At 72.5% G+C, this 54,983-nt stretch carries 39 protein-coding genes, 3 rRNA genes and 9 pseudogenes (1 of these 51 running past the window's edge); 34 read left to right on the forward strand and 17 right to left on the reverse strand.

All coding sequences use genetic code 11. The features are described from left to right. From L6E17_RS26790 to L6E17_RS26825, 8 genes and pseudogenes are all read left to right on the forward strand, one after another. Window positions 1-28 carry the 3' portion of an L-aspartate oxidase gene (locus L6E17_RS26790; RefSeq protein WP_236243255.1) on the forward strand. The gene continues 1,964 nt to the left of window position 1, outside the view, so only the last 28 of its 1,992 coding nucleotides appear in the window; its start codon lies beyond the left edge, outside the window; it ends in the stop codon at window positions 26-28. Between the two features lie 2 nt (window positions 29-30). Next, window positions 31-1,056: a carboxylating nicotinate-nucleotide diphosphorylase gene (gene nadC, locus L6E17_RS26795; protein ID WP_236243256.1), complete on the forward strand. Its 1,026-nt coding sequence runs from the start codon at window positions 31-33 to the stop codon at window positions 1,054-1,056. A 3-nt stretch (window positions 1,057-1,059) separates the two neighbouring features. Continuing rightward, window positions 1,060-1,866 carry a type III pantothenate kinase gene (locus L6E17_RS26800; protein ID WP_236243257.1) on the forward strand — a complete coding sequence of 269 codons (807 nt, stop codon included), beginning with the start codon at window positions 1,060-1,062 and terminating at the stop codon, window positions 1,864-1,866. Window positions 1,867-2,557: 691 nt separating this feature from the next. Then, window positions 2,558-3,201 (forward strand): annotated as a pseudogene (locus L6E17_RS26805) (hypothetical protein). Window positions 3,202-3,215: 14 nt separating this feature from the next. Beyond that, window positions 3,216-3,404 carry a hypothetical protein gene (locus L6E17_RS26810; RefSeq protein WP_236243258.1) on the forward strand — a complete coding sequence of 63 codons (189 nt, stop codon included), beginning with the start codon at window positions 3,216-3,218 and terminating at the stop codon, window positions 3,402-3,404. Between the two features lie 150 nt (window positions 3,405-3,554). Next, window positions 3,555-4,256, forward strand: coding sequence for a BlaI/MecI/CopY family transcriptional regulator (locus tag L6E17_RS26815; protein ID WP_236243259.1), 702 nt, complete (start codon window positions 3,555-3,557; stop codon window positions 4,254-4,256). A gap of 467 nt (window positions 4,257-4,723) precedes the next feature. Further along, the gene (locus L6E17_RS26820; RefSeq protein ID WP_236243260.1) at window positions 4,724-5,275 is read left to right on the forward strand and encodes an amino-acid N-acetyltransferase; all 552 of its coding nucleotides are present in this window, start codon (window positions 4,724-4,726) and stop codon (window positions 5,273-5,275) included. Between the two features lie 144 nt (window positions 5,276-5,419). Further along, window positions 5,420-5,755, forward strand: a complete 336-nt coding sequence (locus tag L6E17_RS26825) for an Lsr2 family protein (RefSeq protein ID WP_236243261.1) — start codon at window positions 5,420-5,422, stop codon at window positions 5,753-5,755. On the opposite strand, the gene L6E17_RS30735 is transcribed toward L6E17_RS26825, so the two are convergent. After that, on the reverse strand, window positions 5,734-6,348 hold the full coding sequence (locus L6E17_RS30735) for an SCO3374 family protein (RefSeq protein WP_374109155.1): 615 nt from the start codon (window positions 6,346-6,348) through the stop codon (window positions 5,734-5,736). The genes L6E17_RS26825 and L6E17_RS30735 overlap by 22 nt on opposite strands. Before the next feature lie 687 nt (window positions 6,349-7,035). Here L6E17_RS30735 and L6E17_RS26835 point away from each other — a divergent pair. Continuing rightward, window positions 7,036-9,561 carry an ATP-dependent Clp protease ATP-binding subunit gene (locus L6E17_RS26835; protein WP_236243262.1) on the forward strand — a complete coding sequence of 842 codons (2,526 nt, stop codon included), beginning with the start codon at window positions 7,036-7,038 and terminating at the stop codon, window positions 9,559-9,561. Between the two features lie 636 nt (window positions 9,562-10,197). On the opposite strand, the gene L6E17_RS26840 is transcribed toward L6E17_RS26835, so the two are convergent. Further along, on the reverse strand, window positions 10,198-10,539 hold the full coding sequence (locus L6E17_RS26840) for a trypco2 family protein (protein ID WP_236243263.1): 342 nt from the start codon (window positions 10,537-10,539) through the stop codon (window positions 10,198-10,200). A 486-nt stretch (window positions 10,540-11,025) separates the two neighbouring features. Between L6E17_RS26840 and L6E17_RS26845 the strand changes: the two genes are divergently transcribed. Further along, on the forward strand, window positions 11,026-11,742 hold the full coding sequence (locus L6E17_RS26845) for a M23 family metallopeptidase (protein WP_236243264.1): 717 nt from the start codon (window positions 11,026-11,028) through the stop codon (window positions 11,740-11,742). Between the two features lie 210 nt (window positions 11,743-11,952). On the opposite strand, the gene cseC is transcribed toward L6E17_RS26845, so the two are convergent. The 6 genes and pseudogenes from cseC to L6E17_RS31225 form a co-directional block, all read right to left on the reverse strand. Then, the gene (cseC, locus tag L6E17_RS26850; RefSeq protein WP_236243265.1) at window positions 11,953-13,452 is read right to left on the reverse strand and encodes a two-component system sensor histidine kinase CseC; all 1,500 of its coding nucleotides are present in this window, start codon (window positions 13,450-13,452) and stop codon (window positions 11,953-11,955) included. Between the two features lie 300 nt (window positions 13,453-13,752). Then, on the reverse strand, window positions 13,753-14,466 hold the full coding sequence (gene cseB, locus L6E17_RS26855; protein ID WP_236243266.1) for a two-component system response regulator CseB: 714 nt from the start codon (window positions 14,464-14,466) through the stop codon (window positions 13,753-13,755). A gap of 376 nt (window positions 14,467-14,842) precedes the next feature. Further along, entirely contained in the window at window positions 14,843-15,346 is a 504-nt protein-coding gene (locus tag L6E17_RS26860) for a hypothetical protein (RefSeq protein ID WP_236243267.1), read from the reverse strand. A gap of 1,004 nt (window positions 15,347-16,350) precedes the next feature. Continuing rightward, window positions 16,351-16,852, reverse strand: a pseudogene (locus tag L6E17_RS26865) (SigE family RNA polymerase sigma factor); the annotation flags it as partial. Between the two features lie 264 nt (window positions 16,853-17,116). Beyond that, window positions 17,117-18,021: pseudogene (locus L6E17_RS26870) on the reverse strand (A/G-specific adenine glycosylase). Window positions 18,022-18,530: 509 nt separating this feature from the next. Further along, window positions 18,531-19,574 (reverse strand): phosphatase PAP2 family protein, encoded by a 1,044-nt coding sequence (locus tag L6E17_RS31225; RefSeq protein WP_308315942.1) that lies wholly within the window; start codon window positions 19,572-19,574, stop codon window positions 18,531-18,533. A gap of 154 nt (window positions 19,575-19,728) precedes the next feature. On the opposite strand from L6E17_RS31225, the gene L6E17_RS26885 reads away from it, so the two are divergent. After that, window positions 19,729-20,577 carry a hypothetical protein gene (locus L6E17_RS26885; protein WP_236243268.1) on the forward strand — a complete coding sequence of 283 codons (849 nt, stop codon included), beginning with the start codon at window positions 19,729-19,731 and terminating at the stop codon, window positions 20,575-20,577. A gap of 119 nt (window positions 20,578-20,696) precedes the next feature. Here L6E17_RS26885 and L6E17_RS31660 read toward each other — a convergent pair whose 3' ends face one another. The 3 genes from L6E17_RS31660 to radA all read right to left on the reverse strand — a co-directional run bounded on the left by L6E17_RS31660 (window position 20,697) and on the right by radA (window position 24,035). Continuing rightward, complete coding sequence (locus L6E17_RS31660; RefSeq protein ID WP_374109156.1) at window positions 20,697-20,981, reverse strand: hypothetical protein; 285 nt, start codon at window positions 20,979-20,981, stop codon at window positions 20,697-20,699. After that, the gene (gene disA / locus L6E17_RS26895) at window positions 20,978-22,102 is read right to left on the reverse strand and encodes a DNA integrity scanning diadenylate cyclase DisA (RefSeq protein WP_236243270.1); all 1,125 of its coding nucleotides are present in this window, start codon (window positions 22,100-22,102) and stop codon (window positions 20,978-20,980) included. The genes L6E17_RS31660 and disA overlap by 4 nt, the downstream gene beginning before the upstream one ends. Before the next feature lie 523 nt (window positions 22,103-22,625). Beyond that, the gene (radA, locus tag L6E17_RS26900; RefSeq protein WP_236243271.1) at window positions 22,626-24,035 is read right to left on the reverse strand and encodes a DNA repair protein RadA; all 1,410 of its coding nucleotides are present in this window, start codon (window positions 24,033-24,035) and stop codon (window positions 22,626-22,628) included. Window positions 24,036-24,230: 195 nt separating this feature from the next. Between radA and L6E17_RS26905 the strand changes: the two are divergent. After that, window positions 24,231-26,058, forward strand: a pseudogene (locus L6E17_RS26905) (hypothetical protein). A 292-nt stretch (window positions 26,059-26,350) separates the two neighbouring features. Here the strand turns inward: L6E17_RS26905 and L6E17_RS26910 are convergent. Continuing rightward, complete coding sequence (locus L6E17_RS26910) at window positions 26,351-27,208, reverse strand: hypothetical protein (RefSeq protein WP_236243272.1); 858 nt, start codon at window positions 27,206-27,208, stop codon at window positions 26,351-26,353. A gap of 253 nt (window positions 27,209-27,461) precedes the next feature. On the opposite strand from L6E17_RS26910, the gene L6E17_RS26915 reads away from it, so the two are divergent. From L6E17_RS26915 to ilvD, 4 genes and pseudogenes are all read left to right on the forward strand, one after another. Further along, complete coding sequence (locus L6E17_RS26915) at window positions 27,462-28,391, forward strand: Ppx/GppA phosphatase family protein (protein ID WP_236243273.1); 930 nt, start codon at window positions 27,462-27,464, stop codon at window positions 28,389-28,391. 122 nt (window positions 28,392-28,513) lie between these two features. Beyond that, on the forward strand, window positions 28,514-29,317 hold the full coding sequence (locus L6E17_RS26920; protein WP_374109157.1) for a sugar phosphate isomerase/epimerase family protein: 804 nt from the start codon (window positions 28,514-28,516) through the stop codon (window positions 29,315-29,317). Next, window positions 29,314-29,933 (forward strand): annotated as a pseudogene (locus tag L6E17_RS26925) (TetR family transcriptional regulator). The gene L6E17_RS26920 and the pseudogene L6E17_RS26925 overlap by 4 nt, the downstream one beginning before the upstream one ends. A 96-nt stretch (window positions 29,934-30,029) precedes the next feature. Further along, on the forward strand, window positions 30,030-31,883 hold the full coding sequence (ilvD, locus tag L6E17_RS26930) for a dihydroxy-acid dehydratase (protein WP_236243274.1): 1,854 nt from the start codon (window positions 30,030-30,032) through the stop codon (window positions 31,881-31,883). Window positions 31,884-32,371: 488 nt separating this feature from the next. Here ilvD and L6E17_RS31665 read toward each other — a convergent pair whose 3' ends face one another. Both L6E17_RS31665 and L6E17_RS31670 read right to left on the reverse strand, forming a co-directional pair. After that, window positions 32,372-33,727, reverse strand: coding sequence for a PQQ-binding-like beta-propeller repeat protein (locus L6E17_RS31665; RefSeq protein ID WP_374109152.1), 1,356 nt, complete (start codon window positions 33,725-33,727; stop codon window positions 32,372-32,374). A gap of 283 nt (window positions 33,728-34,010) precedes the next feature. Then, window positions 34,011-34,884, reverse strand: a pseudogene (locus L6E17_RS31670) (serine/threonine-protein kinase); the annotation flags it as partial. 130 nt (window positions 34,885-35,014) lie between these two features. On the opposite strand from L6E17_RS31670, the gene L6E17_RS26940 reads away from it, so the two are divergent. The 5 genes and pseudogenes from L6E17_RS26940 to proC all read left to right on the forward strand — a co-directional run bounded on the left by L6E17_RS26940 (window position 35,015) and on the right by proC (window position 39,119). After that, window positions 35,015-35,269, forward strand: a complete 255-nt coding sequence (locus tag L6E17_RS26940) for a peptidase (protein WP_236243275.1) — start codon at window positions 35,015-35,017, stop codon at window positions 35,267-35,269. Between the two features lie 33 nt (window positions 35,270-35,302). Then, entirely contained in the window at window positions 35,303-35,791 is a 489-nt protein-coding gene (locus L6E17_RS26945) for a hypothetical protein (protein ID WP_236243276.1), read from the forward strand. Between the two features lie 851 nt (window positions 35,792-36,642). Then, a complete protein-coding gene (locus tag L6E17_RS26950; RefSeq protein WP_236243277.1) occupies window positions 36,643-37,440 on the forward strand; it encodes an ABC transporter ATP-binding protein in 798 nt (265 codons plus the stop codon). Further along, on the forward strand, window positions 37,437-38,174 hold the full coding sequence (locus tag L6E17_RS26955) for an ABC transporter permease (RefSeq protein WP_236243278.1): 738 nt from the start codon (window positions 37,437-37,439) through the stop codon (window positions 38,172-38,174). Before L6E17_RS26950 ends, L6E17_RS26955 begins: the two co-directional genes overlap by 4 nt. Before the next feature lie 136 nt (window positions 38,175-38,310). After that, window positions 38,311-39,119: pseudogene (proC, locus tag L6E17_RS26960) on the forward strand (pyrroline-5-carboxylate reductase). A 131-nt stretch (window positions 39,120-39,250) separates the two neighbouring features. On the opposite strand, the gene L6E17_RS26965 reads toward proC, so the two are convergent. Then, entirely contained in the window at window positions 39,251-39,844 is a 594-nt protein-coding gene (locus L6E17_RS26965) for a cysteine hydrolase family protein (protein WP_374109158.1), read from the reverse strand. Window positions 39,845-39,967: 123 nt separating this feature from the next. Between L6E17_RS26965 and L6E17_RS26970 the strand changes: the two genes are divergently transcribed. Next, window positions 39,968-40,948 carry a GlxA family transcriptional regulator gene (locus L6E17_RS26970; protein WP_236243280.1) on the forward strand — a complete coding sequence of 327 codons (981 nt, stop codon included), beginning with the start codon at window positions 39,968-39,970 and terminating at the stop codon, window positions 40,946-40,948. On the opposite strand, the gene trpS is transcribed toward L6E17_RS26970, so the two are convergent. Then, window positions 40,915-41,937, reverse strand: coding sequence for a tryptophan--tRNA ligase (gene trpS, locus L6E17_RS26975; RefSeq protein WP_236243281.1), 1,023 nt, complete (start codon window positions 41,935-41,937; stop codon window positions 40,915-40,917). The genes L6E17_RS26970 and trpS overlap by 34 nt on opposite strands. 802 nt (window positions 41,938-42,739) lie before the next feature. Between trpS and L6E17_RS26980 the strand changes: the two genes are divergently transcribed. The 4 genes and pseudogenes from L6E17_RS26980 to L6E17_RS26995 all read left to right on the forward strand — a co-directional run. Further along, window positions 42,740-44,265 (forward strand): 16S ribosomal RNA (locus L6E17_RS26980). Window positions 44,266-44,578: 313 nt separating this feature from the next. After that, window positions 44,579-47,701, forward strand: a 23S ribosomal RNA gene (locus L6E17_RS26985). Window positions 47,702-47,776: 75 nt separating this feature from the next. Continuing rightward, window positions 47,777-47,893: ribosomal RNA gene (gene rrf, locus L6E17_RS26990) — 5S ribosomal RNA — on the forward strand. Together the 16S, 23S and 5S rRNA genes form the textbook arrangement of a ribosomal RNA operon. Window positions 47,894-47,967: 74 nt before the next feature. Then, window positions 47,968-48,102, forward strand: a pseudogene (locus L6E17_RS26995) (hydrolase); the annotation flags it as partial. 3 nt (window positions 48,103-48,105) lie between these two features. On the opposite strand, the gene L6E17_RS27000 reads toward L6E17_RS26995, so the two are convergent. Continuing rightward, the gene (locus L6E17_RS27000) at window positions 48,106-49,107 is read right to left on the reverse strand and encodes an IS630 family transposase (protein ID WP_236240391.1); all 1,002 of its coding nucleotides are present in this window, start codon (window positions 49,105-49,107) and stop codon (window positions 48,106-48,108) included. A 100-nt stretch (window positions 49,108-49,207) separates the two neighbouring features. Here L6E17_RS27000 and L6E17_RS27005 point away from each other — a divergent pair. The 8 genes and pseudogenes from L6E17_RS27005 to L6E17_RS27040 form a co-directional block, all read left to right on the forward strand. Further along, window positions 49,208-49,720 (forward strand): annotated as a pseudogene (locus tag L6E17_RS27005) (HAD family hydrolase); the annotation flags it as partial. Between the two features lie 43 nt (window positions 49,721-49,763). Next, window positions 49,764-50,675: an MFS transporter gene (locus L6E17_RS27010; RefSeq protein ID WP_236243282.1), complete on the forward strand. Its 912-nt coding sequence runs from the start codon at window positions 49,764-49,766 to the stop codon at window positions 50,673-50,675. Continuing rightward, entirely contained in the window at window positions 50,644-51,822 is a 1,179-nt protein-coding gene (locus L6E17_RS27015) for an acetoin utilization protein AcuC (RefSeq protein ID WP_236243283.1), read from the forward strand. The genes L6E17_RS27010 and L6E17_RS27015 overlap by 32 nt, the downstream gene beginning before the upstream one ends. A 465-nt stretch (window positions 51,823-52,287) precedes the next feature. Continuing rightward, window positions 52,288-52,434 (forward strand): hypothetical protein, encoded by a 147-nt coding sequence (locus tag L6E17_RS30740; RefSeq protein WP_268985670.1) that lies wholly within the window; start codon window positions 52,288-52,290, stop codon window positions 52,432-52,434. Beyond that, the gene (locus tag L6E17_RS27025; RefSeq protein WP_236243284.1) at window positions 52,419-53,267 is read left to right on the forward strand and encodes a phosphatase; all 849 of its coding nucleotides are present in this window, start codon (window positions 52,419-52,421) and stop codon (window positions 53,265-53,267) included. Before L6E17_RS30740 ends, L6E17_RS27025 begins: the two co-directional genes overlap by 16 nt. Before the next feature lie 127 nt (window positions 53,268-53,394). Further along, window positions 53,395-53,607: a helix-turn-helix domain-containing protein gene (locus L6E17_RS27030; RefSeq protein ID WP_071281640.1), complete on the forward strand. Its 213-nt coding sequence runs from the start codon at window positions 53,395-53,397 to the stop codon at window positions 53,605-53,607. 153 nt (window positions 53,608-53,760) lie between these two features. Further along, the gene (locus L6E17_RS27035) at window positions 53,761-53,859 is read left to right on the forward strand and encodes a 30S ribosomal protein bS22 (RefSeq protein ID WP_003948845.1); all 99 of its coding nucleotides are present in this window, start codon (window positions 53,761-53,763) and stop codon (window positions 53,857-53,859) included. 165 nt (window positions 53,860-54,024) lie between these two features. Beyond that, a partial coding sequence (locus L6E17_RS27040) for an NAD-dependent epimerase/dehydratase family protein (RefSeq protein WP_236243285.1) occupies window positions 54,025-54,983 on the forward strand: 959 nt, incomplete at its 3' end.

Consider the following 54,983-nt stretch of genomic DNA (forward strand, 5'->3'; position numbering starts at 1 on the left):
CCCCGCCGACGCCCCCAGGGAGCCCTGACCATGAGTACGCCCGAAAAACGCCCGCGGCCTGTGGACGTGCCCCTCATCAGCATCGGTGCCCCCGCCGCCACCGACGCGGGCGGCTGCGGCGACGGTTGCGGCTGCGCGGCGGGCGGCGACGGCGACGTGTACGAATGCGGGCTCGACCCCGTGCTGGCCGCGCTCCTCGCAGAGGCCGGGCTCGACCCCGTACTCGTCGAGGACGTGGCGTACCGGGCCGTCGAGGAGGACCTGGACGGCGGCGTGGACGTCACGACGGTCGCGACCGTTCCGGAGGACGCCGTCGCCACGGCCGACTTCACCGCCCGCGAGGCCGGGGTGGTCGCCGGCATCCACATCGCGGAGGCGGTGCTGTCCATCGTCTGCACCCATGAGTTCGAGGTGGAGCGGCACGTCGCCGACGGCGACCGCGTCGCGGCCGGACAGAAGCTGCTGTCCGTCACGGCCCGCACCCGCGACCTGCTGACCGGTGAGCGCAGCGCCCTCAACATCATGTGCCGCCTCTCCGGCATCGCCACCGCCACGCGCGCGTGGGCGGACGCCCTGGAGGGCTACAAGGCGAAGGTCCGCGACACCCGCAAGACCACCCCGGGCCTGCGCGCCCTGGAGAAGTACGCGGTGCGCTGCGGCGGCGGCGTCAACCACCGCATGTCGCTGTCCGACGCGGCCCTCGTCAAGGACAACCACGTCATCGCTGCGGGCGGCGTCGCCCAGGCGTTCAAGGCCGTACGGGAGCAGTTCCCCGACGTGCCGATCGAGGTGGAGGTCGACACCCTGCACCAGGTCCGCGAGGTCCTGGAGGCCGGCGCGGACCTGATCCTGCTGGACAACTTCACGCCCATGGAGACGGAGGAGGCCGTCGGGATCGTCGCCGGACGGGCCGTCCTGGAGTCCTCCGGCCGCCTCACGCTGGAGAATGCCGCCGCCTACGCCGCCACCGGTGTCGACTACCTCGCGGTGGGCGCGCTGACGCACTCGTCCCCGATCCTCGACATCGGCCTCGACCTGCGAGAGGCACGGAGCTGACCGATGCTGCTGACCATCGACGTCGGGAACACCCACACCGTGCTCGGCCTGTTCGACGGTGAGGAGATCGTCGAGCACTGGCGGATCTCCACGGACGCCCGCCGCACCGCCGACGAGCTCGCCGTCCTGCTCCAGGGCCTGATGGGCATGCACCCCCTCCTCGGGGACGAGCTCGGTGACGGCATCGACGGCATCGCGATCTGCTCCACCGTCCCGTCCGTCCTGCACGAGCTGCGGGACGTGACCCGGCGCTACTACGGCGACGTGCCGGCCGTACTGGTCGAGCCCGGCATCAAGACGGGCGTCCCGGTCCTCACGGACCACCCCAAGGAGGTCGGCGCGGACCGGATCGTCAACTCGGCGGCCGCGGTCGAGCTGTACGGCGGCCCGGCGATCGTCGTCGACTTCGGTACGGCGACGACGTTCGACGCGGTCAGCGCGCGCGGGGAGTACGTGGGCGGGGTGATCGCCCCCGGCATCGAGATCTCCGTCGAGGCCCTCGGCGTCCGCGGCGCGCAGCTCCGCAAGATCGAGGTGACCCGGCCCCGCGGGGTGATCGGCAAGAACACCGTCGAGGCGATGCAGTCGGGCATCATCTACGGCTTCGCGGGGCAGGTCGACGGGGTCGTCCAGCGCATGCGGCAGGAACTCGTCGGTCCCGGCGGCGACCCGTCCCAGGTCACCGTCATCGCGACCGGCGGGCTCGCGCCCATGGTCCTGGGGGAGTCCCGGCTGATCGACGAGCACGAGCCGTGGCTCACCCTGATCGGCCTCCGCCTGGTGTACGAGCGCAACGTGTCCCGTATGTGACCGCAGGCGCCTGCCCGGGACCGTCCCCGCGCCTCCGGCGTGAGGCGGCGGGTGCCTACCCGGGACCGTACCTACCCCCAGCGTCAGGCAGCGGGTGCCTACCCGGGCAGGCACCCACCCCCAGCGTCAGGCGGCGGGTGCCTGCCGGGCGCCGCGGACCCGTTCCCGTGCGCGGCCTGAGGTGGCGGGGGCTCACCCTGCATGGCCCCGCTCCCGCCACGGCCGACTCGCTCCCGCCCCCTGGCACTGCCTGCCCCGCCCTCGACCGCCCGCGCCTGCCGGTCGGTGCCCCGGTGGATCCGGTGCGCGCAACGGCGCCCGGACCCGCGTGCGTACCGCCGGGGCGGCGCCCTGGACAAGCTCAGGCCGCGCCGAGCACGGGCACCCCCACCCCGGAGGAGCACGGACCTGCCCCGGCCACGGGGACGGCGCCCTGGACAGGCCCACGCTGCGCCGAGCACGGACGCCCACCGCGGGCGGCCCCGCACGCCAACCCGCGCCGAGCACGGACCGCCCCCACCGCAGGCGGCCCCGCACGGCGCCCCGAGCCGAGCACGAATCGCCCATGGCAGGCGGCCCCGCACGGCACGCCGCGCCGAGCACGGACGCCCCCCACCGCGGGCGGCCTCCGCACGGCACGCCGCGCCGCTCACTACGGGCAAACCCGGCAATCAGCCCTTATTGTCGGATTATGCCCACGCCACACGGATCACGAGGCGGCCTTGCGTTCAGCGCGGACGAGCTGCGCGTCCTGCGCTGCGCCCTGGGTCATGCCCTCCACCCGACCCCGCTCGCCGACGAGGACGTCCGGGACTGCCTGCGCCTCGCCGCCGCCGTGGACGAGGCCGCCCGCGAGGGCCTGAGGCTGCGGGACTTCGTCCTGGCCGACCTGGCCCGCTACCGGGCCTCCCTGCCCGGCGCCGCGACCGGCTACCTCGACCTCCTCGGCGACGCCCTGGCCGCCGGGTACGACCCCCTCCCGGAGGATCTGGCCGCGCTGCGCAGCCTGCGCGGCAGGCCCGACGGCGCCGCCCTGCTGGCCCGCTGCCAGATGCTGGCGGAGCGGTCCGTGCGCGCCCGCCTGGCGGGCGGCACACGCCTGCGGCCGCGCCCTCCATCCCCGCCCCGGCGAACCCGCGCACCCGGCTGTACGTGCTCCAGGGCGGCCGCGGCGACGGGGAGCAGCAGCCCAAGCGGCCGTCGCAGCCGCAGCCGCCGAAACCCTCGTCCCCGGCGCCCGCCCAGCGGCCGGTGCCCAAGCCGTCCGAGGTGTTCCCGCCGCGCCGCCGCCCCGCGCCCAGCGCGCCCCCGCCGGAGAAGCGGGCCGCCGGGTAGCTACTCTGGAAGGCATGGACTACGTATCCGCGCTGCTGCCGCCCGTGGTGATGGCCATCCTCTTCACCGCCGTCATCGTGACGATCGTGAAGAGCCAGGGCGGCCCCAACAAGACGAAGGAGGACGCGGCCGTGGACGCCGCGTTCGCGCGCGCGGAGGCGGCGCGGCAGGCGGACGGCTCCGCGGAGGCGGGCAAGGCCTGAGCCGCTCCCCCCGTACGGGCTCAGATGAAGGGCGTACAGCGGCATTCGTCGCGGTGCGCCCTTTTTGTTACGTCAATGGGTGTTCGTCCGTGAAGATCCCACTATGGTGGCTGTGTGCCCCGTCAATTGGGAGAACTCGAAGACGCCGTCATGACGCGCGTCTGGCAATGGAACCGGCCCGTCACCGTTCGGGAAGTGCTGGAGGATCTGCACAAGGAACGGTCCATCGCCTACACGACGGTCATGACCGTGCTGGACAATCTCCATCAGAAGGGCTGGGTGCGCAGGGAAGTCGTCGGGCGCGCCTATCGATATACGGCCGTCTCCACGAGGGCCGCGTACTCGGCCGCACTGATGAACGAGGCATGGGCGCAGAGTGACAACCCGGCGGCCGCCCTCGTCGCCTTCTTCGGGATGATGTCGCCGGAGCAGCGGGAAGCGCTGAACGACGCCATCCGCATCGTGCAGCGCGACCCGCAGGAAGAACCCTCGGAAGGGGCCGCTCCGGCACGGTCGGAAGTACGGGAAGAAGGCACCGCGCAAGAGCCCCCGCAGTCCGGCGGGAACGGCGGGCAAACGGGCCCCGAAGGCCGGCCGCGAGATGACGCCGAAGGGCGGCCGGAAGCGGCGGCGGAAGCCCGGCCGGAAGAACCCGGGGAAGAACCGCTGGAAGAGCGCGCGGAACCCGCCGGGGAACGCGGCACTCCGGAACCGCGGGAACGCGCTTCGGCCGCCCCGGCAGAAGAGCGCGGCCGGGATCCTGGAACAGCGGGTTCCGCGATGTCTCCCGACGCTCTCCGCGGCGACGACTCCGGTGAGGCCGCCGACGGCGGGCCCGGTGGCGGGCGATAGCGTTCCCAGCCATGTCGTCGCCCACTCCGCCCGCACCTTCCGAGCCGACGCCTTCCGGCGCCTCGGTACCGGGACCTGAGCTCTCCGCAGAGCCGGGGGAATCCGCGGGGCCCGCACAGCCCGCGGGACCCGCTGGATCCGTAGAGCCCGCAGAAACCGCAGGACACGAACAGCCCGCAGGGCCGGTGCAGCCCGCGACGCCCGGGGAGCCCGTAGGGCCCGCGGCGTCGGCGGAGCCCGTACCGCCCGCGGGGCCTGCCGGGGCCTTCGAGGCCGCAGGCGCTGCGGAGCCCTCTGAGACCGCCAGGCCCTCTGAGACCGCCACGCCCTCCGAGCCGGCCCCGCAGCCTCCGCCGGTGTCTCCGCAGCCTGCCCCGGATTCCCGGCGATCCCCGTCTCCCGCGGCCGGTGGGCCGGGAGCCGGGACCGGTGGCGGGAGAGAGGCCGCGGTCGGGGCCGCGGCCGGGGTGGCGGTCGGGCGGAACGCGGACGCCGGGCGCTCACCGTCCGGTGCGAAAGCCGTCACCATCCGCCGGGCGCGGACCGCCGACGTGCCCGCGGTGCGGCGGCTCGTCGATCCCTACGTGTCCCGCGGCATCCTTCTCGACAAAGCCACGGTCACCCTTTACGAGGACATCCAGGAGTTCTGGGTCGCGGAACGGGACGAGGACGGGGCCGTCGTCGGTTGCGGAGCACTCCACGTGATGTGGGAAGATCTCGCCGAAGTGCGCACCCTTGCCGTCGATCCCGACTTCAAGGGTGCGGGCATCGGCCACCAGGTGCTGGACAAGTTGCTGTACACCGCCCGTTGGCTCGGGGTGCGCCGGGTATTCTGCCTGACCTTCGAAGTGGACTTCTTCGCGAAGCACGGCTTCGTCGAGATCGGCGAGACCCCCGTCGCCGGAGATGTCTACGCCGAGCTCCTGCGTTCCTATGACGAGGGCGTCGCCGAGTTCCTCGGTCTCGAACGGGTGAAGCCGAACACCTTGGGTAACAGCCGGATGCTTCTGCACCTGTGATCCTTCCGCCCCTCGCGATCCCTATGTCCGAATCGCGTATGTTTCCCGCTCCGCCGGGCATCTGAACCTGCTCCGGGGGTTTGTGTTTTCCGGGGAAAAGCGGTTTCCTTTCCGCGTACTGCTTTTTCGATGAAAGGAAATCCGGTGGCACAGAAGGTTCAGGTCCTTCTTGTCGACGACCTCGACGGCGGCGAGGCGGACGAGACGGTGACGTTCGCTCTGGACGGCAAGACCTACGAGATCGACCTCACCACCGCCAACGCGGACAAGCTCCGCGGCCTGCTGGAGCCGTACACCAAGAGCGGCCGGCGCACCGGCGGCCGTACCGCCGGCACCCGCGGCAAGGGCCGCGCCGCCTCCGCCGGCAGCCCGGACACGGCGAAGATCCGTGCCTGGGCCAAGGAGAACGGTTACAACGTGAACGACCGCGGCCGCGTCCCGGCGGAGATCAAGCAGGCCTACGAGGACGCCAACCGCTGAGTGGCCTCCCGACGCCGGGCGCTCGCGGCGAGGAGCCGGTGCCGGTGGCACTCCGCCGCCGCCACGGCGACCAGCCGCACCAGCCCGGGGCCCTCGGAGCCGTACGCACCGGGTGACGGGCGCCCTGGAAGGGCGGTCATGCCCGGGAGCGTGGGCTCCACCTCGTGTCCCGGCACGGGCGCCCGCAGCCACACGGTGGTGCCGGGCGCAGCCGAACCGTTCCACCCAGGGGGAGCAGGTGCGGGCATACGGCCGTCCGCTCCCCACGCGGCCAGGTCCAGGTCCACGCCGCTCCACTCCAGCCAGTCGAGCAGGCCGGGCAGCTCCTCGGCGCTGCCCGCGGCCACGAGCACCCGCACGCGGTTCCGGCAGCCCGAGAGTGCGACCGGGCCCCGGCCTCCGGGGAGGCGGGCCAGGGCGGCCAGACCGGCGGCGGCCGGCAGGTCCAGGACGTCGAAGCGCAGCCCGGTCGCCAGCCACGCCTCGGGTGCCGCCGCAGGGCCGGCGCCCCCATCTGCGCCGTGGAGGCAGCCGGCAGGGGTACGGCCGCCGTTCCCGGGGACGTCCCGGTCCGGCGGGCCCGCCGCGGACAGGTCCCCGGCGGGGCGCGCACCGCAGGCGGGGCAGTGCGCCGCGTGACCCCGTGACGGGCCGGTCGGGCCGTCGCCGCGGGGCGGACCGCTCCGGGAGCCGCCGTGGACCGAGGGCTCCTGCGGCGACGCGCACCCAGCGGGGGCCGGGACCGCGGCCCAGCCCAACCGGGTCTCGTACCAGCGCGCGACCTCCCGGGCGTCCGGGACGGCCGGCGCCCCATCGGCGGCCGGGCGGGGCGCGGGGAGGGTGAAGGCCATGCCGGGGGAACTCCCGCCGCACCGCGAGAGTTACGCACAGTACGAGCCCGATTGCACGTGGTGATCAAGGGGTGATGGGTGGACGGATGCGGCAACGCAAGGATGTTCGCCCGTAGCTGAGGCGACGGGGGTGTGCCGCATGGACTGTCACTGCTTACGGGTAAGACATTCCTAGTGGGGAGGGGCGACACGCACGGGTGGACGGCTTTCCGTTCGCCATCGGCGTACTGCGGGTCCGGGTATCTGCCTGGCCTGCGGGAACATCGTCTCGCACCATCGGGTTGGAGCAGTTGTCGGCGTTCGGGGTCAGGAGGCCATCGAGGGTGTCGGCAGTTGGAATGAGCGGTCCCCGCTTGCGGGACTAAGCTGCGGAAGGACAGGGAGGGGACCGACCCCTTACTGCCTGACCGCTCTGAGGAGCGATTAACGATGTTCGAGAGGTTCACCGACCGCGCGCGGCGGGTTGTCGTCCTGGCTCAGGAAGAAGCCCGGATGCTCAACCACAACTACATCGGCACCGAGCACATCCTCCTGGGCCTGATCCACGAGGGTGAAGGTGTCGCCGCAAAGGCCCTGGAGAGCCTCGGCATTTCGCTTGAGGCGGTCCGCCAGCAGGTGGAGGAGATCATCGGCCAGGGCCAGCAGGCCCCGTCCGGCCACATCCCCTTCACGCCCCGTGCCAAGAAGGTCCTGGAGCTGTCGCTCCGCGAGGCCCTTCAGCTCGGCCACAACTACATCGGCACCGAGCACATCCTGCTCGGCCTGATCCGCGAGGGCGAGGGCGTCGCCGCCCAGGTCCTCGTGAAGCTGGGCGCCGATCTCAACCGGGTGCGGCAGCAGGTCATCCAGCTGCTCTCCGGCTACTCCACGGGCAAGGAGACCGCCACCGCCGGCGGTCCCGCCGAGGGCACGCCCTCGACGTCGCTCGTGCTCGACCAGTTCGGCCGGAACCTCACCCAGGCCGCTCGCGAGTCCAAGCTCGACCCCGTCATCGGGCGCGAGAAGGAGATCGAGCGGGTCATGCAGGTGCTGTCCCGCCGCACCAAGAACAACCCCGTGCTCATCGGTGAGCCCGGCGTCGGCAAGACGGCGGTCGTCGAGGGCCTGGCGCAGGCCATCGTCAAGGGCGAGGTCCCCGAGACCCTCAAGGACAAGCACCTCTACACCCTGGACCTGGGCGCGCTCGTCGCCGGCTCCCGGTACCGCGGTGACTTCGAGGAGCGCCTGAAGAAGGTGCTCAAGGAGATCCGCACCCGCGGCGACATCATCCTGTTCATCGACGAGCTCCACACCCTCGTGGGTGCGGGTGCCGCCGAGGGCGCCATCGACGCGGCGTCCATCCTGAAGCCGATGCTCGCCCGCGGTGAGCTCCAGACCATCGGCGCCACGACGCTCGACGAGTACCGCAAGTACCTGGAGAAGGACGCGGCGCTGGAGCGCCGTTTCCAGCCGATCCAGGTCGCGGAGCCGTCGCTGCCGCACACCATCGAGATCCTCAAGGGTCTGCGCGACCGTTACGAGGCCCACCACCGGGTCTCCATCACGGACGAGGCCCTCGTGCAGGCGGCCACCCTGGCCGACCGGTACATCTCGGACCGCTTCCTGCCGGACAAGGCGATCGACCTGATCGACGAGGCCGGCTCCCGGATGCGCATCCGCCGGATGACCGCGCCGCCGGACCTCCGCGAGTTCGACGAGAAGATCGCGGGTGTCCGCCGCGACAAGGAGTCCGCGATCGACGCGCAGGACTTCGAGAAGGCCGCCTCCCTCCGCGACAAGGAGAAGCAGCTCCTCGCCGCGAAGGCCAAGCGGGAGAAGGAGTGGAAGGCCGGCGACATGGACGTCGTCGCCGAGGTCGACGGCGAGCTGATCGCCGAGGTCCTCGCGACCGCCACCGGCATTCCCGTCTTCAAGCTGACGGAGGAGGAGTCCTCCCGCCTGCTCCGCATGGAGGACGAGCTCCACAAGCGCGTCATCGGCCAGGAAGACGCCATCAAGGCCCTGTCGCAGGCCATCCGCCGTACGCGGGCCGGCCTCAAGGACCCGAAGCGTCCCGGTGGCTCGTTCATCTTCGCCGGCCCGTCCGGTGTCGGTAAGACCGAGCTGTCCAAGACGCTCGCCGAGTTCCTGTTCGGCGACGAGGACGCGATGATCTCCCTCGACATGTCGGAGTTCAGCGAGAAGCACACCGTCTCGCGGCTGTTCGGCTCCCCGCCCGGATACGTGGGCTACGAGGAGGGCGGCCAGCTGACGGAGAAGGTGCGCCGCAAGCCGTTCTCCGTGGTCCTGTTCGACGAGGTCGAGAAGGCCCACCCGGACATCTTCAACTCGCTGCTGCAGATCCTGGAAGACGGCCGCCTGACCGACTCCCAGGGCCGGGTCGTCGACTTCAAGAACACCGTCATCATCATGACGACCAACCTCGGCACCCGGGACATCTCCAAGGGCTTCAACCTGGGCTTCGCCGCCCAGGGCGACGTCAAGACCGGGTACGAGCGGATGAAGGCCAAGGTCAACGAGGAGCTGAAGCAGCACTTCCGCCCCGAGTTCCTGAACCGTGTCGACGACACCGTCGTCTTCCACCAGCTCAGCCAGGACGACATCATCCAGATCGTCGACCTGATGATCGCCAAGGTGGACGAGCGGCTGAAGGACCGCGACATGGGCATCGAGCTCAGCCAGGACGCGAAGATCCTCCTGGCCAAGCGCGGTTACGACCCGGTGCTGGGCGCGCGTCCGCTGCGCCGCACGATCCAGCGCGAGATCGAGGACGTGCTGTCGGAGAAGATCCTCTTCGGCGAGCTGCGCCCCGGTCACATCGTGGTCGTGGACACCGAGGGCGAGGGTGGGGAGAAGAAGTTCACCTTCCGCGGTGAGGAGAAGTCCGCGCTCCCCGACGTTCCGCCCATCGAGGCGGCCGGCGGACCTGGGCCGAACCTCTCCAAGGACGCGTAGCTGCTGCGCATGGCGTGAGCGGTGACTGAGGGCGCCCCCTCGGACCGAATGCGGTCCGAGGGGGCGCTTTCATGTCCGCGTACGCCCTGCGGGCAGCTGACTGGGCGATGAGGCGGCCCCAGGGCCTTGCAGGGGCCTCCTGCCCGGTGAGGCGCCCCCGGAGGGCCCGCCCCCGAAGGCCCTCGAAGTCGTGTCCTCGCCTATCCGGCCCTTAGGGACACGGCCCCGTGTGCGGGCTCTTGCCGTAGCGCCGGACCTGCGGGAGGCCGGGGGCCCGGCAGCCCGGCGCGGGGCGGTCGCGCCGAGGCGGGCCACCCGACCGGGGCCGGCCCGCCGGCTCCCCGGCATGACCCGCACACGGGCGGCGTCCCGCCGGTTGCCGACACAGACCGTGCCGGCTTCTGCCCGCCCTCTGGTGCCGGGGCAGCTCCCACACAGGCACCCCCTGCTCCAGGGGCAACGTACGCGGCCGGACCCGACCCCGACACCCACCCCGCCGCGAACGGCGCCGCGGCCCATACGGCGGCTCACCTTCACCGCCGCCCCTTCCAGGACGGCCCCTCGACTCACACGCTCGCCTCAGCTCCCATGCCCACCCGTCCCAGACTGCCCGGGCGCGGGTGCGGCCTCCTGTCCTCAGTGGCACCCCGACGTGCCGAAGTCGCCCGCGTCCACCATCGCGCCGTCGTTGCCGACCTTCCACGGTCGGCCGGTTCGCGCGTCCTGCGGCTTGAGGGTGAGGGACACCCGGTGGGTTCGGCCCGGGGCGCGGGTGTCGTCCGTGCCCGCCTCCACCACCCACGCCTTGGCCCGTGTCGCGCCGGTGACCTCCCTGCGGAGTTCGATGGTGAACTCCATCTCGATGTCGCCCATCTCGAAGGACACCGGCTGCCCGGTCGCGCGCTGCGCGGCCTCCAGGAGCTGGTCGCGTACGGCAGCGATGGCGTCGGCCAGTTCTATGTCGGTGGTGTCGGTCATGGCCGGACCGTAACGGGTGCGCGGAGGTGGCGGAGCGGGTTCCGGACATCCGGTCGCGCGCCCGCGGGACGGAGATCAAGAGGGCCGCGTTGCGTGACAAGCCGCACAGGGCATTTCGGACGTACTAGCGGCAATAGTGAAGCGTCGAGGCGTTGAGGGTCGTCGAGCGCGGCCGGCGGAGGCTCTGCGCGCGTAGACCGCCCCGAGGGCGCGAGGGGGTTCCGTGGCTTGGGGGGTCGACAGGCGCTTCCGGCCTTGGGTCCATGGGGTGGGTGTCCCTTTTGATGCCGTTTAGGGAGGTGTGGGCGGCGCGGGCGTCATCCGTCAAGTGTCCCCGTCACAGGGGTCTGCCTACGGCCATGCTTCGTAGATGGGGTGTTTGGGACAGGCCGGGAGAAGCCGGTACCAAGGATGACCAGACGCCCGGCGCACCGCTCGCGCCGGGTCGCTTCTTGCCTGAGTCCCCGAGCCCGGAGGTTCCCCCGTATGTCGCAGCGCGCCAAGCATTCCGCCCGTACCGCCGTCGTCGCCCTCGCCGCCGCCGGCATCGGGGGCGCGGCCGTGGTCGGTGCCGGTGCGTCGGCCGCCGCGGCCGAGCCGCGGGTGGCCCCGCTCACCGTCAGCACCTCCGCCGCCGTCGCCGCGCAGGCCGAGTCCCTCGCCAAGGGCGCCGCCGAGGCGAAGGCGGCGCAGGCCAAGGCCGCCGCCGCGAAGAAGGCGGCCGCGAAGAAGGCTGCCGCCGCCAAGGCCGCCGCGGCGAAGAAGGCCGCGGCGAAGAAGGCCGTGGACTGGGTCAAGCCCGTCTCCGGCTACAAGCTGACCGCCAGCTTCAACCAGGGCGGCGCCATGTGGACGAACAAGCACTCCGGCCAGGACTTCGCCGTGCCGGTCGGCACCCCGGTCAAGGCCGTCCACGGCGGCACCGTCGTGAAGGCCGGCCCCAACGGCGGCGGTGACGGCCCGGCGTACGGGAACGCCGTCGTGATCAAGCACGGTAACGGCACGTACTCCCAGTACGCCCACCTGTCGAAGATCAAGGTCAAGGTGGGTGCGAAGGTGAAGACGGGCCAGCTCATCGCCCACTCCGGCAACACCGGCAACTCCTCCGGCCCCCACCTGCACTTCGAGATCCGTACGACCCCGAACTACGGCTCCTCGGTGAACCCGGCCAGCTTCCTCCGGTCCGAGGGCGTCAGCATCTGACACCCCGGGGGCGTCGGCAGTTGACCGTCGGGCCCCGGATCCCGTGACACCTTTCGCGCCCGCACGGCCCCGGACACTTCCCCGGGCCGTGCGGGCGCGTGACACTTCCCCGGGCCGTGCGGGCGCGCGACACTTCGCGGGGCCGTGCGCCACCTGAGATCCGCGAGACCGCTGGAGCCCCGTGGTGCGGCCCGGCCGCGGCCCCTCGGGTCACGGCTCCTCGGGGAACCTGATCATCGGGAAGCTGCCGGTGCTGGTGGGGGCGTGCTCCGGCAGCCACAGCACGGCGATGGCCCCTCCGGCCTCACCCGCACCCCCGGCGACATCCCCGCCCCCGAGGGCACCTGCGCCCCCGACGGCACCCGTGCCGCTGGGGGCGTGCGGCATCCCGGTGGCTTCCGCAGGCACGGGGGCGCCCGGGCCCCCGGGCAGCGCCGAGCCGCCCCGGCCCTCCGGGGCGCCCGGGGCCGCCGCGGCCGCCGTGCCGTCCGGCGCCGCCGCGTTGCGGAAGGTGAGCCGCGCACCGAGCACCCGCGCCTGGCCCGCGGCGATGGTCAACCCCAGGCCGTGGCCGGCGCCCGCGCGGTCGCTCGCGCCCGTACGGAACCGGCTCGGCCCCTCGCGCAGCAGCGCCTCGGGGAAACCCGGCCCGTGGTCGCGCACCCGCAGCACCCGCCCCTCGACGGTGACCTCGATCGGCGGCTTGCCGTACTTCGCGGCGTTCGTCAGGAGGTTGCCGAGGATCCGCTCCAGGCGGCGGGGGTCGGTGTTCACCCACGACTCGTGCACCACGCGCACCTCGGCGTCAGGGTTCAGCAGGGCCACGCGGCGGGCGACGAACTCGCCCAGCGCGATCTCCTGGAGCTCGGCCCGCTCCGACGCGCTGTCCAGCCGCGCCACCTCCAGCACGTCCTCCACCAGGGTGCGCATCGCCCGCGCCCGGTCCCGCACCAGCTCGGTCGGTCGCCCGGGCGGCAGCAGCTCCGCGGCCGTGAGCAGTCCGGTGACGGGCGTGCGCAGCTCGTGCGCGATGTCGGCGGTGACCCGGCGCTCCGCCTCGATCCGCTCGTTGAGGGCGTCGGTCAGCGCGTCCACCGCCCGGGCCAGCTCGTCCGTCTCGTCCCGTACGACCCCGCCGATCGCCTCACGGACGCGCACGTCGGTGTTGCCCTGGGCGACCTTCCCGGCGGCGGTGGCGGCCTTGCGCAGCCGGCGGGAGAGCCGCCCGCCGATCAGCACGCCGAGCGCGGACCCCCCGAACACGACGGAGACCGAACCGACGATCAGCGCCTCGTCGAGCCGCTTCATGATCGTCGCACTGCGGTCCGGGTAAGGAGTGTGCAGCGACATGACGTCGCCGTTGGCGAGCGGGACCGCCGCCCACACCTCCGGCGGTGCGCCGCCCTTCTCCTCGTGCACGTACGTCCCGTACCGCCCCTCCCGCATGAGCCGGTCGAGTGCGGGCGGCAGCGCGGGGTCGTTCAGCTTCGTGCCCCACTTGGGCTTCTGGTCCTTGGGCTTCGACAGCTCGTACATCCGCTGGGCGAGCTTCAGCCGTTCCAGCTGCACGTCTCTGGCGCTGTCCAGCATCGAGACACGGGCCGCGTTGTGGACGATCAGGCTGAGGGTCGCCGCGACCAGGGCGCCCACCGCCGCGATGGCGAGGGCGATCTTCCAGCGGACGCCGGTGCGCAGGGCGGGTGGCTTCATGGCGGTGCGGGGTCCTGTCGGTGCGGTGCGGTGCGGTGCGTATGGGCTGGGCGGGCCGGGCGGGCGGTGCAGGCGATGGTGGTCAGGCGGCCTGGTGGTCAGGCGGCCTGGTGGTCAGCCGGCGCGGCGGTCAGGCGGCGGTACGGGGCGGAGTGCGGCGGCCGCCGCCGAGACCGGGGCCGCGCCGCCCTGAGCCGGATACTGCCGCTGCCGCTGCCGCTGCCGCTGCCGCTGCCGCTGCCGCTGCCGCCGGCCGAGTGCGGCCCCTTCCGGAGGCGTGTGCGGCGCCCGGCCGCCATGTCAGGGCCTGAGCTTGTAGCCGAAGCCGCGTACCGTCTCGATCCGCTCCTGGCCGATCTTCGCCCGCAACCGCTGCACGTGGACGTCCACCACCCGGGTGTCGCCGCCCCACCCGTAGTCCCACACCCGCTCCAGGAGCTTGTCCCGCGACAGCACCGTCCCAGGGGCCGAGGAGAACTCCAGCAGCAGGCGCATTTCCGTCGGCGTCAGCGCCACGGGTGCGCCGGACCTGCGGACCTCCATGCCTTCCGTGTCGACCTCCAGGTCGCCGAAGACCAGCAGGCCCCGCTCGTCCTGCCGGCGGCCCGACGCGTCCGAGCCGTCCCCGCCGGAGGCACCGCCCGCGTGGCCGAAGCGCCGCAGCACCGCCCGGATGCGGGCCATGAGCACCGCGCCGTCGAAAGGCTTGGTGACGTAGTCGTCCGCGCCCGCCTCCAGGCCCAGGACCACGTCGATCGAGTCGGCGCGCGCCGACAGCATGATCACGGGCACCGTCGACTCGTCCCGGATCCGGCGGCACAGGCTGACGCCGTCCATGCCGGGCAGCATGACGTCCAGCAGCGCGATGTCCGGCCTGGCGGCGCGGAACGCCTCCAGACCGGACAGCCCGTCCGGCATCGCCGTCACCACGAACCCGTCCCGTTCCAGGGCGAGCTGGGTGGCCTCCCGGATGACGTCGTCGTCCTCGACGAACAGCACATGAGTCTCTGCCATGCCGTGTTTCTCCCGTTTCTGCGCGCCTCGGTCCCAGCATCGGCCGTCGCGGTTCCCACCCGGGTCCCGGTCCGGCGCCGCGTGCGGTTCGCCGCCGGGCCCCGGCCTCGGCCCCCGCGGCGGGTGTCCGCCCGGTTCCGCTCCCGGTCCCACCGCGGCTCACCGCCCGGGCCCGTGCTCGGCCCCGGCCGGGGCGCGCCCTGGTCCGCCCCGGGCCGGAACCCCGGACCGGGACCGAACCCGCCCCCGGCCCCGGCACGAACCCGCTCCCAGCCTGGATCCTCGTCCCGGCCCGGCCGGTCATGGTCGGGTGCCGGCCGGGTCCTGGCCGGGTCCTGGTCCGGTCCTGGAACCGTTTCCCCGGCCGGCCCGCGCCTCACTCGTCTGCGGGGGCCGGCACGGGACCGGTGAGGTCGCCGTCGACCGCCTTGCTGTACTCGGTGCGCACGATGTCGTGCTGGGTGAACTTGTCCCCCGTCCACCTGAAGGTGATCACATCCTCGCCGGACGGGTACGCGACGGGGTCGTCCTTGGCGTACCGCTGCTTGGTGACCAGGAGGTCGCCGCGGTCGATCGCCGCGTACACCGCCGGCTCCTCCAGCGCGAACACGTTCTCGTACGCGCCGTCGTCCTTCCTCCGGTACACGTACGTCCCGATGCCCACCGCGTCACCGCAGGTCAGCACGTTGACGACAACGTCGGGCGCCCCGGTGTTGGTGAGGTTTCCGTACGAGGTGTCGACCGGGTAGGCGTCGGCGACGCACGGCTTGAGGTCGCCCTTCACACGGTCGCTGACCTTCGGATCCTCCTTGACCAGCCGGACCGCGTCGACCCGCTGGAAGGGCGAGGCAGCGGAGGAGGCGGTCGCGTCCGGTGCCACGGAAGTGCCGCCGGCCTGGTCGGCCGGGACGGGGCGGCGTCGCGGGCGCCCGTGCTGCCGGTGGAGCAGGCGGCCGTCGCGAACAGGCCGACGGCGGCGAGGACGGCCACGGCCGTCGTACCCGCCGCCCGCAGGGACCGGTCGGACCAGCCCTTCCCGGCGGCCGGAGCCGGGCCGCCGGGGCCGCGGTCGCCCGCGTTCCCCGCAGGCCGCGCGCGGTGTGACGGCCCGGGACCGTGGGCCGTGAGGGACGTGAGGGCGTCCGGCCGGAGGCCGCCCCGCTCAGGGGCGGCGGATGCGGCGCGGCCCGGCCGCTCACCGCGCTGCACGAAGCTGCTGCCCGACGCGGAGGCGCCGCACTCGCGGCCGTCCGGCACCGAGCCATCCGGCACCGAGCCATCCGGGAATGCGCCGTCCGGCACTGAGCCGTCGCCTTCGCCGCTGTCCGACGCAGAGCCGTCCGGCACCGAGCCGTCCGTCCCCGCCCGGTCCGTCCCCGCGCGGTCCGGCACTGAGCTGTCCGGCACTGAGCCGTCGCGTTCGCCCCCATCCGCCGCGGAGCCGTCGCGTGCGCGACCCTCCGGCGCCGAGCCGCTCCGTTCACCGCCGTCGGGGCCGGAGCCGCCGCTCCTTCCCGGTTCGCCGATCAGGCCGCCCACCGCTCGTGCTCCCGTCCGTCACGACGTCCGTTCGTCCGTTCCACCCCCGCCGCGTGCCCGGCCCGCGCCGTCGGCAGGGACCGTACGCTACCGAGCTGCCGCGGGACGCGCCCGGTGCGCCCGGCGGCCTCCCCGCCACGCGCGGCCGGGGTGGCCGGAGCCGACCGGGTAGGCCGCGCGGACTGCACCGGCTGAGCCGACTGCACGGTCTGCGCCGGCTGGGCGGCTGAGCCGTCTGCCGCGCGGCGCGGCCGGCGCCCTCACGCACCTGCCCGTCGCGTGCCTGCCCGGTCCGGGCGGCGTCCCCGCGTGCCTGGGCCGCACGGGCCCGGTCGCCGAGGGCGGCGCGGGCATCGATGTCCCGGCTCTCCAGCTCCTGCCGGAGGCGGGCCAGCGCCCGGTGCAGCGTGCTCTTCACCGTGCCGGTCGACATGCCGAGCGCGGCCGCCGTCTCCTCGGTGCTCATCTGCTCCCAGTGCCGCAGCACGACCACGCTGCGCTGCTTGGGCGCCAGCACCTTCAGCACGTCCATCAGCAGGGCCCGGTCGGCGTGCTGCTCGGTGGAGTCGTCGACCGACGCGTCCGGCAGCTGCTCGGTCGGGACCTCCTCCAGCTTGCGGGCCCGCCACCACTCGGTCCGGGTGTTGATCATGACCCGGCGCAGATACGCGTCGGCGAGCGACTTGTCGGCTATGCCGTCCCAGCGGCCGTACGTCCGTGCCAGCGCCGTCTGCAGGAGGTCCTGCGCCTCCACCGGGTCCGGTACGAGACGCCGCGCGCTGCGCAGCAGGGCGTCGTGCCGGGTGCGGACGTACTCCTCGAATCCGAGCACCTCGCCGTGCGACATCCCGAACCGCCTCCGTTTCCCCGTAAACCTGCCGGTCAGACAGGAACCTGCCGGTCAGACAGGCCTTCGCTTCCGTGGTGTCAGTCCCCTTGAGTCGGGCTTTGTACGGGCCTGGCTCGCTGACACCACAAGAAACTACGGAGCTGTTGTCACGGGGCTGTGCGGGGCAGCCGTCGGCGGACGCACGGCTGCCCATCGGTTGTGTAACGGCCCTGTGCGGGGGCGGGTACGCGCCGTGCGGGCGGGCCCCGGAGGACCCGGGGATCAGCTGCCGGGCAGCCGGTACAGCCCGCCCTCCAGCGGCTCGACCAGGCCGTCGGCGACCAGCCCGTCCAGGGCGCGGGCCCGCTGCACCGGCTCGTGCCACACGGCGTCCAGGGCGGTCTGCGCGACCGGCCCGTGCGCCTCCCGCAGCACGGCGAGGAGCCGGCCCCGCACCTGCCGGTCGGTTCCCGCGTACGTCTGGCCGCGGCGCGGCGGGCCGTCGTGCGCCGGCTTCCCCGCGAGCCGCCAGGCGCACTCCCGCGCGATGGGGCAGCGCCCGCAGTCCTCGTTCCTGGCCGTGCACACCAGCGCGCCGAGCTCCATCGAGGCGGCGGCCCAGCGGGCCGCGGTCGTCTCGTCCCGCGGCAGCAGGGCGCGGGCGAGCCGCCGCTCGGCCGCCGTGGTGGCGTTCGGCGGGTACTGCACGCCGGTCACCGCACGGGCGAAGACCCGCCGGACGTTGGTGTCGAGGACGGCGTGCCGCTGCCCGTACGCGAACGACGCCACCGCGGCGGCCGTGTACTCCCCGATCCCGGGGAGCGCCAGCAGTTGGGCGTGGTCGCTCGGTACGTCACCGCCGTGCCGCTCCGTTATCGCCACGGCCGCGCCGTGCAGCCGCAGCGCCCGGCGCGGGTAGCCGAGCCGCCCCCAGGCACGTACCGCCTCGCCGGACGGCTCCGCGGCCAGGGCGGCGGGTCGGGGCCAGCGCGCCAGCCACTGCTCGTACACGGGGAGGACCCGGTTGACCGGTGTCTGCTGGAGCATGAACTCGCTCACCATCACGCCCCAGGCCCCGGCCTCCGGACGGCGCCAGGGCAGGTCGCGGGCGTGCTGCGCGAACCACGCGAGGACGGGGAGTGGAGCCGCTCCCCGGCGGCGGGCGCGGCGTCGGCGGGGGCGGCCACGGTGTCAGCGGAGGCTGCGGCGGTGCCCGCAGGCACGGCACGGGTGCCCGCGCGGGCGGCGTCCGCACGGGCCGTGGGGGCACCCGTCCGGGGTGAGGTGGTGGCCCCGTCGGCTGCGGAGGCGCGGGGGCGGCGGAAGCGGAAGGAGTCTCGGTCGCAGTCATGGCCTTCCGATCCTGACACGAGCCCGCCCCTTATCCCGTGCCGTCGGCCGCGCGCCTCGCGTTCCGCCCCGCCGGTGCGGCCCGCACCGCACGCACCGCACGCACCGCACGCCTCCCGTGCGTCGGCGCGAAGCCCCGTGTTCCGTGCGCCGGTGCGATGCGCGGTGCGACGCCTCCTGTTGCCCCCGGGGCCCGGTCGCCCGGTCGCCCCGGTCGCGGTGGCTGGCCGTGGCCGCCGTCGGCCGTCCGGGGCCTGCGGGGGCCGCGGAGCATGCGGGGTGTGCGGGGCCTACAGAGCATGCGGAGCATGCGGGACGTGCGGGGCTTGCGGGGTGTGCGGAACGCTCAGTACCGAGGATGCTGTTGCTCGCCCTGGTTTCCAGGGGACTGCGGGGGTTGCTGCTGGGTGTGACTGTCCGGGTACTGCGGGTACGGGGGGTGCTGCTGCCACCCTTCGGGTCCCTGGTCCTGGGGGGACTGCTGCGCCTGCGCTCCCTGGTGCTGAGGGTACTGCTGCTGCCCCTCGGCCGCCTGGTACGGCACGTGCTGCTGCTGCCCCTCGGCCGCCTCGTACCGCGGGTACTGCTGCTGCCCCCCGCTCGTCTGGTACTCCGAGTGCGGCTGCCCCCCGATGTCCCCGTACTGCGGGTACTCCTGCCGCTCCGGCACTTCCTGCCGAGGCTGCTCCCGGTGCCCGGCGCCCGCTCCGCGGACCGCCCGCTGCTGCCGGTGCGAGCCGCGCGGCCGGCGGCCGGCGGACGCGCCCGCGGCGACCGCCGCCGTACCGGACGGGGCCTCGCCCGAACCGGCCAGCCAGTGCGCCGCGCCCGAGCCGCTCGTCCGCATGGTCTCCACCAGCTTCACGGCCGGCCCCGTCAGCAGCCGCACGAACAGGACCACCGCCAGCGCCCCCACGATGAGGCCCGCCACCACGTCGTGCGGGTAGTGCACGCCGACGAACACCCGCGAGAACGCCATCAGCACGGCGAGCGGCACCACGAACCACGTGGTGCGCCGCCAGGCCAGCACCAGCGCCATCGCGAACGCGCCTGCGATGGCCGAGTGATTGCTCGGGAACGACCAGTCGCCGTACTCCGGGCATTCGGCGATGGAGGCGGCGGCGCCGACCACCGCGCGGCAGGGCCGCTCTTCCTGTACGAACGTCTTCAGCGTCTCGCTCACGACGTATCCGAACGCCGTCGCCACCGGGGCGAGCGCGGCGATCGCCATGGTGCGGGCGCCCGCCGGGCGGGCCCGCCACCAGGCGACGATGCACAGGGCTAGGAAGATGAACAGCCCGGCGTCGGTGCCGATCTCGGTGAACGTGTGCACCCAGGCCGGTGTGCCATGAGCGAAGTCGGTGATGGCGCGGTACAGGTCCTGACTCATGGCTACGGACGGTACATGCCCGCCGGGGGCCCCGGCTCACCGCCGTCGGCCAACGCCCCGCCGCACACCGAACCCGATGTGATGATCGGCAAAAGTCGGCGCAGGAGCGGCGAGTGGGGCGGGAGTTGGGCGCGGACTCTCGTAGAGTTTCCGCGTGGGATCTCTGCGCAATCCGGTCGGGCCGCTTCCCTCCTCCATCTACTGGCGACGGAGGGCAGTCGCGGCCGGTCTGGTCGTGCTCCTCGTGGCGCTGGTCCTGTGGTTCGTCGGCTCGGGTGACGACGAACCGCCGAACGGCAGTGCCGGTGCCGGGGCATCCCCGGCGCCGTCGATCACGCCCGGCCCCACGCCGTCGGGCCCCGCCATCTCCAGCCGCCCGGGCGGCCGTGACGAGTCCCCCGGAGAGGGGACGGGCGACGGCGGTACGGGCACCTCCTCCGGTACGGGTACGTCCTCCGGTACGGGCACGGGGCCCGGCACAGGAGGCGGCGAAGGCGCCGGCGGACCGGCCGGCTCGGGCGCCGACGCCGGTTCCTCCGGGGCGGGCGCGGATGTCGGCACCGGCGGTGACTCCGGCCGACGCGTCGCGGCGGGCTCCCCGCTGCCCGACTGCGCCGCAGGCGCGCTGGAGTTGGCGCTGAGCAGCGCGCAGGTGTCGTACGGGCCCGACGAGAAGCCCGAGTTCCGGCTGACGGCGAAGAACACCTCGGCGGCGGCCTGCAAGACCGACCTCGGCCCGCTTGCCGTGGTGCTGACCGTCAGCGATGACGCGGACGAGGACGTCTGGTCGTCGAAGGAGTGCCCGCGCGGCCCGCGCCACGTGTGGCTGTCCGTCCCGGCGGGCGGCACGGTGACGCACACCGTCGAGTGGGACCGCCGGTACAGCACCGAGCAGTGCGACAAGCCGTCCACGCGCTCGGCGTCCCCCGGCACGTATCTGGTGGAGGCCGCGGCGCCGGGCCGGAAGGTCCTGCGCGCGTCGATCACCCTGGCCAAGGACTGAGCCTCCCGCTTCCGGCGGCGGCCCGGCCGCCTCTCGGCCCGTACAGCCGGCCGCCTCTCGGCCCGTACCAGCCGACCCGGTGCGTGCCGCCGAGGCGTCGGCGCCTTCCGCGGCCGGTACTACGCCCGGCCGCGGAAGGCGCCCGAACCGTCCGCGCTGTCGGCGACATCAGCGAAGTCCAGGTTGGCGATGCCGAGGTTGGCGGACACCTCAGGGAACCACCGGGCGGGCACTCTGAACGTCCGCCCGGGCTCCTCCTCCAGGTCCACGGCCAGGAGCGGCCGGGCCGGGTCCTCCATGGTGACGGCGTCCGCCAGGAAGACGTAGCCGATCCGCTCGTCCTCCGCCCCGTCGGAGCCGCAGCGTGCGCGCCGCGGTCGCCGTCCCGGTGGCGCGGTCGTCAGACGTAGCGCTCCAGGATCGACGACTCTGCGAGCCGCGACAGCCCTTCCCGTACGCTGCGGGCCCGCAGTTCGCCGACGCCGTCGACGGCCTGGAGGTCGTCGACGCTCGCCGCCAGCAGCTTCTGCAGTCCGCCGAAGTGCTCCACGAGCCGCTCGATGATGGCGCCCGGGAGCCGCGGCACCTTCGCCAGCAGCCGGTAGCCGCGCGGCGAGACCGCGGAGTCCAGCGTCTCGGGGGAGCCGCTGTAGCCGAGGGCGCGGGCGACGGTCGCCAGGTCCAGCAGCTCGGGGTGGGAGAGGCTGTCCAGCTCGGTCAGGGCCTCGCTGACGGTACGGGACCGCTTCGCGGTCGGCTCGGGCACGTAGTCCCGTACGACGAGTTCCCGCTCGGGCTCGACGCCCGCGATCAGCTCGTCCAGCTGGAGGGCCAGCAGGCGGCCGTCGGTGCCGAGCTCGACGACGTACTCCGCGATCTCCGTGGCGATCCGGCGGACCATCTCCAGGCGCTGCGCCACGGCGGTGACGTCCCGGACGGTCACGAGGTCCTCGATCTCCAGCGCCGACAGCGTTCCGGCGACCTCGTCGAGGCGGAGCTTGTAGCGCTCCAGCGTGGCCAGCGCCTGGTTCGCGCGCGACAGGATCGCGGCGGACTCCTCCAGCACGCGCCGCTCCCCGTCCACGTACAGCGCGATGATCCGCATCGACTGGGACACGGAGATCACCGGGAAGCCGCACTGCTTGGACACGCGGTCCGCGGTGCGGTGCCGGGTGCCGGTCTCCTCCGTCGGGATCGACGCGTCCGGCACGAGCTGCACCCCGGCCCGCAGGATCTTGGTGCTGTCCTTGTCGAGGATGAGCGCGCCGTCCAGCTTGCACAGCTCGCGCAGCCGCGTCGCGGTGAACTCGACGTCCAGCACGAAGCCGCCGGTGCACATCGACTCGACGGTCTTGTCCATGCCGAGGACGATGAGCCCGCCCGTGTTTCCGCGCAGGACGCGCTCCAGACCGTCCCGGAGGGCGGTGCCCGGCGCGACCGCGCTCAGAGACGAGCGCATCAGCGCTTCGTTGCCGGAGCTCCCGCCGGACTTTCCGGGATGTGATCCCCGGTCGTTGGCTGCCACTGCACTCCTCCGGCTCGTACGGATGGGCGAGACCAGGGCAAAGTCTAGCGACCCCACCCCCACGGGGGGTGCGGCTCCGACGGCCCGGACCTGCTGGGCCGGGCGCCCCGCCCGGCGTCCGCCCCGGTCAGCGCCGGTGAGCACGCCCTGTGTCCCTCGCCGCCGGGGTCCTTCAGCCTGTCCGGTGCCCGCCCGCGTCAGCGCCGGCCGTCCGCCCGTGTGCCCCGCCCGTGAGCCCGCCCGGCCCGCCCCTCCTGCGCGGCGGCCCGCTCGGTGTGCGCCACGGTGGCCAGGGCCGGGGCCAGGGCCGGGGCCAGGGCCGGTGTCGGCAGCGGTCAGCGCGCCGGGTGTACGCCACGGTCTCCTCGTCCGCGCGCCCGGCGCCCGGCATCCCGCGCCCGGCGTCAGCGCCCGGCGTCCCGCGCCTGCCGTCAGCCGCCCGGTCCGCCTCCTTCCGCCCGTCAGCCCGCCCGGTCCGCCTCCTTCCGCCCGTCAGCCCGCCCGGTCCGCCTCCTTCCGCCCGTCAGCCCGCCCGGTCCGCCTCCTCCCGTGCCGCCCTGCGGGAGCGCGGCAGGACCCGCAGGGCCTCGCCGACGTCCGCGACCTCCTGGACCCGCATGCCCGGCGGGACCTTCCCCGGATCGCCCGGGACCAGCGCGTGGGTGAAGCCGAGCCGCGCCGCCTCCGCGAGCCGCCGCTGCACGCCTGTGACCCGCCGTACCTCGCCCGCGAGCCCCACCTCGCCGATCGCCACGAGGTTCTTCGGCAGGGGAGTGTCGGACGCGGCCGAGGCCAGCGCCAGCGCGACCGCCAGGTCCGCCGCCGGCTCCGACAGCTTCACCCCGCCCACCGTCGCGCTGTAGATGTCCCGCTTGCCCAGCGCACTGATCCGCCCCCGCTGCTCCAGCACCGCCAGCATCATCGACACCCGGGACGTCTCCAGGCCGGACGTCGTCCGCCGCGGTGAGGGGATCTGCGAGTCCACCGTCAGCGCCTGCACCTCCGCCACCAGCGGACGCCGCCCCTCCAGCGTCACCGTCAGACACGTGCCCGGCACCGGCTCGGCGCGCCGGGTCAGGAACAGCCCGCTGGGGTCGGCGAGCCCCGTGATCCCCTCGTCGTGCAGTTCGAAGCAGCCGACCTCGTCGGTTGCCCCGTACCTGTTCTTCACGCCCCGCACCAGCCGCAGCCGCGCATGCCGGTCGCCCTCGAAGTGCAGCACCACGTCCACGAGGTGCTCCAGCAGCCGCGGTCCCGCGATCGCACCGTCCTTCGTGACGTGGCCCACCAGGAGGGTGGCCATGCCCCGCTCCTTGGAGGCGCGGATCAGCGCGCCCGCCACCTCCCGCACCTGCGCCATGCCGCCCGGCGCCCCGTCGATCTCCGGCGACGCCACCGTCTGCACCGAGTCCATGACCAGCAGCGACGGCTTCACCGCGTCGAGGTGCCCCAGCACCGCCGACAGGTCCGTCTCGGCCGCGAGGTACAGGTGGTCGTGCAGCGCCCCGATGCGGTCGGCCCGCAGCCGGACCTGGCTCGCCGACTCCTCACCCGTCACATACAGGGTGGGGTGCTCCTCGCTCGCCGCCTTCGCCGCCACGTCCAGCAGCAGCGTCGACTTGCCCACCCCGGGCTCGCCCGCCAGCAGCACGACCGCCCCCGGCACCAGACCCCCGCCCAGCACCCGGTCGAGCTCGTCGACCCCCGTCGCACGGGCCGTCGCCTGCCGCCCGTCCACCTGGGCGATGGGCAGCGCGGCGGCCGACACCCGCCCGGCCGCGGTCGTGCGGACGGCGGGCGCCGCCCCGTACTCCTCGACCGTCCCCCACGCCTGGCACTCGGGGCAGCGGCCGAGCCACTTGACCGTCGTCCAACCGCACTCCGTGCAGCGGTACGACGGCCGGTCCTTCGACGATTTCGTACGGGCAGCCATGCGCCACACCGTAGCGGTGCCCACTGACAGCCTCCGGCCCGCGGACAGCCCCGGCCCGCCGGCGGCCCCCTATAGCGGTGCACCGGCGGCGGAGGCAAAGGCCGCTGCCCTCTTTCGAGGGACGCGTTCACCCGTAAGGCTTAAAAGTGCGGAAGGGGTACGAAGGGTGTGCCTTGGGCCGCCTACGGTCGCCGGGTGACGAGCAGCAGGCTGGAACCCCCTACGTACACCACCGGCGCACACCGGGCGCAGCGCCGTGCGCCCCGGAGCGGGTCCCGTACGCTCGCGCAGAGCCCGCCCGCCCGGTACGAGCCCTACCTCGACGGCCTGTTCACCTACTGCCTGTCGGTGCTCTGCGACCACGCCGCGGCGACGGCCGTCCTGGGCGACGTCCTCGCCGTCGCGGAGCGCCAGTACGGGCGGTGCCCCGCCGACGAGTCCGGGCGCAAGGCGTGGCTGTACGCCCTGGCGCGCTGGGCGTGCCTGCGGGAGCTCACCGAGCAGCGGCGTCGGCGGCAGGGCGCGCACGCCGGGCGCGCCACGGACCGCACACCGGCCGCGGGCACCCGCTCGGAGTCCCGCGCGCCCGGCGCGCAGACCGGCGCCACCACCCGAAGCGACGAGCCGTGCGACGAGCACCGCCGCGAGCTCGCCCTGCTGGCCTGGCCGGAGGCGGCCGGCACCACACCGGAGCAGCGGGAGGCCCTGGAACTGGCGGTCCGCCACCAGCTGGGCACCGCCGAGGTCGCCGCCGTGCTGGGCCTCGCCCCGCAGGCCGCGCGGGAGCTGCTGTCCGCCGCGGCCTGCGAGGTGGAGCGCACCCGCGCCGCGCTCGCCGTCGTCGAGACGGGGTCCTGCGCCGCCGTGGCGCGGCTCGCCGGGGACCGCCGCATGCTGCTGTCGGCGGCGCTGCGCCGGGAACTGGTCCGGCACGTCGACGACTGCCCGGTGTGCCGCCGGGTCGCCGAGCGGGCCGAGGCCGCCGCCCCTGGCCGGGTTCCACGGTCACCCCGGCGACGCTGCCGCTGGTCGAGGCGCCCAGGGCGGCGGCGCACATCGCGATGGCCGCCGCGCCGCGGGCCCGCACCGGCGGACCCCGGTTCGGCCGGGACGGCTTCCCGCTGGACCCGAAGGACCACGCGGCCCGCCGCGACCGGATGCGCGCCCGGGCGGTCACGACCACGGTCGTGGCCACCGTCATCGCGGCCCCCGTCCTCGCCCTGTGGGCGGCGTACCGCGGCGACCAGGACGCCACCGGCAGCGTGTTCGACGACCGCGCGGTCAGCGCGGCCGACGAGGACGACAACGCCGCCGAGGCGGCCGGCCGCTCCGGCCGCCGCCCCTACGAGAACGCCGGCAACGCCCGTACCGGGGGCGCACCGCCCTTCCGCACGCCGAGTCAGGCACCCGACGTGACCGCGGAGGTCATCAGCCCCGGGACGGCCGCGGGCACCGGCCGGATCGCCGTCTCCGCCCGCTCCTACGGCGACACGACGAGGCTCACGCTCACCGCGTCGGGCGGTGCGCCCGTCGAGTGGTCGCTGTGGACGGACGCGCCCTGGCTGTACGCGAGCCGGACCTCGGGGACGCTCCAGCCCGGCGGTTCGCAGACGGTGTACATCTCGGTCGACCAGGCGCGGCAGCCGCGCGGCGCGTGGAGCGCCCGGGTCGGCGTCAATCCCTCGGGCGCGGTCATCGGCATCGACGGCCACGGGCCCAAGCGGCCGCCGGTCGAGCAGGCCCCGGGCCGCACCGCGAAGCCGCAGCACCCGTCCACGCCGTCCCCCGGCGGGCCGGTCCGCACGGACGGCCCGGACCCGTCGCAGCCGCCGGCGTCGACGCCCCCGCCCTCCACGCCCCCGAGACGACGCCGCCTCCGGCGACGGAACCGCCCCCGTCGACGCCGCCGCCGCAGCAGACCGACCCGCCGCCGTCCAGCGCCCCGCCCCCGACCCGGCCCCGCCCGCGGACGACGCTCCGCCGACGACCGCGGCCCCGGCCGACTGAGACCCCGGCCGGCTGAGACCCCGGCGTACACCGCGCGCTACCGCGGACCCGGCCGACTGAGGGCCCGGGCGTACCCCGCGCGCTACCGCGGCCCCGCGGCGCGCGGCTGCGCCGGTTCCGCGTCCGCCGGTCAGGCCGGTCCGCCGGTTATACCCGGTCCGCCGATTAGGCCGGTCCGCCGGTCGGGCGGGGTCTGCCGGTCAGGCCCGGTCCCGCCGCTCAGTCCGGGTCCCCCGGTCGGGCGGGGTCTGCCGGTCGGGCCAGTCGGCCGGTCAGACCGGCCCCGTCGATCAGGCCGGTCCCGCCGCTCAGGCCGGGTCCGCCGGGTGGGGGGCCACCAGCGGGAGCTGCGAGGCGAGCCGGGCCTCGCACAGTCCCACCAGCACCCCGTACGCCGCCTCGCCCATCAGTTCCGTCAGCTCCGGCCGGTACGTCACGTACACCGGCTCGCCCGCCCCGTGGGCGGACGTCGCCGACGTGCACCACCAGTGCAGGTCGTGGCCGCCCGGCCCCCACCCCCTGCGGTCGTACTCGCCGATCGACACCTGGAGGACCTTCGTGTCGTCCGGCCGCTCGATCCAGTCGTACGTCCGGCGGACCGGCAGCTGCCAGCAGACGTCCGGCTTCGTCTCCAGCGGTTCCCGGCCCTCGCGCAGCGCCAGGATGTGCAGGGCGCATCCGGCGCCGCCCGCGAATCCGGGGCGGTTCTGGAAGATGCAGGAGCCCTTCCAGCGCCGGGTCTGCCGGTCGCCGTCCTCGTCGAGCTGCACCCAGCCGCCGGCCGCCGTGCCCTCGTCGTGGAACTGCCACAGGTCCGGGGTGAGCCGCGCCACGTGCCCGGCGACCCTCTTCTCGTCGTCCTCGTCGGAGAAGTGCGCGCCGAGCGTGCAGCAGCCGTCGTCGGCGCGACCCGCCTGGATGCCCTGGCAGCCGCTGCCGAAGACGCACGTCCACCGGGACGTCAGCCACGTCAGGTCGCAGCGGAAGACCTGGTCCTCGTCCGCGGGGTCCGGGAACTCCACCCAGGCCCGGGGGAAGTCCAGGCCCTTCTCGTCGTCGGCCCCGGCGGTCGCCCCGGCGGTCGCCCCGGCGGTCGCCTTGGCGGCCTTGTCGCGCTTCTTGCCCGTGCCGGCCCCGCCAGGACCGGCCTTCTTCGTCTTCGGCACACGTCCAGCGTATGCGGAGCCCGACCCCGCCCGGGGCCCCGCGCGGCCGCCGTGTCCGACGGGGCGGCGGCAGGCGGAGGCCGGCGGTCCGGGGGCGCCGTGCCGTGCCCGTGCCGTGCCCGTGCCGTGCCCGTGCCCTTTCCGCGCCTGGTCCGTGTCCCCTCCGAGTCCGGGCCGTGCCCCATCCGTGCCCCCTCCGTGCCCCCTCCGTGCCGCGTCCCGTCCGGCCGGACCGAACGGTTAGCGTTCAGCCATGAGACTCGGAGTCCTCGACGTCGGTTCGAACACGGTGCACCTGCTGGTCATGGACGCGCACCCCGGTGCGCGCCCCCTGCCCGCGCACTCGCACAAGGCCGAACTGCGCCTCGCCGAACTACTCGACGCGGACGGCGCCATCAGCGCGCACGGCGTGGAGCGGCTCGTCACGATCGTCGGGGACGCCCTGCACACCGCCGAGGAGAAGGGCTGCGAGGAGGTCCTGCCGTTCGCGACCTCCGCCATCCGCGACGCCTCCAACGCCGACGCCGTCCTGCGCACGGTCAAGGAGGAGACCGGCGTCGACCTCACCGTCCTCACCGGTGAGGAGGAGGCCCGGCTGACCTTCCTCGCCGCCCGCCGCTGGTTCGGCTGGTCGGCGGGCAAGCTGCTGCTCCTCGACATCGGCGGCGGCTCGCTGGAGGTCGCGTACGGCATCGACGAGGAGCCCGACGCGGCGGTGTCCCTGCCGCTCGGCGCGGGACGGCTCACCGCGGGCTGGCTGCCCGGCGACCCGCCGGACCCGGCCGACGTGAAGGCGCTGCGCCGCCACGTGCGGGCCCAGATAGCGCGCACGGTCGGCGAGTTCGCCCGCTTCGGGAAGCCGGACCACGTCGTCGCCACGTCCAAGACCTTCAAGCAGCTCGCCCGGATGGCGGGCGCCCCCGGTTCCGGCGAGGGGCAGTACGTCCAGCGCGTACTGAGTCGTACGTCACTTGAAGGGTGGGTGCCCAAGCTCTCCGCCATGACCGTCGAGCAGCGCTGCGCCCTGCCCGGTGTGTCGGCGGGCCGGGCCCGGCAGCTGCTGGCAGGGGCGCTGGTGGCGGAAGGGGCGATGGACCTGTTCGGGGTCGCCGAGGTGGAGATCTGCCCCTGGGCGCTGCGCGAGGGCGTCATCCTGCGGCGCCTCGACCACCTCCCCGAGTGACGTTTCGGGCCCGTACGCTGTCCCTCGTGGCAGAACGAGCGTCGGAATCAGCGACGGAAGCAGCGACGGAGCCCGGGCCGGGCACCGTGCCGAGGCCCCTGCCGTCCGCGGCGGCGGGCCTGCTGCCGCAGACCGATGTGAAGGTGGCCCTGTCCACCGCCTCCGTCTACCCGGAGTCGACGGCGACCGCCTTCGAGGTCGCCGCCCGGCTCGGCTACGACGGCGTCGAGATCATGGTGTGGACGGACCCGGTCAGCCAGGACCTGGAGGCGCTGCGCCGGCTCTCCGACTACCACCAGGTGCCCGTCCTCGCCGTGCACGCCCCCTGCCTGCTGATCACCCAGCGGGTGTGGTCCACCGACCCGTGGGTGAAGCTCCAGCGCGCGCAGGCGGCGGCGGAGAAGCTCGGCGCGTCGACCGTCGTCGTGCACCCGCCGTTCCGCTGGCAGCGCCAGTACGCGCGGGACTTCGTCGCCGGCGTCTGGCGGATGGCGGACGAGACGGACGTGCGGTTCGCCGTCGAGAACATGTACCCGTGGCGCTACCGCGACCGCGAGATGCTCGCGTACGCCCCGGAGTGGGACGTCACCAAGGACGACTACCGCCACTACACGATCGACCTGTCCCACACCGCCACCGCACGCTCCGACGCCCTCGCCATGGCGGCCCGCATGGGCGACCGGCTCGGCCACGTCCACCTCGCCGACGGGCGCGGCTCCGGGAAGGACGAGCACCTGGTGCCGGGGCGCGGCACGCAGCCGTGCGCCGAGCTGCTCCGGCACCTGGCCCGTACCGGCTTCGACGGGCACGTGGTGGTCGAGGTCAACACCCGCCGCGCCATGTCCGCCGCCGAACGGGAAGCCGACCTGGCCGAGGCCCTCGCGTTCACGCGGCAGCACCTGGCGGCGGCCGCCCGCGTCCCGTGACCGGCGCCCCGCGGCCGCGCAGGGGCGCGGCAGGCCGCCCGCCGCGGAACGGGCGGAGGGTCCGGGCGCCCGCGACCGGATCCTGGAGGCGGCCCGCGCCGAGTTCGCCCGGCGCGGCTACGACAAGACGTCCGTCCGGGGCATCGCCAAGGCCGCCGGCGTCGACGCCGCCCTCGTCCACCACTACTTCGGTACGAAGGACGAGGTCTTCGCCGCCGCCATCGAGGTGTCCTTCGAGCCCGCCCTGGTGATCCCCGCCCTCGTCGGGGAGCACGGCACCGAGGGCGTGGGGGAGCGGCTGGCCCGCTCCTTCCTCGGGGTGTGGGAGAACCCCGCGACCAGGACCCCGCTGCTCGCGGTGATCCGCTCGGCGCTCACCCACGACGCCGCCGCCGCGGTGCTGCGCGGGTTCGTCCTGCGCCGTGTCCTGGAGCGGGTCGCCGCCGACCTCTCCGTGCCGGACCCGCGGTTCCGCGCGGAGCTGGCCGCGTCCCACATGGTCGGCATCGCGATCCTGCGGTACGTGGTACAGGTGGAGCCGCTGGCGTCGGCGGACCCGGAGGACATCGTGGCCATGGTGGCGCCCACCCTGCAGCGGTACCTCACCGAGGAGTGAGCAGCGCGTCCCGCCATGCGGACGGAATGTCCAGATCTTGGAGCGGCGGCGTAGGCTCGTAGGAATCAGGAAGTCTCTGTCGAGGAGCGAGCGACGATGCCCGAGCTGAGGTCCCGCACTGTCACCCACGGCCGGAACATGGCGGGTGCCCGCGCCCTTATGCGCGCCTCCGGGGTACCCGGCGGGGACATCGGCCGCAAGCCGGTCATCGCCGTCGCCAACTCCTTCACCGAGTTCGTGCCCGGCCACACCCACCTGCAGCCCGTCGGCCGGATCGTCAGCGAGGCCGTCAGGGCCGCCGGCGGCATCCCGCGCGAGTTCAACACCATCGCCGTCGACGACGGCATCGCCATGGGCCACGGCGGCATGCTGTACTCCCTGCCGTCCCGCGACCTGATCGCCGACTCCGTCGAGTACATGGTCGAGGCGCACTGCGCCGACGCGCTGATCTGCATCTCCAACTGCGACAAGATCACCCCGGGCATGCTGATGGCCGCCCTGCGCCTCGACATCCCGACCGTGTTCGTCTCCGGCGGCCCCATGGAGTCCGGCCGGGCCACCCTCGTCGACGGCAGCGTCCGCACCCTCGACCTCGTCGACGCCATCTCCGAGGCCGTCAACGACACGGTGTCGGACGAGGACATCCGCCGCATCGAGGAGAACGCCTGCCCGACCTGCGGCTCCTGCTCCGGCATGTTCACCGCCAACTCCATGAACTGCCTCACGGAGGCCATCGGCCTCTCCCTGCCCGGCAACGGCTCGGTCCTCGCCACCCACACCGCCCGCCGCGCCCTGTACGAGGAGGCCGGCCGCACCGTGGTGGAGCTGACCAGGCGCTACTACGAGCAGGACGACGCCTCCGTCCTGCCGCGGAACATCGCGACCTTCGCCGCCTTCGAGAACGCCATGGCCCTCGACATCGCCATGGGCGGCTCGACGAACACGATCCTCCACCTGCTGGCCGCAGCCCAGGAGGCCGGCGTCCCGTTCGGCCTGGAGGAGATCGACGCCGTCTCCCGCCGCGTCCCCTGCCTGGCGAAGGTCGCGCCGAACGTCGCCAAGGACCGCACGTACTACATGGAGGACGTGCACCGGGCCGGCGGCATCCCCGCGCTGCTGGGCGAGCTGCACCGCGCCGGGCTGCTGAACGAGGACGTGCACGCGGTGCACAGCCCGTCGCTGGGCGACTGGCTGAAGACCTGGGACGTGCGCGGCGGATCCCCGAGCGCCGAGGCCGTCGAGCTGTGGCACGCCGCGCCTGGCTGCAAGCGGTCGGCGGAGGCGTTCTCGCAGTCCGAGCGGTGGGACACCCTCGACGACGACGCGGAGTCCGGCTGCATCCGCTCCGCGGAGCACGCCTACTCCAAGGACGGCGGCCTGGCCGTCCTCCGGGGCAACCTCGCCGTCGACGGCTGCGTCGTGAAGACCGCCGGCGTCGACGAGTCCATCTGGACCTTCGAGGGCCCCGCGGTCGTCTGCGAGTCGCAGGACGAGGCCGTCGAGAAGATCCTCAACAAGCAGATCACGCACGGCGACGTCGTCGTCATCCGCTACGAGGGCCCGCGCGGCGGCCCCGGCATGCAGGAGATGCTCTATCCGACGTCCTTCCTCAAGGGCCGCGGCCTGGGCAAGACCTGCGCGCTGATCACCGACGGCCGCTTCTCGGGCGGCACGTCCGGCCTGTCGATCGGCCACGCCTCGCCGGAGGCGGCGTCCGGCGGCACCATCGCGCTCGTCGAGGACGGCGACCGCATCCGCATCGACATCCCGAACCGCTCCATCGAGCTCCTGGTCGACGACGCCACGCTGGCCGCCCGGCGCGAGGCCCTGGGCGGGACGTACGCGCCGAAGAACCGGGACCGCAAGGTGTCGGCGGCCCTGCGGGCCTACGCGGCGATGGCCACCAGCGCCGACAAGGGCGCGGTCAGGGACGTCACGATGCTGGGCTGACCGCCTCCGGGCGATCCCCCTGCGGGGCTCCTGCGATGCCCCCTGCGGGACCTCTGCGGGACCGCTTCCGGCTGGCCTCGCCTGCGGGACCGCCTCCGGGCGATCCCCCTGCGATGCCTCCTGCGGGACTCCTGCGGCACCGCTGCGGGACCGCTTCCGGGCGATCCCCCTGCGATGCCTCCTGCGGGACTCCTGCGGCACCGCTGCGGGACCGCTTCCGGGCGATCCCCCTGCGATGCCTCCTGCGGGACTCCTGCGGCACCGCTGCGGGACCGCTTCCGGGCGATCCCCCTGCGATGCCTCCTGCGGGACTCCTGCGGCACCGCTGCGGGACCGCCTCCGGGCGATCCCCCTGCCTGCGCGGTCCGCCGCGCGCCCGCGCACGACCGACCCGGCACGGTTCCTCCTGTGCCCGGTCGTTGCGCGTGCGGCGGCCGGGGGTGCCTCACCACCGCCCGGTCGTTGCGCGTGCGGCGGCCGGGGGTGCCTCACCACCGCCCCGGGTCGCCCGCGTCCACCGCGAACACCGTCCCGTCGGGCGCCGACGCGAACGCCCGGCCGCCCGCCACCACCGGGGCGGGCAGGGTCGGCACGTACGAACGTCCCCCGGCCGCCCGGCGCGGCGGGCTCTGCCCGGCCATGACCGCCTGCGCGCCGTCCACCGCCAGCAGCCGGCCGTCGCTCGCCGACAGCAGCACGAAGGAGTGGCCACCGCTCCGCGCCACGACCGGCCGCGACACCCGGGCCGCGCCGGTCTCCAGCCGCCACCGCTCCCGCCCGGCTCCGTCCGCGCCCACGTCCACCGCGGCGAGCGACCCGCCCGACCCGACCACGTACACGGTGTCCCCGTCGACAGCGGCCTGCGCCTGGTCCGCCGGGGTGGCGAGCGGCACCCGCCGCACGGTCCCGTCCTCGGTGCCGAGCCGTACGACCGCGTCCACGAACTGCTCCGCGTCCGCCGACAGCAGCACCAGCCCGCCGCCGTCCGCCGTCGTCTCCACCGGTGACAGCGCGCCCTCCAGCCGCTCCCGCCAGCGCACCGTCCCGTCACCCGGGTCCACGGCGGTGACCAGCGTCGACGCCCCGTCGGCCGCCGGGCTCACGGCGAACACCAGGCGCCCGTCCCGGCTCGCCACCCACTGCGCGCCGCCCGCGACGGGCCGCCCGCCCCACCGCTCGGCGCCGGTCCCGGCGTCCAGCACCCGCACCCGCCCGTCGGCCAGCACCACCATGACGCCGCCACCGACGGGCACGACCCGCGCGTACGAGGTGAGGTCGAGGCCCCACCGGGCGGCGCCGTCGCCGAGGCCGAGCGCCTCCAGCCGGGCCCGGCCGAGCGCTGCGTCGCCCGCGCTCACCACGTACAGCAGGTCGCCGGAGACGAACAGCTCCGCCGCGCCGCCGGAGGCGCCGCCTCCGCTGTCCCGTACCGACCAGACCTGCTCACCGCCGGCCTGACGCAGCCGCACCGCCTTGATCCCGGGCGCCGTGCAGTACAGGTCGGCGCCATGGGCGGCGCACACCGGCGGCTGCGGGGCGGTTCCTCCCGCCCTTCCCGCGCCGCCCGCGGCCTGCCCGGCGCCGCCGTCCGCAGCACGTCCCGGATCCGCGCCGGAGCCCGCCGCACCGCCTTCGCCCGCACTGCCTTCGCCCGTATCGCCTTCGCCCATATCGTCGGTGCCCGTATCGTCGGCGCCTGCACCCAGGCGGACCGTCCAGGGCGTGAACCCCTGCACCGCCGCCCCGGCGGGATCCGCGGGACGCGCGCCCGACGTGTCGAACCCCTGGACGGCGGCCACGACCCCCGCCGCCCCGACGGCGAGCGCCGCGGCGGCCCCCACCACGGCCCTCGGCAACCGCCGCCGACGCCGCGCGGTTCCCGGCGCGTCGACCGCCCCGGCCGCAGCAGCCCCCGCCGTTCCGATCGCACCCGTGGCCGCGGCGGCTGCCGTGCCCGTGGCCTCGGTGGCGGCGGCCCCGCCGAGGAACCGGCCGCCGCCGGTTCTGCCGGGTCCGCGGCGGCATCACCCGCCGAGGCACCTGCCGCCGCACTTCCCGAGGCCCCCGCAGTCGCACCCGCCCCCGCCGTCGCAGCGGCCTCCGCCCCGCCGTCCGCGCCCCGCGCCCCCGCCGGGCGCCGCCGCTGCGGCGGAACGCGCCCGGGGTCCTCCGGCAGCCGCAGCGCCGTCATCAGCTCCTCGGGCGTCGGCCGCTCCGCCGGGTCCTTCGCCAGGCAGCGCAGCAGCACCGGAGCCAGTTCCTCCGGCACCCCCGCGAGGTCCGGCTCGTTGTGGACCACCTGGTACGCCACGATGTACGGGCTGTTCGAGTCGAACGGCCCCCGCCCCGTCGCCGCGTGCACCAGCACCGCGCCCATGGCGAACACGTCCGCCGCGGGGCCGACCTCCCGCGGCCGCTGGAACTGCTCCGGTGCCATGAACGGCGGTGAGCCGATGAGCTTGCCCGTCTCCGTCCGCACGTCGCTGTCCGAGGGCCGCGAGATCCCGAAGTCGATGACACGCGGGCCGTCCGCCGCCAGAAGCACGTTGCTTGGCTTGAGATCGCGGTGCACGACCCCCACGCGATGGATGTCGCGCAGGGCCTCCGCCAGCCCCGCGCCGACCCTGCGCAGTTCGCCGGCGCCCAGCGGGCCGTTCCGCTTGACGCGTTCGGACAGGGTCGGCCCCTCGATGAACAGCGTCGCCATCCAGGGCCGCACGGCATCCGGGTCGGCGTCCACGACCGGCGCGGTGAACGCCCCGCTGACCCGCCGCGCGGCGCTGACCTCCTGCCGGAAACGGGCCCTGAACTCGGGGTCCGCCGCATGCTCGCGGTGCACGACCTTGACGGCGAGGCGCAGCCCGGAGTCCGAGACCGCCAGCCGGACGACCCCCATGCCACCGGACCCGAGGACCTCCCCGAGCCGGTACCTCCCGGCGTACTCCGGGCACTCCGGATGTTCCGCTTCCGGTACGGGCCCGGTTCCGCGCAGCGGCGGCATCCTCCACCCCCGTAAATGCTCCCGCGACGCTCGGAGCCTAGTCGATGATGCGTGCGATGTCGGTGTGGCTTGTTAGCCTCCCTCGCACGGTCGCCGCGCAGGGCCGGCGACATCCGAGGGGGGATCGAACATGACGGTGAAGCGCTACCCGGTGGCACCCGGAGTCCGCCTGAACGTCCGCAGCGGCCCGGGCACGCAGTACGGCATCGTGAAGGTGCTGCCGGAGGGGGTGAGCGTGCCCGTCAACTGCCAGGCGCCGGGCACCTGGGTCACCGGCACGTACGGCACCACCAACATCTGGGACAACATCGGCAACGGCGAGTACGTCTCGGACGCGTACGTGAAGACCGGCAGCGACGGCTACGTGACGGTCCGCTGCGCCTGACGCCCCCGGACGCGGCTGGGCGATAATCGGCCCGTGACCACCGAGCAGACCACGACGCCGGGCCCGCAGCCCGAACCCCTCCGTTTCTTCGGCACCACCTGGGTCGCGCACGACGGAGGGTACGGGCTGCGGCGCGCCGCGGTCGCCGCCGGCTCCCTGGCGGCCGCGGCGGCCGGAACCCTGGTGCTGCGGCTGGCGTACGAGGGGCTGGCCGTCGCCCAGGTGGGCGGGTTCGTCAACGGTCTGGTCCTGGTCATGTTCGCCGTCTGCACGGCCCTCGCCTTCCGCAAGACGTGGGAGGGCTTCACCCGCCGCCCCGCCGACCCCGCCCGCGAGGAGACCCTGCGGGGCCTCAAGGCCATCGGCTTCGTGGGCTCCCTGCTGGCGTACTTCTGCCGCTCGCTGAAGGAGGCCCCGGGCGAGGCGCTGCTGCGCGCGGAGTACGAGGCGTCCCGCAAGCAGTACGAGAAGCGCCGCGCCACCCGCACGGGCAACCCAGCGACCCGCAACCGCCGCCGCTGACCCTTGCGCCCGCTGCTTGCGCGACCGGTCACTTGACCGGCCCGCCTGCTGCTTGCGTCGCGGGTCCTCGGTCGGTGCGCCTGCTGCTTGCGCGGCCGGTCCTTGACCGGCCCGCCCGTCGCTTGCGCCGGGTGTCCTGGGTCGGTGCGCCTGCTGCTTGCGCGGCTGGTCGTTTGACCGGTTCGCCCGCCGCTTGCGTCGCGGGCCCCCGGTCGGTTCGCCCGGGCCGCTTGCGCGGCCGGGTCGTTGGTCGGTCCGTCTGCTGCTTGTCCGGCCGGGCCCTCGGCCGGTCCGCCCGCCGCTTGCGCCGCGGGCCTTTCGCCGGGTCGCCCGCCGTCGACCACTACGCCGCCGGGCTTGTGTCGCGCGTCGGCCTCTTGCCCCGCCGGGCTTGCGCCGCGCATCGACCACTACGCTGCCGGGCTTGCGCCGCGCGTCGGCCCCCTTGCCCCGCCGGGCTTGCGCGGGGTCACCCGCCGTCGACTGTTGTGCCGACCGGTCCGCCGCTGACCACCCGTACGGCGTGCTGCTCGCCATCGGGCTCCGGGCCGGGGAGCCTGCTGCCGGCTCACCGTCGGCTCGTATCTCGCCGGCGCCCAGGGCGGTGCGCTCCTCATCGCCGGCGTTGTCGCGTGCGCGCTGCGGACCCGTGCCCACCCGGCCCCGCCTGCGGGCCCTCCACCAAGGCGGCCCGGCCGCGCGTCGTCCCGCCGTGCGTCCGCCCGTCGGCTGCCGTGCCGCCACCGCCCTCTCAGGGGCCCGCCCGCTCCTGCCCGCACTGCCCAGGGCCCAGGGCTGCCACCACGCCCCACCCTTGACGCCCCACCGCCCCCGCGCCCAATATTCATCACATGATGAATTCGTCGGCCGCAGCCGTCGACGCCCACGGCCTCACCGCCGTGCGCGGCGGCCGCACGGTCCTGCGCGGTCTCTACTTCTCCGTACCGCCCGGGCGGATCACCGGCCTCCTCGGCCCCTCAGGCTGCGGCAAGACCACCCTCATGCGCGCCGTCGTCGGCACCCAGGCCAGGACCGCCGGCTCCCTCACCGTCCTCGGCCGGCCCGCCGGCGACCCCGACCTCCGCAGCCGCATCGGCTACGTCACGCAGCACCCCGCCGTCTACGACGACCTCACCGTCCGGCAGAACCTCGCCTACTTCGCCGCCGTCCTCCTGCCCGGCCGCCGCCACCGCGACGCCCGCGCCGAGGCCGTCACCCGGGCCCTCGCCGAGGTCGACCTCACCGGCCACGCGGACGCCCTCGCCGCCCGTCTCTCCGGCGGTCAGCGCAGCCGCGTCTCCCTGGCCGTCGCCCTGCTCGGCGCCCCGGACCTGCTCGTCCTCGACGAGCCCACCGTCGGCCTCGACCCGGTCCTCCGCCGCGACCTGTGGGACCTCTTCCACCGCATCGCCGCCGACCGCGGCACCACCCTCCTCGTCTCCTCCCACGTCATGGACGAGGCCGAGCGCTGCCACCGCCTCCTCCTCATGCGCGCAGGCGAGCTCCTCGCCGACGACACCCCCGGCGAACTCCGCCGCCGCAGCGGCACCGCCACCGTCGAGGAGGCGTTCCTCCACCTGGTCGCCACCGCGCACGCCGCGGACCACACCGCCGGCACCTCCCCCGAAGCCCCTCAGGACCCGCGATGAACCCCGCCCGCACCCTCGCCACCGCCGCCCGCGTCCTGCGCCAGCTCCGCCACGACCCCCGCACCATCGCCCTGATGCTGCTCGTCCCGGTGCTGATGATCACGCTGCTCCGGTACGTCTTCGACGGCAGCCCCCGCGTCTTCGACGACATCGGCGCGTCGCTCCTCGGCATCTTCCCGCTGATCACCATGTTCCTGGTGACCTCCATCGCCACCCTGCGGGAACGCACCTCCGGCACCCTCGAACGCCTGCTCGCCATGCCCCTCGGCAAAGCCGACCTGATCGCCGGGTACGCCCTCGCCTTCGGCGGGCTCGCCGTCGTGCAGTCCGTCCTCGCCACCGCCGTCGCCCTCTGGCTGCTCGACCTCGACGTCACCGGCTCACCGTGGCTGCTGCTGCTCGTCGCCCTCCTCGACGCCCTGCTGGGCACCGCCCTGGGCCTCTTCGTCTCGGCCTTCGCCGCTTCCGAGTTCCAGGCCGTGCAGTTCATGCCGGCGGTGATCTTCCCGCAGCTGCTGCTGTGCGGCCTGTTCACCCCGCGCGACCAGATGCACCCCGTACTCGAAGCCGTCTCGAACGCGCTCCCCATGTCGTACGCCGTGGACGGCATGAACGAGGTCCTGCGCCACCCCGCCGTCACCGGCGCCTTCGTCCGCGACGCCCTGGTCGTCGCCGCCTGCGCCCTGCTCGTACTCGCCCTCGGCGCCGCGACCCTCCGCCGCCGCACACCCTGACCCCGCCCGCCGCCCGGGCCCGCCCCCGTACGCTCACGATCCCGCGCGTACCGCCCCTCGGACACCGCCGCCCCGCGGGGGCTCCCAGTGGAAGGATGGCCCCAGGCACGAACCCCACGGCGAGGTGAGCAGAGCAATGACCCAGACAGTCGCGGTCCTCGGCACCGGCAAGATCGGCGAGGCCCTCCTCAGCGGCATGATCCGCGCCGGCTGGCCCGCCGCCCACCTCCTGGTCACCGCGCGCCGCCCAGAACGCGCCCGGGAACTCACCGAGCGGTACGGCGTCGAAGCCGTCTCCAACGAGGACGCCGCCAAGCGCGCCGACACGCTCATCCTCGCCGTCAAGCCGCAGGACATGGGCCGGCTCCTCGACGAGCTCGCCCACCACATCACTCCCGACCGCCTCGTCATCAGCGCGGCCGCCGGCATCACCACCACGTTCATCGAGGAGCGGCTCGCCCCCGACACCCCCGTGGTCCGCGTCATGCCCAACACCCCGGTCCTCGTGGACGAGGGCATGTCCGTCATCTCCGCGGGCAGCCACGCCACCGGCGACGACCTCGCCCACGCCGAGGAGATCTTCGGCGGCGTCGGCAAGACCCTGCGCGTCCCCGAGTCGCAGCAGGACGCCGCCACGGCCCTCTCCGGGTCGGGGCCCGCGTACTTCTACTTCCTCGTCGAGGCCATGACCGACGCCGGCATCCTCCTGGGCCTTCCCCGCGCCCAGGCCCACGACCTCATCGTCCAGGCCGCCATCGGCGCCGCCGTGATGCTCCGCGACAGCGGCGAGCACCCCGTGAAACTGCGGGAGGCGGTGACCTCCCCGCCGGCACCACCATCAGCGCCATCCGCGAGCTGGAGAACCACGGCGTACGGGCCGCCCTCATCGCCGCGCTGGAAGCCGCCCGCGACCGCAGCCGCGAGCTCGCCTCCGGCAACAGCTGACCCGACCCGCCCCCGCAGGCCCCGGCCGTCGCCGGCATCGGTCGACTGCCGAGGCCCGCGGGGGCGGCCGTCCCCAGCCGAGGCGGCCCGCCTCCGCGAGGGCCGGCGCAAGGCCCTGCCCTCCGCCGGAATCAACCGGCCAGCCCCTCCAGCCCCTCCAGCACGTCCCGCGTCGTCACCACCCGGGCGAACCCGCCGCCGTGCAGCGTCACCGCGGTCGCCCGGGTCAGCTCCTCCGCCGTCTGCGTCCACCCGAAGGGCCCCGCCAGGTCGAAGGTGTGCATGGCGTCGAGCGGGAACAGCACCTCGTACCCGAGGTTCCCGCCCATCCGCGCGGTCGTCTCGTTGCACATGTTCGTCTGGATCCCCACGACGACGAGCTGCGCCACCCCCGCCCCCCTCAGCCAGGCGTCCAGGTCCGGCTCCCCGTAGAACGCCGAGTTCACCGACTTCGTCACCAGCAGCTCCGGCCCTGAGCCCTTCCCCCGGCGCTCCTCCACCACGTCCTTGAACGCGTTCCCCGCGGCCCCCGCACGCAGCGGTGACCCCGGCAGCACCGAGTCGTGCCGTACGAGGACGACCGGCCGCCCCGACGCCTGCCACGCGTCGATCAGCGCGGCGATGTTCCCTTCGGCGTCCGGGTTGTCCCGCCGCCCCCAGACCGGGTCGTCGAAGCCCTTCTGCACGTCCACGACGACGAGCGCGGCGTTCGACGCCACCCGAATGCTTTCCGTGATCTCCATACGGCCGATCCTGCCGACGCCCTCCCACCCCGACCAGCGGCAGGAACGCCACGCATCGATGGATCCCCGCCACGCCCCGCGGGCCCCACCTGCCACGCTGGACCCATGCACCGCGTCGCCCTCCTCGCCTTCCCCGGCATCCGCGCCTTCGACGTCACCGTCATCACCGAGGTCTGGGGCGAGGACCGCACCTGCCGCGGCGTCCCGCCCTTCGAACTCCGCCGCGCCGCCGCCGACCCCGGCACCCCCGTCGCCATGCCCGGCGGCCTCAGCCTCACCCCGGACCGCCCGCTCACCTGGCTCGACCAGGCCGACCTGGTCATCGTCCCCGGCATGACCGACCCCGAGGGCCCCGTCCCGGCCCCCGCCCTGGAGGCCCTGCGGCGCGCCCACGCCACCGGCACCCCGGTGGCCGCCCTGTGCGCGGGCGCCTTCGCCCTCGGCCAGGCCGGCCTCCTCGACGGCCGCCGAGCCGTCACCCACTGGTACCTCGCCGACCTCCTCCAGCAGCTCCACCCCACCGCCACCGTCCGACCCGACGCCCTCTTCGTCGAGGACGACGGCATCTGGACCTCCGCCGGCACCGCCGCCGGACTCGACCTCTGCCTGCACCTGGTCCGTACCGCCCACGGCGCGGAGACCGCGGCCACCCTCGCCCGCGCCCTCGTCACGGCACCCTTCCGTGCGGGCACCCAGGCCCAGTTCATCGAGCGCCCCACCCCGCGCGCGGACCGCGACGCCGACGCCCTCGCCGCCGTACGCGCCCATGCCCTCGCCCACCTCGACGCGCCCCACACCGTCGCGAGCCTCGCCGCCCTCGCCGGCATGTCGCCGCGCAGCTTCGCCCGCCACTTCCGCGCCACCACCGGCACCACCCCCCTGCGCTGGCTCACCGCCCAGCGGGTGGCCGCCGCCCAGAAGCTCCTGGAGCACACCGACCACCCGCTCCCCGAAGTGGCACGCCGCGCGGGCTTCGGTAGCGAGGTCACCCTGCGCCAGCACTTCGCCACCCGGCTCTCCACCAGCCCGCGCGACTACAGAGCCGCCTTCCGTCACACCGCGGGCAGCAGCCCCACCGCCCGGTAGGCCCGGTCCACCACCGGCCGCGCACGCTCCCGCGCCCGCTCCGCCCCGCGCCGCAGCACCCCGTCCACGTAGCCGGGGTCCGCCGCCAGCTCCGCGTGGCGCGCCCGCAGCGGACGCAGCAGCTCGACCACGGCCTCCGCCACGTCCCGCTTCAGGTCCCCGTACGAGCGGTACGCGGCGGCCAGCGCCTCAGGGCCCGCCGCCCCCTCCCCGCTTCCGTCCGCACCCTGGCACGCGGCCAGCAGCTCCAGCAGGTTCGCGAGCCCGGGCCGCGCCTCCCGGTCGTAGACGACGTCCGGTGCCCCGTCCGTCACGGCCCGCATGACCTTCCTCCGCACGACGTCGGGCTCGTCGAGCAGGCAGACGGCCCCCGCCCCGCTCCCGTGCGACTTCCCCATCTTCGACGACGGGTCCTGGAGGTCCATGACCCGCGCGGCAACGGCCGGCAGCGTGGCCCGCGGCACGGTGAACGTGTGCCCGTAGCGCCGGTTGAACCGCACCGCCACGTCCCGGGTCAGCTCCACGTGCTGGGCCTGGTCGTCGCCCACCGGCACCTCGTCGGTCCCGTAGGCCAGGATGTCCGCCGCCATCAGCACCGGATAGGTCAGCAGCGACAGCCGCACGGACCCGCCCCGGGCCCGCTCGCGCGCCGCCTTCTCCCGGTACTGGATCATGCGCCGCATCTCCCCGTCGGTCGCCGTGCACTCCAGCAGGTACGACAGCCGCGTGTGCTCGTCCACGTGGCTCTGCACGAAGAGCGTGCACCGCTCGGCGTCGAGCCCGGCCGCCAACAGGAGTGTCGCCGCCTGCCGGCTCAGCCGGCGCACCCGTGCCGGGTCGTGCTCCACGGTCAGCGCGTGCAGGTCGGCGACGCTGAACAGCGCGTCGGCCCGGTGCTGGTCCACCTCCACCCAGCGCCGTACGGCCCCGAGGTAGTTCCCCAGCGTCAGATGACCGGTCGGCTTGACCCCGCTGAAGATGCGCTTCACGTCGTCTCCCTCTCACTGGGGCCGCCGTCGCGGTCGGCCGCCGGCCCCGTGGGGGATATGCGAACGGCCGCCGAGGCGGCGGCCGTTGGTGTGCATACGTGTCGGGGCGGCCGCCGTCAGGCGGCCCACCAGCGAAGAACACACGCATGCGTCGTCATGCCCCCAGGGTACGGGTGGGGAGCGGGGTTGACAGTGGGATGCGCGATCCGTACTGTTCTCCGAGTTGTCCGACGTGAGCGCCGACTTCGGTTGGTCCCCGGACAGCCATCCCGCAAGAACCACTCTCAGTGAGCGACACTTCGTCGCGCCGCTTTGCGTGCACCTTTTTGCGGAATGAGGAATCCACGTTCGAAAGGACGGGCCCGATTAGCGTCGGGCCGCCGGATTCGCTAAAGTTCACGACGTCGGAACGGCCCGAGCGGCCGGGAAGGCAAACCCCTCTGACTGGGAATCAGGCCCGAAAGGATCTGATAGAGTCGGAACCGCCGGAAAGGGAAACGCGAAAGCGGAGAACAGCCCGGCAGCCCGCTCCAGCGGGTGGCGGAAACGGAAAGCGGATCTGCTAAGCTGGAAACACCGAAGGGAAGCGCCCGGAGGAAAGCCCGAGAGGGTGAGTACGAAGGAAGCGTCCGTTCCTTGAGAACTCAACAGCGTGCCAAAAGTCAACGCCAGATATGTTGATAACCCCGTCTCTTGGAGACGAGGTTCCTTTGAAAAACACAGCGAGGACGCTGTGAACCGGGAGATTATTCCTCTCCCGGTTCCGCTCAACGCGAGTGTTGACCCGGATCACCGGGAAGCATTCACGGAGAGTTTGATCCTGGCTCAGGACGAACGCTGGCGGCGTGCTTAACACATGCAAGTCGAACGATGAACCACTTCGGTGGGGATTAGTGGCGAACGGGTGAGTAACACGTGGGCAATCTGCCCTGCACTCTGGGACAAGCCCTGGAAACGGGGTCTAATACCGGATACGACCACTTCAGGCATCTGATGGTGGTGGAAAGCTCCGGCGGTGCAGGATGAGCCCGCGGCCTATCAGCTTGTTGGTGAGGTAACGGCTCACCAAGGCGACGACGGGTAGCCGGCCTGAGAGGGCGACCGGCCACACTGGGACTGAGACACGGCCCAGACTCCTACGGGAGGCAGCAGTGGGGAATATTGCACAATGGGCGAAAGCCTGATGCAGCGACGCCGCGTGAGGGATGACGGCCTTCGGGTTGTAAACCTCTTTCAGCAGGGAAGAAGCGAAAGTGACGGTACCTGCAGAAGAAGCGCCGGCTAACTACGTGCCAGCAGCCGCGGTAATACGTAGGGCGCAAGCGTTGTCCGGAATTATTGGGCGTAAAGAGCTCGTAGGCGGCCTGTCACGTCGGTTGTGAAAGCCCGGGGCTTAACCCCGGGTCTGCAGTCGATACGGGCAGGCTAGAGTTCGGTAGGGGAGATCGGAATTCCTGGTGTAGCGGTGAAATGCGCAGATATCAGGAGGAACACCGGTGGCGAAGGCGGATCTCTGGGCCGATACTGACGCTGAGGAGCGAAAGCGTGGGGAGCGAACAGGATTAGATACCCTGGTAGTCCACGCCGTAAACGTTGGGAACTAGGTGTGGGCGACATTCCACGTCGTCCGTGCCGCAGCTAACGCATTAAGTTCCCCGCCTGGGGAGTACGGCCGCAAGGCTAAAACTCAAAGGAATTGACGGGGGCCCGCACAAGCGGCGGAGCATGTGGCTTAATTCGACGCAACGCGAAGAACCTTACCAAGGCTTGACATACACCGGAAACATCTAGAGATAGGTGCCCCCTTGTGGTCGGTGTACAGGTGGTGCATGGCTGTCGTCAGCTCGTGTCGTGAGATGTTGGGTTAAGTCCCGCAACGAGCGCAACCCTTGTCCCGTGTTGCCAGCAGGCCCTTGTGGTGCTGGGGACTCACGGGAGACCGCCGGAGTCAACTCGGAGGAAGGTGGGGACGACGTCAAGTCATCATGCCCCTTATGTCTTGGGCTGCACACGTGCTACAATGGCCGGTACAAAGAGCTGCGATACCGTGAGGTGGAGCGAATCTCAAAAAGCCGGTCTCAGTTCGGATTGGGGTCTGCAACTCGACCCCATGAAGTCGGAGTCGCTAGTAATCGCAGATCAGCATTGCTGCGGTGAATACGTTCCCGGGCCTTGTACACACCGCCCGTCACGTCACGAAAGTCGGTAACACCCGAAGCCGGTGGCCCAACCCCTTGTGGGAGGGAGCTGTCGAAGGTGGGACTGGCGATTGGGACGAAGTCGTAACAAGGTAGCCGTACCGGAAGGTGCGGCTGGATCACCTCCTTTCTAAGGAGCACTTCTCACCGAGCATTGCCCGGTCAGAGGCCAGTACATCAGCGAGTGTCTGATGCTGGTTGCTCATGGGTGGAACGTTGACTATTCGGCCTGGTGCATGGTCGAAGACCGCTAGTACTGCCTCGTCAGGGGTGTGGAACGTGTGATCTTCGGACGTGGCCGGGTCGGGCGCGCTGTTGGGTGTCTGAGGGTGCGAGCGTTGCTTGCCCTTCATGCGCCGGCCCCAGTGAACTCGCTGCTTTGTGGCGGGGTGATGGGTGGCTGGTCGTTGCTTGAGAACTGCACAGTGGACGCGAGCATCTGTGGCCAAGTTTTTAAGGGCGCACGGTGGATGCCTTGGCACCAGGAACCGATGAAGGACGTGGGAGGCCGCGATAGGCCCCGGGGAGCTGTCAACCGAGCTGTGATCCGGGGGTGTCCGAATGGGGAAACCCGGCAGTCGTCATGGGCTGTCACCCGCTGCTGAACACATAGGCAGTGTGGAGGGAACGCGGGGAAGTGAAACATCTCAGTACCCGCAGGAAGAGAAAACAACCGTGATTCCGGGAGTAGTGGCGAGCGAAACTGGATGAGGCCAAACCGTATGTGTGTGATACCCGGCAGGGGTTGCGCATGCGGGGTTGTGGGATCTCTCTTCTGTTGTCTGCCGGCAACAGGGCGAGTCAGAAACCGTTGATGTAGGCGAAGGACATGCGAAAGGTCCGGCGTAGAGGGTAAGACCCCCGTAGCTGAAACATCAGCGGCTTGCTTGAGAGACACCCAAGTAGCACGGGGCCCGAGAAATCCCGTGTGAATCTGGCGGGACCACCCGCTAAGCCTAAATATTCCCTGGTGACCGATAGCGGATAGTACCGTGAGGGAATGGTGAAAAGTACCGCGGGAGCGGAGTGAAATAGTACCTGAAACCGTGTGCCTACAAGCCGTGGGAGCGTCGCGCAAGGACTTGTCCTTGCGTCGTGACTGCGTGCCTTTTGAAGAATGAGCCTGCGAGTTTGCGGTGTGTTGCGAGGTTAACCCGTGTGGGGTAGCCGTAGCGAAAGCGAGTCCGAATAGGGCGGTTGAGTAGCACGCTCAAGACCCGAAGCGGAGTGATCTAGCCATGGGCAGGTTGAAGCGGAGGTAAGACTTCGTGGAGGACCGAACCCACCAGGGTTGAAAACCTGGGGGATGACCTGTGGTTAGGGGTGAAAGGCCAATCAAACTCCGTGATAGCTGGTTCTCCCCGAAATGCATTTAGGTGCAGCGTCGTGTGTTTCTTGCGGGAGGTAGAGCACTGGATAGGCGATGGGCCCTACCGGGTTACTGACCTTAGCCAAACTCCGAATGCCGGTAAGTGAGAGCGCGGCAGTGAGACTGTGGGGGATAAGCTCCATGGTCGAGAGGGAAACAGCCCAGAGCATCGACTAAGGCCCCTAAGCGTACGCTAAGTGGGAAAGGATGTGGAGTCGCAGAGACAACCAGGAGGTTGGCTTAGAAGCAGCCACCCTTGAAAGAGTGCGTAATAGCTCACTGGTCAAGTGATTCCGCGCCGACAATGTAGCGGGGCTCAAGCGTACCGCCGAAGTCGTGTCATTGCAGCATGAGGGCCAACGCCCGCTGTGATGGGTAGGGGAGCGTCGTGTGCCGGGTGAAGCAGCACCGGAAGGTAGTTGTGGACGGTTCACGAGTGAGAATGCAGGCATGAGTAGCGATACACACGTGGGAAACGTGTGCGCCGATTGACTAAGGGTTCCTGGGTCAAGCTGATCTGCCCAGGGTAAGTCGGGACCTAAGGCGAGGCCGACAGGCGTAGTCGATGGACAACCGGTTGATATTCCGGTACCCGCTTTGAAGCGCCAACGCTGAATCCAGCGATGCTAAGCCCGTGAAGCCGCCGGCTGAGTCTTCGGACGAGGTCGGAGTGGTGGAGCCGGTGAACCGGACTGGTAGTAGGTGAGTGATGGGGTGACGCAGGAAGGTAGTCCAGCCCGGGCGGTGGTTGTCCCGGGGTAAGGGTGTAGCCCGAGGGGTAGGTAAATCCGTCCCTCATGTAAGGGTGAGACCTGATGCCGAGCCGATTGTGGCGAAGTGGATGATCCTATGCTGTCGAGAAAAGCCTCTAGCGAGTTTCATGGCGGCCCGTACCCTAAACCGACTCAGGTGGTCAGGTAGAGAATACCGAGGCGTTCGGGTGAACTATGGTTAAGGAACTCGGCAAAATGCCCCCGTAACTTCGGGAGAAGGGGGGCCATGTCTGGTGATGGCACGTGCTGCCGGAGCTGGGTGTGGCCGCAGAGACCAGCGAGAAGCGACTGTTTACTAAAAACACAGGTCCGTGCGAAGCCGTAAGGCGATGTATACGGACTGACGCCTGCCCGGTGCTGGAACGTTAAGGGGACCGGTTAGCTCCATTTCGGTGGGGCGAAGCTGAGAACTTAAGCGCCAGTAAACGGCGGTGGTAACTATAACCATCCTAAGGTAGCGAAATTCCTTGTCGGGTAAGTTCCGACCTGCACGAATGGCGTAACGACTTCTCGACTGTCTCAACCATAGGCCCGGTGAAATTGCACTACGAGTAAAGATGCTCGTTTCGCGCAGCAGGACGGAAAGACCCCGGGACCTTTACTACAGTTTGATATTGGTGTTCGGTTCGGCTTGTGTAGGATAGGTGGGAGACTGTGAAGCTTGGACGCCAGTTCAGGTGGAGTCGTCCTTGAAATACCACTCTGGTCGTGCTGGATGTCTAACCTGGGTCCGTGATCCGGATCAGGGACAGTGTCTGATGGGTAGTTTAACTGGGGCGGTTGCCTCCTAAAGGGTAACGGAGGCGCCCAAAGGTTCCCTCAGCCTGGTTGGCAATCAGGTGTTGAGTGTAAGTGCACAAGGGAGCTTGACTGTGAGACCGACGGGTCGAGCAGGGACGAAAGTCGGGACTAGTGATCCGGCGGTGGCTTGTGGAAGCGCCGTCGCTCAACGGATAAAAGGTACCCCGGGGATAACAGGCTGATCTTCCCCAAGAGTCCATATCGACGGGATGGTTTGGCACCTCGATGTCGGCTCGTCGCATCCTGGGGCTGGAGTCGGTCCCAAGGGTTGGGCTGTTCGCCCATTAAAGCGGTACGCGAGCTGGGTTTAGAACGTCGTGAGACAGTTCGGTCCCTATCCGCTGTGCGCGTAGGAATATTGAGAAGGGCTGTCCCTAGTACGAGAGGACCGGGACGGACGAACCTCTGGTGTGCCAGTTGTTCTGCCAAGGGCATGGCTGGTTGGCTACGTTCGGGAGGGATAACCGCTGAAAGCATCTAAGCGGGAAGCCTGCTTCGAGATGAGTATTCCCACCCACTTGATGGGGTAAGGCTCCCAGTAGACGACTGGGTTGATAGGCCGGATATGGAAGCACCGTGAGGTGTGGAGTTGACCGGTACTAATAGGCCGAGGGCTTGTCCTCAGTTGCTCGCGTCCACTGTGTTAGTTCTGAAGTAACGAACTCCCTTTGCCGGTTGAGTTGTTATCTTCATAGTGTTTCGGTGGTCATAGCGTTAGGGAAACGCCCGGTTACATTCCGAACCCGGAAGCTAAGCCTTTCAGCGCCGATGGTACTGCAGGGGGGACCCTGTGGGAGAGTAGGACGCCGCCGAACAATTATTGGCCTCGGCCCCGGAAACCTTAGAAGGTTTCCGGGGCCGAGGCTTTTTTGCGTTCTAGGGTGATGCCATGCGCTATGAACTGGTCATCTTCGACAACGACGGCGTCCTCGTCGACAGCGAGCCGATCTCCAACACGATCCTCGCCGCGTACCTGACCGAGCTCGGGCACCCCACCTCCTACGAGGAGTCCATCCGGGACTATTGATCAGAAACTCATGGGGTTCTCGTCCATGACGTAGCGGACGTGTGGGCCACCGAAGTAGCCGCGGACGATGTGCGGCTGACGCTGACGCCTGCGGAAGAAGCGGCGGGTTTCGGCAGCGAGTTCGGCCTGGTCGCGGGCCCGGTGCTGCTTGGGCAGGCTGTGCTTGAGGTCGGCGTTGACCAGCTCGTCGGGGTTCAGCTCGGGCGAGTACGGGGGCAGGAAGTGCAGCTCTACATCATCGGGGTGGGCGGCGAGCCAGTCGCGGACCTTCTTCGAGCGGTGCGCGGAGTGACCGTCGACCACGAGGTGGACCTTGTGGTCGAAGTGGCCGGCGAGCCGGCCCAGGAAGCGGCACATCACTTCGGCGGTGAAGGACTCGGTGAAGACCATGAAGTGCATCCGGCCCTTGGTGCTGATCGCCGACATCGCGTTCACGGAGAACCGGTTCCCGCTCCGCCGCACGACGGGCGTCTTCCCCTTCTCACCCCAGGTGCGGCCGGTGACCTGGTCGGATCGGATGCCGACCTGGTCGGCGAAGAGGATCTCGCCGCCGTCTTTCTTCGCCTGCACGCGGATCTTCGGCCAGGTCTCTTCATGCCAGCGCCGGACGGCCTCGGGGTCCTGCTCGACGGCCCGCTTGTCCGGGCGCTGGAAGGACAGCCCCCATCGCTTCAAATACTTGCCCACCCCCACCTCGGTCAGCCGCACCCGGTACAGCTTCGCGATCAGCTCGCCCACCAGCCGCCGTGTCCACAGCTGACCGGAAAGCCCCACGTCACACGGCCGGTGGTCCAGGACCGCCTGCCGCACCGCGGCCTGCTCGGCCTCCCCGAGCACCTGGTGCACACCGACCGGCTTACCCCGAGGACGCATGACCAGGGCCTCCCGACCACCGGCCTGCCACTTCGCCCACCAGCCGTCGACCGCCTTCAGCGACACCCCGAACACTGCCGCCACGTCCTCGCGGTCCCGCCCCGCCATCAGAGCGGCCACCGCCCGCAGCCGCAGGGCCTCCTGCGCCGACGGCGACAGATGCCGCGCGTCCCCCACCAGATCGCTCACACCCACCCAACGACCCAGAACCCAAACCGTTTCTGATCAATACATGGGCGGGGCCATGCACCGCATCCACGACACCGTTCATGCCCGCACGGGCCGCACGCTGCCCGACGACTTCGACGACACCTTCCACGAACGGGTCTTCGCCGCCTTCGAGCGGGAGTTGGCCCCCGTCGCCGGGGTGACGGAGCTGCTCGGCGAGCTCGCCGGTGCGGGCGTGCCGTACTGCGTGGCCTCCTCCGGCAGCCGCGAGCGGATACGGACCGGGCACCGCGCGACCGGGCTCGACCGGTGGTTCACGCCGGACACGGTCTTCAGCGCGCAGGACGTCGGACGCGGCAAGCCCGCCCCCGACCTCTTCCTGTACGCCGCCGAGCAGATGGGCGTGGCGCCGCAGCGATGCGTCGTCATCGAGGACAGCCCCCTCGGCATCCAGGCCGCACGCGCCGCCGGAATGGACGTGTACGGGTACACCGCCATGACGGAACCGGGCCGACTCCCCGGCGCCCAGGGGTACTTCGACGACATGAGCCGGCTCCTCACGTTTCTGCGGTGACAGGTCTGTCCCGGCGCACGGCACGGACGTAGCCTGTCCGGCCATGGCGGATCCGCGGCTGCGGCCGGCTCGACGTGCACTGGCGTTCGCGTTCTTCACCCAGGGCGTGGCGTTCGCCCTGCTCGTCACCCGGATCCCCGCGGTCCAGCACCGGTACGGGATCTCCGACACCCTGCTGCCCGCGTTCCTGGCCGGTGTGCCCGTGCTCGCCGGGGCCGGCAGCCTCACCGCAGGCGCCCTCGCCGCCCGGGTCCCCGCCGGGACGGTGCTGCGCTGCACGCAACCCGTGGTGCTGCTGGCGCTGGTCGCCGCAGGCGCCGGGCGGCAGACGTGGCAGCTGGCCCTGGCGCTCGGCGTGTTCGGCCTGGCCGTCGGCGCCCTGGACGCGTCCATGAACATGCGGGGCGTGGCCGTTCAACAGGCGTACGGCCGCAGCATCATGCTCGTCCGGGACGCGCTGGGTGGTTCGGAGGCCCTGGCGACCGTGCCGTACGGCGTGTACACGGTGATGACGCTGCTGGGGCGCGGGGTCGGGGACCCCGCCGTCCGGAGGTTCGGGCCGGTGGCGGTGGTACGCGGCGGCACGGTGCTGGCGGCCTGCGGGTTCGGGGTGGTCGCCGCGGCGCCCGGGCCGTGGACGGGTCTGGCCGGGTTCGGGCTGCTGGGGCTCGGCCTGAGCGTGGTCGTGCCGCAGGTGTTCGCGGCGGCCGGGCGGCTGGCGCCGGGCGCCGCGGCCGACGCGGCCGTGGCGCGGCTCAACGTGTTCACGTACGTCGGAGTCCTGGTCGGGGCGCCGCTCGTCGGCGTCCTCGGGGAGCTGTGGCACCCCCGCGGGGCGATGCTGGTCCCGCTCGTCCTGCTGCTGCTGGCGTTGCGCCATGCCCCGTCCTTCGGCGGGAGGGGCGACCGATACGGTGGCCGGTATGAGCGGTCGCGCGCTGTTGATGTGGGATGACGCAGTCACCGGATACGACTTCGGGCCCAACCACCCGATGGACCCGGTGCGGCTCGCGCTGACGAGGGGGTTGGTGCGGGCCTTCGAGCTGGACCGCGCGGTCGACGTGGTCGCGGCCAAGCCGGCCGGTGACTCCACGCTGCGGCTGGTGCACCGCCAGGACTACGTGGACGCCGTGCGGGCCGCGTCCGCCGACCCGTCGCGGGCCGACGGGGCATACGGGCTCGGCACCCTGGACGTGCCCGCCTTCGCCGGGATGCACGAGGTGTCCGCGCTGATCGCGGGCCTGTCGGTGGGCGCGGCGGAGGCCGTGTGGAGGGGTGAGGCGCGCCGTGCCGTCAACTTCTCCGGCGGGCTCCACCACGCGATGCCGGGCGCGGCCGCCGGCTTCTGCGTCTACAACGACGCGTCCCTGGCCATCGCCCGGCTGCTGGAGCTGGGCGCCGAACGGGTCGCGTACCTGGACGTGGACGTCCACCACGGGGACGGCGTGCAGGCCGCGTTCTGGGACGACCCGCGGGTTCTGACCGTGTCGCTGCACGAGCACCCGCGGACGCTGTTCCCCGGCACGGGCTGGCCGGAGGAGACCGGCGGGGACGGCCCCGCCGAGGGCGGCGCGGTGAACCTGGCGCTGCCGGCGGGCACCGGCGACGCGGGCTGGCTGCGCGCCTTCCATGCGGTCGTGCCGGAGCTGCTGGCGGACTTCCGGCCGCAGGTGCTGGTGACGCAGCACGGGGCGGACACCCACTTCGAGGACCCGCTGGCGCACCTGGCGGTGTCGCTCGACGCCCAGCGGGCCGTCCAACTCGCCTGCCGGGCCCTGGCCGAGGAGTACGTCGAGGGCGGCCGGTGGGTGGCGCTCGGCGGCGGCGGGTACGCGGTCGTGGACGTCGTGCCGCGGTCGTGGACGCACCTCGTGGGGATCGCGGCCGGGGCGGACGTGGCGCCCACGGCGGACGTGCCGGAGGACTGGCGCAGCCAGGTGTACGCCCGCACCCGGCAGCCCGGCCCGCGGCGGATGACGGACGGTCGGTGGCCGGTGACGTGGCGGTCCTGGGAGGACGGCTACGACCCGGTGGACCGGCTCGACCAGGCGGTCCTGGCCACCCGCCGGGCCGTGTTCCCGCTGCGGGGGCTGCTCGCGTAGCCGCCCCCGGCGGGACGGCCCGGTGCGGTACGGGCGCGGGATTACGCCAACTGTGCGATTCCCCGGCGGAAGCGGCGTGTCGGCCTTGGCGCGTGCGGCAGCATCGCGGGATGCGGAGTACGGGAGCGGCGCCGCCGCCTGCCGGGGAGGGCGCCGTGCCGCCGTCGGCCGGGGCTGCGGTGGACGCGTCGTCGGGGAGTGCGGGGTCGTGGGATGGGCCTGCCGTTGACGGGCCCCGAGCGCGGGCCGCCTCGGCCGGTGCGCCTGCCGTCGGCGGGGCGGCCGGGGCGGGCGGTACGGAAGCCGGGCGGGCCGGGCGCGCTGGGACGGGGCCGCCGGCCTGGGCGCGTTGTCCTGCGGCGGGCGGGCCTGCGGCGGGTGGCCCGGCCGTCGGGCCTGCGGCGGGCGGGCCTGCGCCCGGTGGGCCTGCGAGCGGCGGGCCTGCGCCCGGAGGTCGTGCGGTCGATGGGCCTGCGAGCGGCGGGCCTGCGCCCGGAGGTCGTGCGGTCGATGGGCCTGCGAGCGGCGGGCCTGCGAGCGGCGGGCCTGCGCCCGGAGGTCGTGCGGTCGATGGGCCTGCGAGCGGCGGGCCTGCGGTGGACGGTCCTGTAGTCGGCGGTCCGGGCGGTGGGCCGTCGGCGCGGGTGCTGCGGGAGCACCTGGTGGCGGCGCGGCTGGCCGGGCCGGTGGCGACGCCCAGGGAGAAGAACCTGACGAGCTACCGGCTGTTCGCGGCCCGCGACCCGAGGTTCACGCTCGGGGTCGAGCCGGACCGGGCCTGGAGCGAGGGGGACGTGCTCCGGCTGATGGCGGGCCGGTGCGGGGTCTGCGCCGATCCGGCGCACCGGTCGGGCGGCGACGCGATCGACCCGGACAGGACGCTGCGCGCCCTCGACGCGTTCGCCGAGCGGCTCGGCGCGGCGGCGGCGCGGCGGGCCCCGGTGCTGTTCGGAACCGGCCACCCCCACCGGTTACTGGACTTCTACGGCGCTCTGGCAGACGCGATGTCGGCGGCGGGATGCCCTGTCCTCACACCGGCGCAGGGGCGATGTGTCGACATAACGACCCGGTTTGGTCTACGCACGTACAACCTCGCCTACGTACGGGGAGTCGCGTTCATGCAGAAACCCCAGGTCGAAGGCGCCGGTTGTGAGCCGGGCGCGCACACCCATTCACCACTCCCCGTCAGAGTCGTCCTGGGAGCCGCCGCGGAGGCCGGCGGACCCCTTCCGGAGCTGGTGGTGGGGGACCACGGCTGGGTCTGCGGGGCAGGTCAGCTGGGCATTGAGGCCATCGGGCCGGCCGACACGGACGACCCCGCGGTGTTCGTCGCGGAAGCGGAGGGAAAGGTGTCGGTGGCCGTGCCCCTCGATGACGGCGTGCGCTCCGACGACTACCTGCCGCTGACTCGCTATGTACTCAATCGGGCGTGTCTGTCACCGTAGGCGGCGGATCGCTGCTCCTCTTCCCCACCCGTATCAACCGCCCCTAACCTGGGCAGTGAGCGCACAGCGACGAAGAGTCACCGGAGGGGAAGCCGGTGGCGTCATGTGCGGAAGGTACAGGTGGGTCATGGTTGCTGCTGGCGAGACGCCTCTCAATGAGGTCAAGTTCCTGACCGTGGCAGAAGTTGCCTCGGTGATGCGCGTGTCGAAGATGACCGTGTACCGGCTGGTGCACAGCGGTCATCTGCCGGCGATCCGGGTGGGGAGGTCCTTCCGGGTGCCGGAGAAGGCGGTTCACTCCTATCTCCGCGACTCCTTCGTGGGAGCGGAGAGCGTGTAGGGCGACCGGAGCCCCAGGCGCAGTACCACCCTCGATTACGGACTCGGCGCGGGTGCGGGTAGGCTAGGCCGACGTAGGTCGTGTGGGCCCAGACGCCCCGCACCAAGATTCCCGCCAACGCGGGGATGATCCGAGAAGTGAGCGAGGGTAGTCGTGGGCTCTGTTATCAAGAAGCGGCGCAAGCGGATGGCGAAGAAGAAGCACCGCAAGCTTCTGAAGCGCACCCGCGTCCAGCGTCGCAACAAGAAGTAAGCGGCGGCTGTACATGCGCCATCCGCGGCCCTTCCACCGGAACCGGTGGGAGGGCCGCGGTGTTGTTCCGGCCATGCCGCCGCCGGGCCGCGGGGTGTGCGGTGGCCCGGCGGGACCGAGCCGCTACCGTGGCACCCGTCACACGTCGCACGGGAGGCGCTGAGCGTGGGGAAGGTCGTGCTCGTCACCGGGGTGGCCAGGCCGCTCGTCGGCCGCTTCGTACGGCGTCTCCTGCGGGACCCGGGTGTGGACCGGGTGGTCGCGGTGGACGCGGTCGCGCCCGAGCACCCGCTGGGGGGCGCCGAGTTCGTCGGCGCGGACATCCGGCAGTCCGCCATCGCCCGGGTGTTGGCCGAGCACGCCGTGGACACGGTGGTCCACATGGACGTCGCGGCCCGCCCGCTCGGCGGCGGCGGCCGGGCCGCCGTGAAGGAGACCAACGTCATCGGCACCATGCAGCTGCTCGGCGGCTGCCAGAAGTGCCCCACGGTCCGCCGCGTCGTCGTCCGGTCCAGTACGAGCGTGTACGGCTCCGCACCGCGCGACCCGGCCGTCTTCACCGAGACGACACCGCCCAAGTCGCTGCCCGCCGGCGGCTTCGCGAAGGACGTCAGCGAGGTCGAGGGGTACGTCCGGGCCTTCGCGCGGCGCCGCCCGGACGTCGCCGTGTGCGTGCTGCGCTTCGCCAACATCCTCGGCCCCGAGGCGGACTCCCCGCTCGCCGAGTACTTCTCCCTGCCGGTCCTGCCGACGGTGCTCGGGCACGACCCGCGGCTGCAGTTCGTCCATGAGGACGACGTCCTGGACGTGCTGCGCATCGCGTCGTCGGAGCCGCGCCGGGGGACCCTCAACAGCGGCACCTTCAACGTGGCGGGGGACGGGGTGCTGACCCTGTCGCAGTGCGCCCGCCGGCTTGGCCGACCCACGCTGCCGCTGCTCATGCCGGCCGTGACGTGGGCGGGGGCGGCGCTGCGCGGGGTCGGGATGAGCGACTTCTCGCCGGAGCAGATCAGGCTGCTGACGCATGGGCGGGTGGTCAGCACCGTGCAGATGAAGGAGACGCTCGGCTTCCTGCCCCGCCGCACCACGGCGGAGACCCTCGCCGACTTCGCCCTGCACCGGGG

Source organism: Streptomyces sp. CC228A (genome assembly GCF_021390935.1).
In the GTDB taxonomy this organism is placed as follows: Bacteria; Actinomycetota; Actinomycetes; order Streptomycetales; family Streptomycetaceae; genus Streptomyces.

Excerpts from the sequence above, each read along its gene's own strand:
- L6E17_RS26950 (WP_236243277.1), top strand. The coding sequence starts at position 36,643 with ATGATGAATTCGTCGGCCGCAGCCGTCGACGCCCACGGCCTCACCGCC.
- L6E17_RS26915 (WP_236243273.1), top strand. The coding sequence starts at position 27,462 with ATGAGACTCGGAGTCCTCGACGTCGGTTCGAACACGGTGCACCTGCTG.
- cseB (WP_236243266.1), bottom strand. The coding sequence starts at position 14,466 with ATGGCAGAGACTCATGTGCTGTTCGTCGAGGACGACGACGTCATCCGG.
- ilvD (WP_236243274.1), top strand. The coding sequence starts at position 30,030 with ATGCCCGAGCTGAGGTCCCGCACTGTCACCCACGGCCGGAACATGGCG.
- L6E17_RS26815 (WP_236243259.1), top strand. The coding sequence starts at position 3,555 with ATGACGCGCGTCTGGCAATGGAACCGGCCCGTCACCGTTCGGGAAGTG.
- nadC (WP_236243256.1), top strand. The coding sequence starts at position 31 with ATGAGTACGCCCGAAAAACGCCCGCGGCCTGTGGACGTGCCCCTCATC.
- L6E17_RS26840 (WP_236243263.1), bottom strand. The coding sequence starts at position 10,539 with ATGACCGACACCACCGACATAGAACTGGCCGACGCCATCGCTGCCGTA.
- radA (WP_236243271.1), bottom strand. The coding sequence starts at position 24,035 with ATGGCTGCCCGTACGAAATCGTCGAAGGACCGGCCGTCGTACCGCTGC.
- L6E17_RS26940 (WP_236243275.1), top strand. The coding sequence starts at position 35,015 with ATGACGGTGAAGCGCTACCCGGTGGCACCCGGAGTCCGCCTGAACGTC.
- L6E17_RS27015 (WP_236243283.1), top strand. The coding sequence starts at position 50,644 with ATGAGCGGTCGCGCGCTGTTGATGTGGGATGACGCAGTCACCGGATAC.
- L6E17_RS26810 (WP_236243258.1), top strand. The coding sequence starts at position 3,216 with ATGGACTACGTATCCGCGCTGCTGCCGCCCGTGGTGATGGCCATCCTC.
- L6E17_RS26835 (WP_236243262.1), top strand. The coding sequence starts at position 7,036 with ATGTTCGAGAGGTTCACCGACCGCGCGCGGCGGGTTGTCGTCCTGGCT.
- L6E17_RS31225 (WP_308315942.1), bottom strand. The coding sequence starts at position 19,574 with ATGAGTCAGGACCTGTACCGCGCCATCACCGACTTCGCTCATGGCACA.
- cseC (WP_236243265.1), bottom strand. The coding sequence starts at position 13,452 with ATGAAGCCACCCGCCCTGCGCACCGGCGTCCGCTGGAAGATCGCCCTC.
- L6E17_RS30740 (WP_268985670.1), top strand. The coding sequence starts at position 52,288 with ATGGGCCTGCGAGCGGCGGGCCTGCGCCCGGAGGTCGTGCGGTCGATG.
- L6E17_RS26800 (WP_236243257.1), top strand. The coding sequence starts at position 1,060 with ATGCTGCTGACCATCGACGTCGGGAACACCCACACCGTGCTCGGCCTG.
- L6E17_RS26845 (WP_236243264.1), top strand. The coding sequence starts at position 11,026 with ATGTCGCAGCGCGCCAAGCATTCCGCCCGTACCGCCGTCGTCGCCCTC.
- L6E17_RS26970 (WP_236243280.1), top strand. The coding sequence starts at position 39,968 with ATGCACCGCGTCGCCCTCCTCGCCTTCCCCGGCATCCGCGCCTTCGAC.
- L6E17_RS26955 (WP_236243278.1), top strand. The coding sequence starts at position 37,437 with ATGAACCCCGCCCGCACCCTCGCCACCGCCGCCCGCGTCCTGCGCCAG.
- L6E17_RS27010 (WP_236243282.1), top strand. The coding sequence starts at position 49,764 with ATGGCGGATCCGCGGCTGCGGCCGGCTCGACGTGCACTGGCGTTCGCG.
- L6E17_RS27030 (WP_071281640.1), top strand. The coding sequence starts at position 53,395 with ATGGTTGCTGCTGGCGAGACGCCTCTCAATGAGGTCAAGTTCCTGACC.